Here is a 57,671-nt window from a genome sequence, read left to right on the forward strand (position 1 = left end):
GCTGGCCATCAGGCGATCATACCAGGGTCCATTTTATAACAAGATCTTCAATCAGTTTAATCAGACCACTACCTTCCAGGGTGGCGGCGGCGGCGGAGGTGGCCGGGGTTTTGGCGGTGGTTTTGCCAACCAGGTAACACCAAGCTCGTACTTTTACGATGCTAATGCAAAATACACGTATAATATCAACCCAAACAACAAAGTGTCAATAAGTTATTACTCGGGTACTGATAAAACGGATAACAGTCGTGATTTGGGATTGCCGCCGGGATTATCAGGTTCTGGCAGCGGCATTGGCATTACCGATTATACCAAATATGGTAACCTGGGCAGTAGTGTTAAATGGTTCAGGCAGTGGAGTAAAAAACTGTACTCTAATAACTATATAACCTATTCTTCTTATTTTAATGACCGTAACCGCGGCAGCTCAGGTGGTTCACTGTTAGATAGCAACGGTATCGCGCATACCTTTACCAACAACACCATCGAAACCAATAACCTAAAAGATGTAGGTTATAAATCGGAATGGGAATGGTCGGCAACGGATAAATACAAATTACTCTTTGGCGGCTTCGTAAACTATAAAAAGATAGATTACGAGTACACTCAAAACGATACCGGCAAACTAATCAACCAACACAATAACGCGACATTAGAAGGCGTTTATGCCGAGCTTTCTATCGATCCTAACAGTAATTTTCACATACAACCGGGTATACGGGCTACTTACTACGGTCCTACCGGGAAACCATATTTTGAACCAAGGCTTTCGGCCAGTTATAACATTACCGATAAATTGACGGTAAAGGGAGCAACCGGTCAGTTTTACCAGTTTGAAAACCAGGTGATCCGTGAAGATATATTGGCAGGCGACAGGAACTTTTGGGTACTATCTAACGGCTCAAACATCCCTGTTGGCCAGGCGAGGCATTATATTGGAGGTTTAAGCTACGAGAACGACGCGTTTTTGGTAAGCGTTGAAGGTTATTACAAAACACTGAGCGGCCTTACTCAATACACGGTAAGGCAAACACAAACCGGTGGTGGGGGTTTCAGGGCCGATCCCAACCAAACCCTTACCGTAACCGAAGATTTTTACGAAGGCACAGGCCGCGATGCAGGCGTTGAATTATTGGTTCAAAAGAAACTGGGTAATTATACCGGCTGGGTGAGCTATACATTTGCCAAAGCCCAAAACAAATTCAGCGTCTTTGGCGACAACTATTACGATGCTAACCAGGATGTAAGGCACGAATTTAAATCCATTAACATGTACCATTATAATCGTTGGAATTTTGCGGCTACATTCTTATTCAGCACAGGCAGGCCGTACACTGCTCCCTTATCAACCTATACCATTAAAACTGCCGATGGCAACAGTACAACTTACTTAAACATCAGCGATAAAAATGGTGAGCGCCTGCCAGCCTATCATCGCCTGGATATGTCGGTATCTTATGATCTGTTGAAGATAGATGGGCATAAAGTAGGCTCTATTGGTTTATCGTTCTTTAACGTTTACAACCATACCAATACCTGGTACCGCGAATACCAGATGCAAAATAACCAGGTGATAACCACCAATGTAAATTACCTGGGCTTCACCCCCAACCTAACTTTAAGTTTAAGATGGAAATAAAAACATACACCAATTATATATTACTGAGTTTAGTAGCCGTACTATTTGCGCTTACATCGTGCAAAAAGAGCTCATCAGATATCTTGCTGACCAATAAACCGGTTGTAGAGGCCTATCTTATCCCCGGTCAAAATTTATCTGTTAAGGTTTATCAGCAAAAAGCCCTTACCGACACGGCCACCTATGGCGCTGCCCTTACCGGTTTAAGCATTAGCGTAAGTGATGATAGTAAAACGGTGAAACTTACTGAGTCTGCAAGTGGTACCTATACCTATGCTGATGGTACCTTTATTACCAATGGCAAAACTTATACCATGCAGTTCACTTATGATGGTGTAATTGTGAGTGCCGCTACCATTATGCCGGGGAAACCGCAGAATTTTAAATTATCTGATAGTGTGTTTCATGTACCAAGCTCTATCAATCCGCTTTATGCCGATGTGGTAAGGGGAACCATCACCTGGGATAATCCCGATTCGCTTTACCACTTGTTGGTGTTTAAAAACCTGGATAACGACCCTTTTTATATTTCCTACATCCGCACCAATAACAAGCCAAGCTTCCAGATCAATACAGAACAAGCCGCTTATCACAACCTGGTACAATCGTCATTTAATTATTACGGGCATTACCAGGTGATATTGATGCGGGTGAATAAAGAGTATATCAATATCCTTACAACCAATATATCCCGCGATTCACAAGCACTGGTGAACGAGCCAACAAACGTTACCAACGGACTTGGAATCTTTACCGCCATGCAAACGGATACATTGACTTTGAGGGTGACTACGGAATAATTAGTCTACCTATTAAAAACTTAAAGGTCGCTTACGTTTTAAATCGTAGGTGGCCTTTTTTATTAACTGTATGCCCTCAATAAACAATCATTTAATATGGTATCTTTTGCCTGTCACACACCTCATGTGCATATAAACCACACCCCACACTCCTCTCCTGTTTCTAATTTTTCGTAAATTAGCATCTTATAAAACAGAAAGACTGATATGAGTATGGATGAATATGTATCGTTTGAGCAGATTCCTTTTGGTTCGGATGATTTTGCGAACAACCCAGAATCGAGGTGCCCTTGTTTGTTATTGCTGGATACTTCGGGCTCCATGGGTGGTATGCCTATCCAACAATTGAATGAGGGGGTACTTACCCTTAAAAGCGAACTGATCAACGATCCCCTGGCTTCAAAACGGGTGGAGGTAGCTATTGTTACTTTCGGTCCGGTGAGCTTAAAACAGGATTTTACTACAGTTGATAATTTTTTCCCACAGCCGTTAAATGCCGAGGGCGACACCCCGATAGGTGCTGCCATTGCTACCGGCATTGATATGATTGCCAAACGCAAGCAAGTGTATAAAGAAAACGGAGTTGGCTATTACAAGCCATGGATCATCCTGATCACAGATGGTGCGCCTACCGATAGCTGGCACCATGCTGCCGACCTGGTACGTGAGGGTGAAGAAAGAAACTCCTTCGCATTTTTTGCCATTGGTGTTGAGGGCGCAAGTATGGATACGCTGGCTAAACTATCGGTACGCAGTCCTATCAAATTAAAAGGCTTAATGTTCCGGGAGTTTTTCCTTTGGTTATCTTCATCAATGAAAATGGTATCGAGCAAAAATCCGGGTACTCCAACCCAATTACTGCCACCATCGGGCTGGGGAGAAGTATGATCTGGAAGGTTATTGCCCAAAGCGTTATTGGTTCATCACATGTAGCAGGCGGTAAAAGCTGCGAAGATGCTGTGCACTATTGCCAGATACTGTTACCAGATGGTGACGAAGCGCTGATAGGCTTTGTAAGTGATGGTGCAGGAAGTGCGATTTACGCGGCCGAGGCTTCGGCCACCGCTGTAAAACAAGGTGCTGAAATTTTGAGCGGTTGGATTGCCGCCGAAAAAGAAATTGATGATACCGCTTTAGTGGAACTGGCCGAACAGATCTATGATCAGCTAAACGGATTGGCCAAAGAAAAAGAGGTACCCCTGAATGAATTCTCATGCACCTTATTGGGTTTTGTATTGCTTCCTCAAAAAGCCTGCTTTATGCAAATTGGTGATGGTGCCATTGCCCGGAACGACGGCAACGGCTATTTTACCCATCTATGGTGGCCCCATAACGGCGAATACCAGAACACAACCACCTTCCTGATAGATGATCCAAACTTACGCAACCTTAATACCAAGTTAATACAGGAAAGCATTACCGAAGTTGCCCTGTTTACAGATGGCCTTCAAATGCTCGCTTTGAATAACGAGACAGAAACCGTTCACCAACCATTTTTGAATGATTTGTTTAAGGTGTTACGTATGACCGAAAGCAGAGAACATATTGACATATTAAACAACAGGTTAGCCGGCTACCTTGCCAGTGACACCATTAATAGCCGCACAGACGATGATAAAACGCTACTGCTGGCCACAAGGTTAACCCATGGCAAACAGGTGGTATAGCGGGTCAAAAGGCACAATGTACACCGTTGGTCGCCAGATTGGTGAAGGCGGCGAAGGCACTATTCACGAAGTGCAGGAGAACAACACGCTTGTACTTAAGGTATACAAGGAAGCCGTAGACCGGGATAAAGCCGATAAGTTGGTGTATATGGCATCGGTAACGGATCCTGAATTGGCAAAATTCGCGGCCTGGCCTATTGATGTACTTCGGGATAATGCAGGCCGGTTTGCAGGTTTTGTAATGCGCAAGCTTACCGGCTTTGTGCCTTTGCATATGCTATTTAGTCCCATGGATCGTAAAAGGCTATTCCCGGATAAAGGCTATAACTTTTTGATTCATGTGGCGCGAAACCTGGCGACTGCTTTTCACAAGATACACCAACTGGGCATTGTGGTAGGCGATATCAATGAAGCCAATATATTGGTGAACGGAACCGGGATGATCGCTTTGATAGATTGCGACTCTTTCCAGGTAAAAAATGGCAACCGATACTACTTTTGCGAAGTGGGCATCCCGCGCTATACCCCGCCCGAATTACTGCAAATGGGTTCGTTTGAAAAGGTAGTGCGGACGATTAATACGGATAGCTTTTCGCTGGCTACATTGATATTTCAGTTGCTTTTTATGGGGCGCGCACCTTTTACAGGCGTTAACCGCAGCAAAGGCGATTTTGAAGAAGACGCTGCTATCAAACAGCATGAGTTTGCTTACTCCTTACGCCGGGTAAATAAAAAACTTACCCCCGCTCCCAATAGTTTAAACCTTAAGGACTTTAGCCCGGGGCTTATCAACTCTTTTCATGCCGCGTTTGAGGTTAATGCTGCCCGGCCCGAACCCAAACAATGGGTTTTGGATCTGGATGAGTTTAATAAAGAGATTATCAGGTGTGGCAGGTCTGGCTTACATTTTTATCCCAAAACGTTACAGGACTGCCCCTGGTGCTCTTTTAGAGACCGGGCCGGGATAGTTTACTTTATGGAGGATGCTCATCTGAAAGGCATTCCCGAACTACAGGATATTGAGCAATTTGTAAATGGTTTTAAATTAGAGAACCTGGAGATTCGCAAGCTTGCCGACACCTTTACCCTGGGTACACTAAAAGCAGCACCGATAGATCCCGAGTATAAAAAGCTATTTTACAATAATAGGGCTACGCAAATCATCGCGATATTGCTTACCTTGATCATATGCTTTACGGTTAGCTGGTGGTTTATTTCATTGGGGCCTGTTTTTTTAATGATTCATAACTTTTTAGCGCCATCTTCAAAAAAATTGAAAGCTGAGCTTAATAATAAAAAAACAGAGTTTATAGGTTTACAAGATAAATTCCAGGCGCTGGTGAAAAAACACAACCAACCGCCCGAAATGAATAAGTATAATGCATCGGCAAAAAAAATGACGGATTTGATCACCACATTCCGATCATTACCAGTTGATTTTCAGAACAAGAAAAGAAGGATTGAGGAAAAACATTACAATATCAAATACCAGGTTCATTTACAGCAGTTTGATATTCGCAATTACCCTATCCCTACTTTCGGACCGGCAAAAAAAGAACTGATCTACAACAATGGCATCCGCAACGCTGCCGACCTTCATAAGCTTCAAACGCAAAAGATCACTGGCATCGGCCCCAAAAATATCCAGATACTTTATGATTGGCGAAGACAGATAGGTACGGGCTTTTCATATTTGCCAGACACAGTAGCCATTGACCGCGAAATTAGCTTCACAGCCAACGAGATCTACATTAAAAAGCGCAAACTCGAAAACGAAATTAAAGCTGAATATAAAAGCCTGAACACCCTTAGGGCCAGCATCATAAACACCACCGAACTTTTAGAGAAGCAATATGTAGCGTTGGGCTCTAAACTTTATCAAGCCCAGGTTGACCTGGAGGCTTTTGAAGGAATAGCAGGCAGTTGGTTTTAGTGCTAAGGATTAGATACTTCGAAACTTGATCCAAATCTGTATCTAAAGTCTAATAAACTCTCTAACTTAAAATATCTTGGAAACTCTTATGGATGAAGTTTTTTTGTCTTAACTCTTGATTCTACCCTCTTGACTCTGCTCTACTGGTATTGTATGTAGATCGGTGCGGGTTTTAAGGCCAATACTTCTTTAGGCGTTAACATGCGGTGAGGTACGTTTTTGATATCGTTTTTATAAAATAATTTGAACCCGGTGAATTGTACAGGCTCTTCGGATATGAAATATTTATAGGTTCCTTTTTTTAGATCGGGGCCGCCCCAGCCATCCATATCCATTACTACCTGCACCTCTTTACGAAGCTTAATATCTTTATAGTTGGTAACCATCCGTTTAGTAAAGCGATGAATCACAAAAATCTTAGGAGGCAAACCATTTTTCTTTACAATATCTTTCAGATAATCAGTTACATAATTAATATCGTCTGCATCAAACGTTCCGATACGTTTGCCAGGTACACTACCCTCTTTCATTGAAAACTCAGGGTCGATGCCTAAATGAACATTAGGCATTTTTAAATATTTTTCAAGCAAGGGTAACTCTTTTTGAACCGTGCTAAAGCCCACCTGGATGTCTAAAAACACCAATGCATTAATGCCTTTGGCCATGGTAATCACCTGGTCTATCTGGCTAAAAGGCATCCTTAAATTATGCAAACCATTACGACCGGCATCAGCCTGGGCGGTTACACAAATGTAATGCAGCGCTGGCACAACAGGCGTTAACGTATCAGCAGCAGCCCATACTTTAACCTCGCCTTTTAGTTTTTCTAACATTGCTTTAGGGGCGTACTGACCAAGTACCCCCATATTTTTGGAATACATATTTCCGTAAAAGGCAACGATACGGTTGAATGGTAAAATAGCCCCCGGTAATGGCAAAGGAGATTTCTTTACAGGCCACCTGCCGGTTTTATCACCATTAGCTAAACGCTTCATCAATGAATCATAGCGCATAGTATCAATAATAGCAACCTTTACAGTGGTATCTTTGATACTCTGAATTCCGATGCCGCCGGCGTAAACTTTATTAAATGAACCTGTTAAACAAACAGTCGCGACTGTTAAAAATGCAAATACCCCAGTAATTTTGTTCATGTACAAAGTTTAGTCCTCTATATTATTCAATGCTTTTGCCACGCATCGCCGTGCTAATTGCCTGATCCATCAAGCGCTCGGCAAAGGGGCGGGTAAATTCATTGATCTCATCAATATTTTTAAGGATAAGATCTTTGTCGTCCGTTTCAATGGCGGCTTTCAGGTTAACAAGATATTGGTTGGTTTGTTCTGTTTCTTCTGCAGTTACGTAATTACCGTTCTTTCGCAGGAAATTCTCGACAGTATAAATCATTTGTTGGCCCTCTGTACGCGCTTCTATCACCATACGCTGGCTCACATCATCTTTAGCATGCGTAATGCTATCCATCAGCATTTGTTCTACCTGCTCATCGGTAATGCCATAAGTAGGTTTAACTTCTACCTCCTGTTTAACGCCAGAGCGCAATTCTATTGCCTGTATAGTCAGGATGCCATCGGCATTCAATAAAAAGTTGATATCAACCTTGGGGAAACCGGCAGGCATACTTGGGATACCTTTCAGGTTAAATTCGGCCAGTTTACGGTTCTCTTTGATCAGGTCGCGCTCGCCCTGGTAAACCGCTATCTTCATATTTACCTGGCCATCAATTGAAGTGGTGTATTGCCTGCCCCCTTTGGTTGGCACTTTGCTGTTTCGTGGGATAATTACATCCATCAAACCGCCCATAGTTTCAATACCTAAGGATAAGGGCGTAACATCAAGCAATAAAATATCTTTACGGTTACCAGCCAATATATCGGCCTGGATGGCAGCGCCTAAAGCAACAACCTCATCGGGATTCAAATTATCGTGAACAGGGCGTTCAAAAAACTCCCCAACCATTTTCTTAACCAATGCTGTCCGGGTTGATCCGCCTACCATTACCACCTCGTCAATTTCTTTAATGGTTAGCTTGGCGTCTTTCAATGCATTTTGGCAACTGGTGATGGTTTGCTGTACTTTAGGCATGATTAGTTCTTCAAAAGTATTCCTGTCAAGCGTGCACCAGATCTCCCCTATCTTTTCATTGAACAAGCTTTGATAACTGAATGCTTTTTTTGCCTCTTCGGCCTTTAAGCGCAATTGCTGTGCTAACTCATTGTTTGCAATTACTTCGGCCTTGATAAGGTTGTTTTTTTCAATCCAGTAATCAACAATAATCCTGTCGAAATCATCGCCACCTAAAAAAGTATCGCCATTGGTTGATAGCACTTCAAAAATTCCGTTCTGGATCTGTAATATCGATACATCAAAAGTACCGCCACCCAAATCATAAACTGCTATAGTTTTTGTTTCTTCGGGATCGAGGCCAATACCGTAAGCCAAACTTGCAGCAGTAGGTTCATTAACAATGCGTAATACATCCAAACCTGCAAGTTTACCGGCATCGCGGGTAGCCTGGCGCTGTGAATCGTTAAAATAAGCAGGCACGGTGATCACAGCACGGTTTACCGGGGTTTTAAGGGCATGTTCGGCACGAGCCTTAAGCTCTTTTAATATCAGGGCCGATAGTTCAATGGGTGTATAAAACTTATCGCCAACTTTTATTTTCACCAGGCTTTCGCTATCGTCGTCAATAACTTTGTATGAAAAGAAATCTTTATAGTTTTCAATATCATGGTAACTGCGGCCAAGCAAACGTTTAACTGAAAACACAGTATTTTGCGGATCTGTAATTAGATATTCCTTAGCTTCATTGCCCACCAATACATCGCCGGTAAGGCCAAAATGTACTACCGAAGGCACCAAAACGCCTTTACCCGTATCATTTATTACATGTGGTTGTTTTTCGGGGTTAATAAATGCCACTAACGAGTTGGTGGTACCCAAATCAATACCCACTATGATGTCTTCCTTTTGCAGTGATCCTGTTGCCAGGTTTATAGAAACTTTAGCCATTACTTTTACTTAACAAACGGCAAATGTACTTAGTTTTGACCGATGCTGTGTCTTTTCAATCTCTAATTAATTATTGATTTAGTGTGTTATTGATTTAGTGGATGAAAAATAGTTATAGAAATCCTGATTCAGCTTACGCAACCGCCTCCTTGGCCGTTATTTTATTTTGAAATAGTAAAAGTGATATCAGCAATAAAAAGCCGATCACAAAGAACCCATCAAGTACCAATGCCGAATCACGCATTTCGCCGGTTGTGGCTTCTACAAACCCAAAGGTGAATAAGCCAACTACAATGGATAGCTTTTCGGTAACGTCATAAAAACTAAAGTACGATGCTGTATCGGGGATATTTTGAGGAATAAACTTGGAGAATGTTGAACGCGATAGCGATTGTACGCCCCCCATTACCAGGCCAACTACGGCAGCGGCAACATAAAACTGGTTGGCATTAGCTATAAAATATACCCCTGCGCAAATCAAACACCAAATGGCCACCACAACAGAAAGCGCTTGTACGTTACCAAATTTCTCTGAAGCTTTAGCGGTAATTGCGGCGCCAATGATGGCCACCACCTGGATGATCAAAATAATAGTGATCAAAGCATCGTCGGGCATTTTTAATTCTTTAGCGGCAAAGTTGGCAGCCACCAACATAATGGTTTGTACCCCTACCGAATAAAAGAAGAAAGCAGGTAAAAATCTTTTCAATAGAGGCAACTGTTTTACCTTTTTCCAAACTTTTGCCAGCTCTTTAAAACCACCGGTTAACACATTATATTCATGTGAACCTGCGTTTGGAACACCTTTTGGGAGCAAATAAAAAGGGATCAATGAAAAACCTATCCACCAGATAGCCACAATTAAAAATGACAGCTGTGCCGAAAAATCTTCTGTAATACCAAACCATTTGTGCCCTAATACAAACACAAAGCATAACAGTTGCACTACAATACTGCCGGCAAAACCGTAAATAAAGCCCTTGGCGCTCACGGCATCCTGCTGGTCAATAGTCGCGATCTGGGGTAAATAGGAGTTATAGAACACAAAGCCCCCACAATAGCCAACGGATGCCAGCCCGAAGCAGATCATCCCAAACTCAAATGTGGACATTTTGAAAAAGAACAAACCAAAACAAGCCAGGGCACCAAGCCATGTAAACATTTGCAGGTAAAGCTTCTTTTGCCCTTTATAGTCGGCTATAGAGGTAAGAATAGGCAGCAATATTACAATAAGCAGGTACGAAGCACCTAATACATAATTGGAAAGCACGGTATTTACATACTTATGCCCAAAAAAGGTGACCATGCCACCGGGGTTTTTATCCTGGGTGATGCCTACGTAATAAGCCGGAAATATAGTTGAAGTGATCACCATGTTATATGACTGGTTGGCCCAATCAAACATTGCCCATGCCCAGATGGTTTTCTTGTTGTTTTTTTCTTGCATTGAGTTTTTGAGTTGGATTAGGTTGGAGTGAGTTTATTGAGTTGGATTAAGTTAGAATTTGCTGGTCGAATTGTAACTGGTTAACGGAGTTAAATATGTTAACTAACCTGTTAACTTATTCAACCCAATAAACTCACTCCAACCCAATCCAACTTAATCAACCTAATCAACTACTTTATCCCGTAATGATCATTCATTAACTTAACGAATATTGGGCCGGGCAATATGGCCTTCAATGTAGGTACAATAGTTTGACCGATAGCGCCAACCAGGTAACTGTGCGCCGGTTTTGATTTGTTTACGATTTTAACAATCTGGGCAGCCAGTTTGGATGGCGCAGCACCAATGCTTTCGTCTTTTTCCATTGCGGCAACGGCAGCGTCAAATTCTTTTTTTAGCTGATCGTTTTTAATGGTGAAAGGTAGTTTTTCGCGGTTACCGGTAAAATCGGTCTTGAAATCGCCCGGGTTTACTACAGATACTTTAACACCGGTATTTTGCAATTCCATGCGCAGACTTTCAGAATAGCCTTCGATAGCGAATTTTGACGCGCTATATAGGCCTTGATAAGGCAAACCAAATAAACCTGCCAATGAACCTATGTTGATCACTAAACCGGTTTTCTTTTCTATCATTCCTGGTAAAACAGCGCTGCTTACACGCACCACGCCAAAAAAGTTAACCTCAAACTGTTTTTTCGCGGCATCAACAGGCATAGCGTATAGCGGACCGGTGATACCATTTCCTGCGTTGTTTACCAGTACATCTATTTTGCCTTCGGCTTTAATAATTGTCGCGATAGCCGCGTTAACAGATGCATCATCGGTAACATCCATTTGCAATGGTGTAAATAATACATCAGCAATACGTTTAATATCGCGTGTTGTACCATAAACGGTATGACCTTCAGCGGCTAATGCTGTTGCTGTAGCCAATCCCAAACCGGATGACGCCCCTGTTACAAGAATTACTTTTTTCATTTTTTATTTTAGTGATTGAATCTTAAGTTTTGAATTATTTATGCAGGGAAATAATTTTATAAAACTAAAAAAATTAAATCACTACCCATTAAGGGATGGTCAAAAAACTACAGAAAACTTATTAACCTACCGTATCGCTAAAACCTACCCTATTATTGATCAAAAAGTGCTTTAATTTTATAATTACTTGGTTATATTTGAACACATTGATAAAACGTTTTATCATATACATTTATATTTTATGAAAATTATTACGAGCGCCATTGCGGGTTTTGTTTTAGGCACCCTGTCGTTATCGTGCCTGGCAAAAGGACTATCGTTTCCCAACTCAAAAATTGAAACTGCGGCCGATACAGCCGGCATTCCACCCTATAAATGGAAAGAACACTGGTTTGAGCATAAGCAAGTATTAACCCGTGTATTTTATGATGATAATGTGGCCGTTTATTATGACGATGATGTAAACAGAAGTGTTACCTGGCCGTTTAAAGTAATGGCCGATGTATGGAAATATACCAAGGATACTTACGGCCAGTTTGGCAAAGACGGACGCTTATTTGTGATCTTACACTCTGGTAAATATGGCGGCGGCCATCCATCTACCTATTTTGATGGTAGTCACGATTTCCGTAACGTGATTGACGTTGGCCTGGGCAATGCTAATGCATGGATGGAACCAACCGGCGAAACCATCCGAATCCCGGTTCATGAGGTTGGTCATATTGTTGAAGGCGCATCAAAAGGCACCCATAATTCACCTTCATTCCCTATCTGGGGTGATAGCAAATGGATGGAGATTTATATTTACGATGTGTTGAAGGCCCTGGGCTATAATAAAGAGGCTGAAGATATTTATAGCCAGATGCAAACCCAAAAGGACAATTTTCCACGCCCCGGCACGCAATGGTTCAAAAACTGGTTCTATCCTATTTATAGCCAGTACGGTGGTAACAAAGTTTTAAACCGTTATTTTGAGTTATTGGCCGCCAACTTTACTAAAAAGGATAAGGCCTACAGCCGCGACTTAAACATGGGTGAGTTTATTCATTTTTGGAGTGGCGCAGCAGGTGTTAACTTAAAATCACAGGCTACGGTGGCTTTTGGCTGGACAGATGAGTGCGAACAGCAATTCAAACAAGCCCAAAAAGATTTTCCGAATGTGAAATATAAATAACAATTTAGGTAGCACGTATGAGCTACAGGTTATTCCATATCAGCGAGCAGCCGGGGATCAAGTTATTTGAACCCCGGCCTTCGCCTTCTGCATTTGAGCAAATAACGGGCGATGTTGTTTTTGCTATTACAGAACAATTACTGCACAATTATCTTTTACCAAGAGATTGCCCCAGGGTAACCTGCTATCTATCAGCCAAAACTAAACCTGAGGATAAGGCCCGCTTTTTTGAAAATACCGTAGCCGACTATATCATTGTGGTCGAAAGTAGATGGTATAAACAAATTGCCAATACAACACTTTATTGTTACGAGTTTGATCCGGCTAATTTTACATTACTCGATGAGTGTGCCGGTTACTATGTATCTTATAAACCGGTCGAGCCTATAAGCGAGACGACTATCACGGCTCTTATTCCCGAACTGCTAAAACGAAAGCTTGAACTAAGATTTATGCCCTCAATAATTGAATTTAGCAAAACAGTAAGTAAATCAACCTTGAATTTTTCTTTAATCAGAATGAGAAATGCCCAAACGTAAAAAGCATCTGCCGTCTGCCCGAGAGCTTTCTGCAAATGCTTTTTATCTTAATTCTTAATTCTAACCTCTTGACTCTTTTCTTACCTATTCCTCGGGTCTGTTTTTGATTTTAAAACATATTCATGCGGTGGCTCAACACCTAATAGGTTCTTCACAAAATAATCCCACCTGCGGCGCATCATGTATGGCGAGTAAGCACCATAACCATGCGGACTGTTAGGGAATACCACCAGGTCGTAATCTTTATTTGCTTTTTCTAAAGCTTCAACAACCAGCAGGGTATTGTAAGGCGGCACATTATTATCCATTAAACCATGGGCCAGCATCAATTTGCCTTTCAGGTTTTTAGCATAATTTTCGTTGGCATGTGCATCATAGTTTGAGTTGGCTATCAAACCATCATAGCGTTCGCCCCAATCATCCTCGTAGTTGCGGTTATCGTGATTGCCCGATTCTGAGATACCTACTTTAAAAAAGTCCGGGTACCTGAACATAGCAGCCGCTGTTGCAAAGCCGCCACCAGAGTGCCCCCAAATACCTACTTTAGTAGTATCCATAGGATATTTAGCCGATAACTGGCGGATGCTCACAATCTGATCTGGCAAAGTATTTTCAGACATGTTGCCATAGCTCATATCATGGAAACTTTTTGAACGTAAAGGATTACTTGTACCTTCTATCACCACCACAATAAAGCCCAATTCGGCCAATGATTGATTATCTCCTCTTGACGCCGCGAATGACCAGCTACCTACGCTCCCCCCCTGCGGACCAGGATAGATATAATCAATAACAGGGTATTTTTTACCGCCATCCATTTTTGTTGGTGTAAATACCAGGCCGTAAATATCAGTTTTACCGTCGTTAGCGATAAGCTTAACCGGCGTTGGCGCATGCCAGCCGGTAGCAACTAACCTTGATACATCACCCTTTTCTAAATCGGTAATTAATTTGCCGTTTAAATCACGTAATACAGTTACAGGTGCCACATCGGGTTTTGAATAGCTATCAACAAAATAACCACCACCTGGTGATAACGTAACATTATGATTTCCTTCCTCGGGGCTTAATACAGCAAAATGTTTACCATCAAACCCAACTTTGCAAAGCTGACTAAAATAAGGGTTTTCATTTTCAAGGCCATCTGCAATAAAGTAAACCACACGGTTCTTTTCATCAACCTTAAGCAATTTAGTTACCACAAAATCGCCTTTGGTTATCTGGTTTTTAACTTTGCCGGTAAGTGCATCGTACAGATACAAATGCCCCCAGTTATCCCTTTCAGAAAACCAGATAATCTCGTTGGTTTTAGCTAAATATTTCCAGTTTATAGCACCCCAGCCCGATTCATATTGCGTTTTAACGGTTTCTTCAAAAACTTCTTTAACTGCGCCTGTTGCTGCATCGGCAATGCGGAATTTCTCGTTTTTATGGTCGCGGGAAGTTGATACAAAAGCAAGTTTATTGCCATCAGCACTCCAATCTACATCATCAAAAGTGCCACTGCTGCTGATATCATCGCTCAGTGTAGCCCGGTGAGCATCGGGAGCTACTTGCAGTGCAATTACTTTAGGATTATCAACATCAATGATTACCCGGCTGATCATAGCAATTTCGTTACCTGGTAAGGCGTATTTCCACTCTTTTAAAGTAGGGCTGCCTACGTTGGTGGTTACCAGGTACATGCTGTTTACCTTACGCTGATCTTGTTTGAAAGTTGCTATCTTCTTTGAATCCGGCGACCAGCGCAATATTGCCGCATCTGACGATTGCCAGCCGGCGTTATCGGTAGCATAACCAAAATCTTTAATCCCATCGGTAGTCAGTTGGGTTTGTTTACCGGTTTTCACATCGCGTACCCAAAGATTATAGTCTTTAATAAATGCCGCACGATTTCCATCAGGTGATAAAACTTCTTCCATTTTACCACGCCTACCCGGGAAACCGCCTCGTTCTGGCTTGGCTTTGTCTGTGCCAGGGGTGATCATATCGGTGCCCAGATCATATTGCCAGTGTTTGCCATCAGCAAAAAAAGAAACTGTTTTGCCATCTGCCGAAAAGGTGATGGTTTGAAAAGGCAGCATATAGGGTTCGTACTTATTGCCCGACGCGGCAGATAATACCTGCGCGAGTTTTTCGTGATCAAAAGCGGCTTCGCGTGTTTTTTTTACGGGATCAACTAAAACAAATTCGCTGCCCCGGGCTGTTAAAACCCGGTACCAGAATTTATCGCCGGGTAGCCAGTTTGGCCGTATATCTGCCCTATCAACAAATGGGGCAGTGTTATAGCTCATAAAGCTTTCGGCGTGTTCATAATCCTTATTGGTGAGCGGGCTACCCTGTTGGGCCTGCACGGCCAAAGCGATAGCCATCGCCGGAATGGTGAGTAAATATTTATTCATGAGTGTCAACTTATGTTTAACGCGCAAATTAATGCTTTTTTGCGATTTGCAAATGTTTAAAGGTTGTTACATCAGGGAGATCGATTTTAAACATGTCAAGTAAAGGTGAATTAAAAGAACAATTCATTTCGCGCAAAGACGCTAAGACGCAATGCAATTCGCTTATTTTTCTTTGCTTCTTAGCGCCTTTGCGAGAGAAAACAAAAACATGACATCGTTTAATGCAATTATTCAATATAAACCAATAACAAAATTTCAAACGCGATTTCCCTGGCTGTTACATATCGTCAACATTTTGTGACGGCCATGACCTGCATATGCTTTTTGCCTCCCTTAAACACTTACGTCCTAGTTATAAATTGACTACTCGTCGATAACTATTTTTTTACCAGGTAAGTCAACTGTCCCATGTGATAAGCCTGGTGATTGGTACGGTTTAATAAGATATTAAGTTTATTACGATGTGGCTCTTTTGCAAAATCTTCTGCAGATACGGCGCTGTGTTTGGTAAGCCAATCGGCCGGCTGTATCGTATCGAATTTTTGCTTAAGCGTTGTATTTACCCGGTGCCAGTATTCTTTAAGCTGGGCTATTGACGGTTTTGGCAGACCTGAGGTATCAGCATTTTTCAAAAACACTTCATCCAATTGAGGGTACAACCTGTCGCCTAATTCCAGGTAGGTAAATAAGCCGTCGCTTACCGCTGCAAGATGGCCAAGCAAATAAACACCGCTGTTACGACCTGGTGCTGTTTGGGCTGCTAATTGCTCGTCTGTAAGTTTATTTAATAAGCTGTTAAGGCGGGTATTCTGTAATTCCCAGTTGCTTATTGCCATTATTATAAATAATTCTGCCGATGCTATCGGTTGTGGTTGAGTTTCCATTTGATGTAAAATCTGTTGGCTATTATTATATAATTAAGAAAGTTATACCGACCTCGTTTTGTCCATCAAAAAGAGGTCTGATATCATTACTTTTAAAATCTGTCCGAAGGTAAATCTTATATGCTGAACCCGTAACTCTTCGCCCACTTATCTTTGATCCCGGCACGTGATTTTACAAACTCATGATCTGTCCCCTGAGCAATAGCATCCAGTGGGTAAAGGTGCGATAGTCCCCAAAAATGGCAAATGACATTTATCAGAAAAGAGGCTTGACATTTGTCAAGAGTCACGTGCAAACACAAACCGCGGCTATGTGTTACTATAAAAATTATAAATTATGGAACAGCAAATTGAGGCTACCTTAACCGGTACCGATAATACGATTGAAGGCACGCTACAGCCAATTTTAAACAGCAAGTATAGCAGCACTTATGAATTTATGTCGATTGATGAAACACTGCACCTGGTGATTGCCAAAGATGCAGATGGCGATTGGATCAGGATTGCAGGTACAGAGCCCTACCTGTCGAGCTGGGTAGATGAACTCGCAGAACAGATCATTTAATTAACTTGAATTTACACAATAAAAAAACGCAGCATGCTGGTTTCGGCCTGCATCTGCGTTTTTGGTATGGTATAAACCATCGCTTGATGAAACCTATAAATTAACCGGTTTCATTTTGGGCGATAATAGGTGCATAATAAACCAGGCCAGTAAATAAGCGCAGCCACATATCAGAAAAATGATATTATAACCAATAAGCAAATGCCCTCCTTTTTTGTAATAATCGAGGATGTGCCCTACAAGGAATGGGAACAAAATCCCCCCTACCGAACCTGCCATTCCGCCAATACCCACTACAGAACTCAACGCCCGTTTTGGGAACATGTCTGACGCGGTAGTAAAGATATTAGCGCTCCAGGCCTGGTGCGCGGCCGCCGCCAGGCTAATTAAAGCAACAGCCTGCCATACATTAGTAGCATACTTGGCAGATATAATGGGCACCACACATAAAGCAAATATCAGCATGGCTGTTTTACGTGCTTTAAATACCGGCCATCCCTTTTTTATAAAATAAGATGATAAATACCCGCCACCGATGCTACCTATAGATGTAGCTGTATAAACCAAGATTAGCGGCAGACTTGGCTTTTTAAGATCGAGGTTAAAAGTGCTTGAGAAATAAGAGGGTAGCCAAAACAGAAAAAACCACCATATTGGATCTGTTAAAAATTTACCTATTACAAATGTCCAGGTCTGCCTGATCCCAAAAAGCTCAATCCATTTTATTTTACTTTCACTTTCTGCAGCAAGCGCGGAATCGCTGTTTATATAAGCTATTTCTTCCTGGCTAACTTTTTTATGTTTTGAAGGGATCTCATAAAATATCCACCAAAAGATTAGCCAGATAAAGCCGATTGCCCCGGTAATTAAAAATGCCATCTGCCAGCCGTAAATACCCAATATCCATGGTACCATAACAGGTGCTACAACCGCACCGATATTGGCACCCGAATTAAAGATCCCCGTAGCAAAAGCACGCTCTTTTTTAGGGAACCACTCTGCAACAACCTTAATTGCCGCTGGGAAATTACCCGATTCGCCTACCCCTAAAGCGGCCCTTACCACACCAAAACCAAAAGTGCTTTTTACTATGGCATGCAGCATAGCTGCCAGGCTCCATACAATCAACGAAATGGTATAACCCAACTTGGTACCTATTTTGTCAATAACACCGCCAAAAACCAAAAGTCCGGCGGCATAGGCGGTGGCAAAAGCCATTACAATGTAGCTGTAATCCGATTCCGTCCATTTAAACTCAACCTCCAATACAGGTTTAAGCAAGCCTATAACCTGCCTATCCAGGTAATTTATAGTCGTGGCAAAAAATAAAAGCGAAACTATTACCCATCTATAGTTTCTTGCTTTGGTTTCTCTCATTTATAATTGGTTTAATTTGTTATCTACATGCTTGTATTATCTCCAGCAGTTTTACTGTATCACTATATAATTGATCATACAGTTGCTTCTCTAATACATTTTTGCTAATAAGTTTACTCCCCATCCCCACTGCGCATACACCGGCTTTAAACCAGGTGCTGATGTTATCTATACTTAAATCTACCCCACCTGTTGGTATAAAAAGCTGCCCCAAAAACAAATCTCGGATAGAGGACACAAACTCTGCCCCTAAAATATTGGCCGGGAAGATTTTTATTAACGCAGCCTCATGCTGTTGCGCCAGGTAGATCTCCGTAGGTGTCATACAACCGGGAATCCATAATAAATTATGTTGTGCGGCTATCTTGCCTACCTCGGGGTTTACAATTGGCGATACGATGAAGTCGGCACCTGCACTTATAAAAGCCTCCGCTTCGGCAGCACTTTTTATGGTACCTATCCCCAATTGCAAATCGGGCATTTCTTCTTGCTGGGCCTTCTTTAGAATTTTAAAATTGGACAGTGCGGCGGCGCCACGGTTGGTATATTCAAATACCCGGATCCCCGCTTTGTATAATGTACGCGTAATTTCGAGGCTTACCGTAGCATCTTCATAAAAAAACAGCGGTAAAGTGCCCTGGCCTATTATATCGTTTAATACAGTCTCTTTCTTGCTCATTATTTAATAGCATTATAAATTTCTTCAACTGTTTTATTGGTAGCATCGCCCTCAATAAATAATTTGGTATAAGCCGCGGCTGTTGCAAATTCCAATGTTTGTTGCGGGTCAAGGTTGGTATAAAACCCGTAGATCAGCCCGGCCATAAAGCAATCACCACTGCCTACTTTATCTATCACTTTATCTGTATCATACTGGGTTGAGTTATGCAGCTTACCATCAGCGTATAAAGCTGTATAATAGTTTATACCTTCTCCCGCGTCAAAACGGAAGGTATTAGCTACGGCTTTACACTTTGGATATTGTTTCATGATTGCCTCTGACGTTTGCAGGCCTTCTTTCAGATAAATGCTTTTTTGTCCGGATTCATGAATATCCGGCGCAACCGGGATATCAAGCATCAGTTCGGCGGCCCATATGTTTCCCATTACCAAATCGGCATACTTTACCAGGGCAGGCAGAATGTCTATAGGTTGTTTGCCGTACTTCCACAACCTCGATCTATAATTCAGGTCGATAGAAATGGTTATATTTTTTGCAGATGCAGCTTCCAATATTTCCAGACAAACGTCTGCCACACTTTGGCTGATAGCCGGGCAAATAGCGCTGAAATGAAACCAGCTAACCCCATCTAATACCTTATCCCAATCAACCTGCCCTGGTTTTAATGTGGCGAAAGCTGATCCTGCCCTGTCATAGATCAAAGCATTGTTTTTGATATCCTTGCCGCGGGTTAAATAATACAGGCCTATCCTATCGCCTCCATTAAATACAGGCGAGGTGTCAACATTTTTTGCCTGCAAATAGTTCGTGATCTGTGCGGATAGTTCATTATCAGGCAAAACGGTAAAATACGACGATGGCGCCCCCCAAACTGATAAAGCAGTGGCTACATTAAGCTCGGCCCCACCTACAAAAAAGGGTAGCTGGTTATCCTTAAGCCATTCTCCACCTGCATCCGGACAAATCCGGAGCAGTAATTCGCCAAAGGAAAGAATCTTCCCTTTGGCAGATGATATATTAAGCGGATTGCTCATAATACCTCGTCGAAATTAAAATAGTTTTTGGCGTTGTAATAGCAAATATCCTGGATGATCTTACCCGTCCATTCGATGTCATTAGGCAATTCGCCATTTTCAATATCATCCCCAAACAGGTTACAAACCAATCTTCTGAAATATTCATGCCTTGGAAACGATAAAAAGCTCCGTGAATCGGTAAGCATGCCCACCATCCTGCTCAATAAACCGATATTGGATAATGCGTTAAGCTGCCTGGTCATCCCATCTTTTTGATCCAAAAACCACCAGGCCGAACCAAACTGAACTTTACCTGCAACCGAGCCATCGTTAAAGTTACCGGTCATGGCGGCAAAAAGCTCGTTATCGGCCGGATTTAGGTTATATAGGATGGTTTTTGGTAGCTGGTTAGTAGTATCCAATTTATTTAAAAATTTGGAGAGTGCCTGTCCCTGCGAAAAATCGCCGATAGAATCCCAACCGGTATCGGGACCAAGCTCACTTAAACCGCGGGTGTTGTTATTGCGTAAAGCACCTAAATGCAGTTGCATAACCCAGCCTTTTTCATGGTGCCATAAAGCAAAGCGGTACAACATGGCCGATTTAAACTTTAATATTTCATCGGCCAATAAAGTTTGCTTGGCCCTGATCTTTAAAAAGATCCCGGCAACTTCTGAATCAGTGTAATCAACGGCATAAACCTGCTCCAAACCATGATCGGATAGCTTGCAACCGTTTGTGGCAAAATAATCATGACGGGCTTTTAATGCCGTCAAATAAGCGTCGAGTGTTTCTATTGAGGAATTTGTAATGACCTGCAACTTATCGATATATAAATTCAGGTTTAACAAGTCATCGGCATTCATGGCCTTATCCGGCCTGAAGGTTGGCAGTACCTTTACTTCAAAGTTATCAGCCTTGATCTTTTGATGATACGCCAGATTATCCAATGGATCATCTGTTGTGCAAATAACCTCTACATTTTTATTTTTGATGATTTTACGAACGCTGTAATCCGGCGATTGCAATTTTTGAGCACAATCGGCATAGATTTTTTTCGCGGTTGCCGGCGATAACAGGTCTGTTATATTAAAATAACGCTGAAGTTCCAGATGCGTCCAATGGTAAAGCGGGTTACGCAGTGTGTATGGAACAGTCGCTGCCCATTGTTCAAACTTTTCTTCGTCGGTTTTGCCTCCTGTAATATAATCTTCGCTAACACCATTTGCGCGCATAGCCCTCCATTTATAATGGTCGCCATTGAGCCAAACCTGGGTGATATTTTCAAAATTAATATCGTCGGCAATCTGGTCGGGAGGTAAATGGCTATGGTAATCTATAATAGGCAAGCCTGCTGCATATTGGTGATATAGAAGCTTTGCGGTATCGGTATTCAGTAAAAAATCTTTATCCAAAAAATTCTTCATCAGTTCAAATTACTCCTTATCTGCTAATGACCGTTTAATACCCATTTCCAATCCCCTTAGCTCGGCAAGTCCTTTCAAGCGGCCAATGGCCGAATAGCCATGATACGTTTTATGGTTAAAATCGTCCAATAGCTTATGTCCATGGTCCGGGCGCATAGGAATAGCAATATCCTCGCGACCGTCTGCCAAACGTTTTTGCTGCTCCAAAACAATATTTTTCATTACAGCATACATATCCGTACTGCCACCAAGATGCTCCGCTTCATAAAAACTACCATCAGCCTCTCGTTGTACATTTCTCAAATGCAGAAAATGAATATGTTCGCCTAATCTTTCTACAATGCCCGGCAAATCGTTATCACTCCTGGCACCTAAAGAGCCCGTACAAAAAGTAATGCCGTTACTGGCCGATGGGTAAAAGTTGACCAGATCGGCCAGATCTTTTTCTGTAGATACCACCCTTGGTAAGCCCAGGATTGGAAAAGGCGGATCATCCGGATGGATACACATTTTAACACCGGCCTTTTCTGCAGATGGGATAATGCCCTGCAAAAAGTAAGCGAGGTTGTTTTTCAAAACCGTTGCATCAATATCAGCATATCGCTTTAAATGTTCTTTAAACTCGGCTATTGTAAATGTATCGTCGGTACCTGGTAAGCCCGCCATCAGGTTATTGATGAGTTGGGTTCGCTCATCAGCAGTAATATTATCTAAATAAGCTTTGGCTACTTTTTGCTGATCATAATTATAATCCTCGAACGCCCCGCTGCGTTCCAGTATATACAGATCAAACGCGGCAAGGGCTTTTGCATCGTATCTTAAAGCAGTGCCTTTGTTGGGCAAAACATAATTAAGATCGGTACGGGTCCAATCCAACACGGGCATAAAATTATAGCAAACAATGCTGATGCCTGCTTTGGCCAGGTTGTTAAGCGTTGCAATATAGTTTTCTATATAAAGGTCTCTATCCGCCGATGCTGTTCTGATGCTTTCGTGAATGTTAACACTTTCTACAACCGACCACCTAAGCCCAGCTGCTTCAATTATGCTTTTGCATTCAAGAATTTCGTCCATAGGCCAAACCTGGCCAACCGGAATGTGATAAAGAGCAGTAACTATACCTGTAGCACCCGACTGAGAAATTGCAGTAAGTGTAACGGGGTCGGCAGGGCCAAACCACCTGAATGTTTGTTCTAAATTATTGACCATAGGTTTAATGGCTGTGTTTTTTGTAAGGGGCAAATTACACATCATTATTTTAGGATGAAAACCTTATTTAAAACAATCAACTCCAACGTTGTCGTAAAAGCCTCACCCTGCCCTCTTCAAATGGAAGAGCCTCACCTAAATCCTCTCCAAAGGAGAGGACTTTAAAAGAATAGTTCAACATATGGATTTCAAAACCCTGCAAATCAAAAGTCCTCTCCTTTGGAGAGGATTTAGGTGAGGCTGAAGCTATATTACGCAAAAGAGCGGCAGGTAAACCCGCCGCTCTTTAAATATCTAAGCAAAATTACCTACTACCAGAAGATAGAGTAAAGTGCTACAACAATACCGGTAATGATAAGTGAACCCGCCAAAAATCCTTTAGAGGTTTTAAACATCGACGCTTCAATTTCCAATCCGTTGGTTTTGATACCCCTTGCCCCGTCAATTTTTGATATGATGTACATACCAACAACACAAATAACGAATACAAAGCCCATACGGTCAAGAAATGGTATTTCGTATAGTTTGGTCACTTTATCATCTTGTAACGCCAGTTTGGAGAAACCGTAAGGTGACAGGAAACTCAAATCGGCAAAACGTGGCAATACTTTAAAGAAACACGACAATATGAAGCCGCCAATGGTAGCAAACATAGCCGCATTTGAAGTCGCTTTTTTCCAAAAGAAACCAAGGATAAACATGGCAAAAATACCTGGCGATACAAAGCCAGTATACTCCTGGATGTATTGGAAACCTTGTTTACCTTCGCCCATTAGCGCATTGCCAATGAAGAATGACAAGATAACGCCCAGCGCCAAAGCAACTAATACAGATATTTTACCAAGGTTAACCAGTTTTTTATCGGTTGCTTCAGGGTCAATAGCTTTTTTGTAGATATCTAAAGTAAATATAGTAGCTATACTATTGGCTTTACCCGCTAAAGATGCCACAATAGCCGCTGTTAACGCCGCGAAAGACAGACCTTTTAATCCTGTAGGCAACAGGTTTAATAACGATGGATAAGCTTTATTAGGATCGGTAATACCTGATGCGCTCATCATTTCCTGGTGGAACATACCTTTTTGATATAACAGGTAAGCGGCTATACCTGGCAATACCACAATAACCGGCATTAACAATTTAAGGAAAGCCGCAAAAAGGATACCGCCACGGGCAGTTTTAAGATTTGCTCCTAAAGCTCTTTGGGTAATATACTGGTTACAGCCCCAATAGTTAAGGTTGGTGATCCACATACCGCCTATTAAAACTGATAAGCCCGGCAAGTCCATATAGTTAGGGTTATCCTTTTTGAATATCATATGGAAATGATCCGAGGCTTCGGAATGTAATATCTTAAAGCCATTTAATAAACCTGTAGTGCCCTCCTTTTCACTTAATAATGTTAAGGCCAGGTAAGATGCCATTAACCCGCCTAAAATAAGCACGGCAACCTGTATAACATCGGTATAACCAATTACCTTCATACCGCCCAAGGTGATCACGGCTGAGAAAACAGCCAGTAATATAACGCAGAGCCAGATATTTAAGCCGGATATACCACTGATTGCCAAAGCTCCCAGGTATAATATCGACATTAAATTAACCACGATGTACAACAACAGCCAAAAGATAGCCATGATCATAGCTACAGTACCGTTATACCGTTGATGCAGGAACTGCGGCATGGTGAAGATCTTATTTTTAAGATACACCGGGATAAAAAACGCGGCTACTATGATCAACGTTATGGCGGCCATCCACTCATAAGTTGATATGGCCAATCCCATTTTAAAAGCAGAACCACTTGTACCAATAAACTGCTCGGCAGAAATATTTGATGCAATTAATGATGCCCCGATTGCCCACCAGGTAAGCGACCCTTCGGCCAAAAAATAGTCTTTTGAGGTCGCGTCGGCGTTATGCTTACGCTTGTATACCCAGTATCCATAGCTGGATACTATCACAAAGTAAATAAAAAACACGACATAATCGCCGGTCGAGAGGGTTTTCAGGTTCATTGTTTGGTTAAGTTGGTTTTAATATGTTAGATTGACAATTATAAACTATATATAGCGATTTATCAAATTTTCTAAATATTCTTGTTTGCCGCTTATTGATTTTGGCTCACCATTGGCTATTGCATAGTTACGCAAATCTTCTAATGAAAGCTTACCTGCCTCAAAATCTTTACCTGCGCCGGCGTCAAATGAAGCGTAACGCTCTTTACGGATCTGTTTATATTCTGATTTTTGCAGGATGTTATCGGCTATAACCAAAGCGCGCGCAAAAATATCCATACCACCAATATGCGCGTAGAAAAGATCAGCAGGATCTGTTGAGTTACGACGGATCTTAGCATCAAAGTTAATACCACCACCCTGTAAGCCACCAGCTTCTAAAATGATCATCATTGATTCGGTAATCTCGTTGATATCATTAGGGAACTGATCTGTATCCCAACCGTTTTGGGTATCGCCACGGTTAGCATCTATTGAACCTAATAAACCCGAATCGGCAGCTACCTGTAATTCGTGCTGGAAAGTATGGCCGGCTAAGGTAGCGTGGTTAACTTCCAGGTTTAGTTTAAAATCATCCATCAAATCGTAACGCTGCAAAAAGCCTAAACAGGTTGCTGCATCATAATCATACTGGTGTTTGGTAGGCTCGCAAGGTTTTGGCTCAATGAAGAAATTACCTTTAAAGCCTTGTGAGCGCGCGTAATCTTTCGCAGTATGTAAAAATTGTGCAAAATGTTCCTGCTCGCGTTTCATATCAGTATTAAGCAGGCTCATGTAACCTTCGCGACCACCCCAGAAAACATAATTTTCGCCGCCCAAAGCAATAGTGGCATCCATTGCTGTTTTAACCTGGGCACCTGCATGGGCCAGCACATGAAAATCCGGATTGGTTGACGCACCGTTCATATACCTGCGGTGGCTAAACAGGTTTGAAGTACCCCAAAGTAATTTTACGCCACTTGCGGCTTGTTTTAGTTTGGCGTATTCAACCAAAGCCTGTAAACGGCGCTCGTTTTCGACAACGTCATTACCATAATCAACCACATCCACATCGTGGAAACAGTAATATGGCAAATTCATTTTGGTAATGAATTCAAATGCCGCATCCATTTTATCTTTGGCGCGCTCTACAGCATCAGTTTTCTCGTCCCAGGCAAAAATGTGCGTTGGGCCACCAAAAGGGTCGGCACCATTACCGCAGAAAGAGTGCCAGTAAGCACAGGCAAAACGTAAATGCTCCTGCATGGTTTTACCGGCCACTACCCTATCGGCATTGTACCAGCGAAACGCCAGTGGGTTATCTGATTGAGGCCCTTCATAACTGATCTGACCTATTTCTTTAAAAAATTCTTTTTCTCCGGTGGTGATTTTCATATTTTAATTATTGAATTACTGAGTTATTGAATTATTGATTTTGTTCGTTTTATGATTTTTGACTTTTTAATTTTGGCTTAACTCAACTGCCTGTTAAGTAACGTATACCATTCCTGGTAAACAGGTTCAAAATCAACAGAAGGATTCGGCTCTATCAGCTGGATGGCTTTGGCATTGCTAAATGCTTCGGAAGGTGATTTAAATATACCTGCACCTATTCCGGCACCTAAAGCCGCCCCAACGCTTCCATCATTGTTATAGAGTTCAACAGGTACGCCTGTGGCATTTACAAAGGTTTCAGCAAATAACGGACTTAAAAACAGGTTGCTTTTTCCTGCACGGATCACTGTTGGGTTCATACCGTTGCCGCGCATAATATCAAAACCATAGCGGAATGAGCAGGCTATACCTTCTTGTACCGCCCTGAAAATATGGGCCTGGGTGTGTAAGTTTAAATCGATATTTTGGAAATGGGCACCAATTTGTTTATTGTTAAGCATCCGTTCGGCACCGTTGCCAAAGGGTAAAACACGCAAACCATCGCTGCCTAAAGGAGCTTTCTTAGCCTCTTCGTTAAGTTGAGTATAGCTTAATCCGGCACCAAAATTATATTTGGCCCAGCGGTACATACTACCTGTGCCGTTTATACATAGCAAAACACCAAGGCGTTTTTGCTCTTCAGCATAATTCACGTGCGCAAATGTGTTAATGCGCGATTGTGGATCATAAGCCAGTTGGTCGCTTACGCCATATATAACGCCCGAAGTACCAGCCGTAGCGGCTACCTCACCAGGGTTCAATACATTTAGCGATAAGGCATTATTAGGCTGATCGCCTGCTTTATAGGCTACCGGAATACCTGCTTTTAACCCGAGTATTTGGGCGACGGATGCAAGCAGGTGGCCATGAGCCGAAAATACCGGATTGATCACCGGGAACAGGCTTTCATCAAAACCGAAGTAATTAATAATCTCTTTTGAAATGCTATTGGTTTTAAAATCAAAAAACACCCCTTCTGATAATGCCGACACCGATGTGGTAATATCGCCGGTGAGCTTCATGGCTATATAATCGCCGGGCAGCATGATCTTATCTATTTTGGCGTATACTTCGGGTTCGTTTTCCTTAACCCAAGCCAGTTTTGAAGCGGTGAAGTTACCGGGGGAGTTTAACAAATGAGATAAACATTTCTCTTCGCCTATGGTTGCAAAAGCCTTTTCACCAATTTCAACAGCGCGGCTATCGCACCAGATAATGCTATCGCGCAATACATTTTGATCTTTATCAACCAAAACCAAACCATGCATCTGGTAGGCAATACCTATGGCGGCAACATCTTGTGAATCAAAGCTTTTTTGGGCATTACACCTTTCTAAGGCCTTTAGTGTTTGCTCCCACCACATCAACGGCGATTGCTCGGCCCAGCCAGGGTGCACTGCTTTTATAGGAGATTCCTCATCGGGATATTGAGCCGATATTACAATTTGTTGCGTAGCTGCATCCACAACGCTAACTTTAACTGATGATGTGCCTATATCTATACCTAATAACAGCATGAAGTTATGGGGGTTAGTAACATAAATAATTAAAACAGGTTTACTTTTGGTAAATAACTGCACGAAATTAAAGAAATATTTGAAATTGCAATCGATTGCGTAATTTTTTTTTTCCAACTTGCACTTTATAATGAAAAAGGGAAAACGTACTACTATTTATGACATTGCCGCCAAGCTTGGCATAACCGCTTCTTCGGTATCAAGGGCGCTGAACAACAGCAACCAGGTGAACGAAAAAACCAAAGAGCTGATCATGAAAACCGCAGATGAGCTTAACTATAAGCGAAACATCCTGGCCTCAAACCTGCGCAAAGGCCACTCCAAAACCATTGGCGTTGTTGTACCACGCATTAACCAGAATTTTTTTGCCAACGTTATAGCTGGTATCGAGGAAGCAACTTACCAAAAGGGCTATAACCTTATTATCTGCCAATCGGGTGAGTCACATGATAAAGAGATCCAATGCGTAAATACCTTAATAAACCAGGATGTTGACTGCATTGTAATATCAGTATCTGCCGATGGTAGTGATTACCAACATTTGCAAAATGTAATAGATCATGGTATTCAACTCATCCAGTTTGACCGTGTGGCCGAAGAGCTGGAAACCCTTAAGGTGATCAATGATAACGAGCAGGCCTCATACGAGGCTGTATCACACCTGATAGAAAGCGGTTACAAGCGCATAGCCTTACTGGAAGGCCCGCAAAACCTAAGCATTTTTAAACAGCGTAAGGTTGGCTACTTAAGGGCCTTAAAAGCTTATAATATTGGCGTTATTGACGAGTTGATTGTTGAAAATGCCTGGACAAAAGAGTTAGGCGCCGAGGGTACCCGTAAGCTGCTCAGTCTTCCCCAACCTCCTGATGCCATATTTGCCTCCACATCTGATTTTTCGGCACTTGGTGTATTGGAGGTTGCTAACGCGATGAGAATTAAGGTTCCGGCCGAATTAGGTGTTTGCGGATATGCAAATGAAAGCTTTTCGGAGATTACAAGTCCGTCAATTACCACTATTGATCAATTTAGTATATATATGGGACAAACAGTGGCCAATTTGTATTTCCAGGAAAAAGGCAATACTGATACCGCAACAAAACCGAAGATCATCAGCATAAAACCAGAGTTGATTATCAGAGCATCGACGGCTAAGAACGGAAAATCGTAAAAGCTGTTTAAATTTCGGTCGAAAAATATTCAATGGTATTTCATAAAGCACATATTTCAACCATTATTGAGTATATCTCTGATAATGAGACACATTAAGGAATTCGCGGTATTCCAATCGTAGAACAGCACTGGAGTGAAGATCTATTTCTATTTTTTTAATAGTTATTAAATAATATTTTAAATTTGATATGGAATAAACCTTGAAGCCGCATCATTGTCATAAACCTTAAATTATTTAGTTATGAAATCATTAAAGATATTTTCACTGGCGATGATGATCGCCTTTACCTCCATTATAAATGCCAATGCGCAAAGTAAAAGTAAAGACAGAAAGGCTGCACGTATTGCCGAAATAAAAAAACTGGTTGAAGATCAAAATTTTGTATTTGATGCCAATTATGTAAACCCGACAAGAGGCGTTGGCCGGGCTTTAACATCCGGTTACGATTTAACTATTACTAAAGATACCATAATCTCGTATCTGCCCTATTTCGGCCGTGCTTACGTAGCACCTCCATACGGTTCAACTGAAGGTGGCATAAAATTTACCAATACCAATTTTTCATATACCTTAAAACCAGGTAAAAAAGATGGCTGGTCTGCAACTATCAAACCAAAAGACAAAAACATTGGCAAATGGAATGATGTACAGTCCATGTATCTTACAATAAGCTCTGAAGGTTATGCTTCGTTACAGGTGATCAGCACCAATCGCGATGCAATTTCCTTTAACGGTACTATTGAGAAAAGACCGGCGAAAAAGTAAGTTAATGGTAAGATGAACCTAATGAGCATCTAATAACCCGTCGTTGTCCTTTAACTCTACCCCGGATAGTTTACGGATAAAAGCCTCATTGATAAGATAAAATATCTTTTTAGCCGCTTTTTTATAAGTTAAGCCCTTAGGGCGGATGTTAGATACACAATTACGCATTTCATCCGTAAGGCCGGGTTTGGGCTTATAGGTAAGGTAAACGCCCAAACTATCTGCCGAACTCAAACCCGGTCTTTCACCGATCAGTACCAGGCTTAATTTTGCTTTTAAACCATATCCTATGTCATCTCCAATGGCAACTCTCCCCTGTTCCACTAAGGTTATAGGAGCCAGTTTATAATTTGAGGTGGTTAATAGTGGAATTAGTTCTTTAAGTAACCCTAAGGTATTTTCGGTTATAGCCGTTGCAGATAATCCGTCGGCAACAATGATGGCAATATCACTGCTAACTGTAGTTAAATCCCTTAACTGATCTAAAGAATCCTGATTGAGTCTTCTGCCAAGGTCTGGGCGTTGCAGGTATTGCCGCCTATCAGCAACCTGGCTATGCAGGTGTAAAACGGGTAATTCAAAACGCGTTAGCGATTCCCTCAAATGATCAATATTTAATACAGAATACACAGCATCCCGGGCATGGGCATGGGCCAGCTTAAAATCAAGGGATTGTTTTAGCGGAATACTTGTACCCACCCGGCCAATGGCTATTCTGGCCGAAGTAAATTCCTGCAAAGCTTTTAGCGGCTCTATTTCCTGCGGGATATTTCTTTTCATAGCTAAATTACGGTGCCAAGTAAGCCATGAGTCGGGCTTATTGATAACATGTTTCCCCTGTCGTCGGTTATCCCCTGCTTTATCAGCCATTGCTCAAATTCCGGTGCCGGTTTTAGCCCTAACACCTTACGCAGATACAAAGCATCATGAAATGAAGTTGACTGGTAATTGAGCATAATATCATCGGCACCAGGGATTCCCATTACAAAATTGCAGCCCGCTACTCCCAATAAGGTAAGCAGGTTATCCATATCATCCTGGTCGGCCTCGGCGTGGTTGGTGTAACAAACATCACAGCCCATAGGTAGCCCCAGGAGTTTTCCGCAAAAATGATCTTCCAAAGCGGCGCGGATGATCTGTTTGCCATCATATAAATATTCGGGGCCTATAAAACCTACTACGGTATTCACCAGCAGAGGTTTAAACTTACGTGCAACGGCATAGGCCCTAACCTCGCAGGTTTGCTGATCAACGCCAAAATTGGCATTGGCCGATAACGCGCTCCCCTGCCCGGTTTCAAAATACATTACGTTATTGCCTACCGTGCCCCGGTTTAAAGATAAAGTGGCCTGGTAAGCCTCTTCAATCAAATTCAAATTGATACCGAAGCTTGTATTGGCCTTCTCGGTACCGGCAATAGATTGAAAACACAGATCAACAGGTGCGCCTTCATTTATAAGTTGCAGCGTTGTGGTAATATGGCTTAACACACAAGTCTGGGTCGGTATCTCAAACTGATACCTGATGTTATCCATTAAGGTAAGCAACTTACTCACAGCGGCTGGGCTATCGGTAGCCGGGTTAATCCCAATTGTTGCATCACCGCTGCCAAACAACAAACCATCAATAATACTTGCGGCAACACCCCTGGGATCATCTGTTGGATGATTTGGCTGCAACCGGGTACTGAAATGCCCTTTTAAACCAATAGTATTACGAAACCTGGTTACCACCTCGCACTTTTTTGCTATCGCGATCAAATCCTGGTTACGCATCAGCTTTGATACCGCGGCTACCATTTCGGGAGTAAGCCCGGATGCCAGATTTGTTAAAGTTTGAGTATCGGTATCGTCACTTAACAGCCAGTCACGCAGTTCGCCAACAGTTAAATGGCTTATCAGACTAAAGGCATTAATATCATGACTATTAACAATTAAACGGGTAACCTCATCATCTTCATAGGGGATTATCGCTTCATTTAAAAAAGTCTTTAAAGGAACATCAGCCAGGGTGATCTGAGCCGCCACCCGCTCCTCGTAACTATGCGCGCAAACACCTGCCAGCTCATCGCCAGAACGGTACGGCGATGCTTTGCCCAACAAAGTTTTCAGGTCTTGAAACTTGTAAACCTTATGTCGTATGGTAGTTTTGAAAGCGCTCATTGTTTGATTGATTTACCGCAGGCCATTTATTCTGGCGTCGCCATCATTTCGTCTGTTAAAGCTTCTTTGTGTTTCCCCATCAACACAAATATCAAAACAATTATAACCAGCCCCCCAAAAAACATCGCAGTTACCTGTGCATTAAAATAGATGATAGCAAACAGACAAACAACGGATATCACCAGAGCTATTGCGGGAAATACCGGGTAAAAAGGTGCCATAAACGGACGCTCTAATTTCGGTTCTCTTTTACGAAGGATAAACAAACTGATCATGCACATCATATACATCACCACGGCACCTAATACAGATAATACAATAATTTGCCCGGTACCGTCCTTAGTAGATGTGCCAATGTAAATTGCCAAAAAACTCACCAAACCCGCAGCAATAAGCGACCAGTGTGGCGTTTTAAAGCGATGGTTTAAGTTGGCTAATCCAGTTGGCAAATATCCGCTGCGGGCCATTGCAAATACCTGTCTGGATGAAGCCAAAATAGTTCCATGCAAAGAAGCGATAAGCCCAAATAAGCCTATGCTGGCAAATATTTTGGTTAAGCCACTTGCTTTGCCCAACACAATACCAACGGCTTCGGGTAACGGATAGTCAAGCTTGCTTAGTTTGTGCCAGTCGGTTATGCCGCCTGTTAGCACCATTACACCTAAGGCCAGGGCAACTAAAGTTGCAAGAGCGGATATATAACCTTTCGGGATATCTTTTTTGGGGTCTTTTACTTCCTCGGCCACCATGGCTACCCCTTCTATTGCCAGGTAAAACCATACCGCGAATGGCAGGGCTGCGAACACACCGCTCCAGCCAAAAGGCATTGGATTGCTCAGGTAATTATCCATCTTAAAATGCGGACTAACCACACCCATATATAACAGCAATTCTGCCACAGCCAAAATGGTAATAAAAACAGAAAATGTAGCAGATTCTTTAACTCCCGAAATGTTAAGCACCACAAATGCCGCGTTAAACAGCATTGCCGATTGCATAATTGGTATAGCGGGATATAAAAAGTGAAGGTAACTACCCAGGGAGATAGCGATAGCCGGCGATGCCAGCAGAAAATCTATCAGGGTAGCGTAGCCGGCAATCAGGCCGCCGAAAGGCCCCATTGCCCTATAGGCATAAGCGAATGCGCCACCGGCGTGAGGTATTGCAGCTGTAAGTTCTGTATAGCTAAAAATGAAGGTAATATACATTACCGTGATTACCAAAGTGGCAATCAGCATGCCTATTGTACCGGCAACATCCCAACCTAAATTCCAACCAAAGTATTCGCCCGATATGACCAGGCCCACTGCTATGGCCCAAAGGTGTATAGGTTTTAAAACTTTTTTTAGATGTTCTGCCGGGGGTGCTTCCATATGTTTTGATTTGCCGCCTTAAGATACTCAAAGCGCAGCTTAAATCAAAACGGGCGTATGTTATGGAATTGTTAAGGAGCCCCCTCTAAATCTCCCCCTGAAAGGGGAGACTTTTGATTTGCATATTTTAAAAGTCCTCCCTTTTAGGGCTATCGTGTGTACACATCTTTTTTATTAAAAAAATGTCATTTCGAACGAGCAAGCGCAGGGGAAAGCGAGGGTGCGAGGAGAAATCTTATACGCTTTGCACAGTCGAATGTACGCTTTTATAAGATTTCTCCTCACCTCCGGTGCGCAATACCCCCGCCGGTTCGTTCGAAATGAAAACGTTTTTGTTTAGTGATGCGATTCCAAAGATGTGTACACACAGTAGCCTTTTAGAGGAGGATTTAGGTATGGCTTAAACTTTTAACGTCCCCTTCAAATATTTGATACTGCTGGTAATGCTTGCCAGTGGATCTTTAGGGCCATCGTGCTCAACGAAGAAATGTTGCATGCCTGCAGATTTTGCCGCTGCAAAAATGGGTTTAAAATCAATGATGCCACTACCTACGGGTAATATAGTTTTGCGGGCAGCGTCCAAATCCTTTACGTGCCAAAGCGGGAAACGACCGGGGTGTTGCTTAAACATCTCTACCGGATTTTTGCCGCCTTTAACAGCCCAGGCAAGGTCAAGCTCCATTTTTACGTTGTGAGGATCGGTTTCGCTTAGTAGCAAATCATAGGGTACTTTGCCATCAACCGCGTGAAATTCCATATCGTGGTTATGATAAGCAAACTGGATACCTACTTTTTTTGCGGCTTCTCCTGTTTTGTTGAGGACTTCTATAGTAGATTTTATTTCTTCGGTAGTGGCGGTTGGCGAATTAGCGCAAACGAGATATTTAATACCTCCGGCCGCAGCGTCATCCACCAGTTCCTGCATATTATCGCGCAGGTTTTTCATTGGCGGAATCACCATCGGTTTGCCATCGGCCCCATTTGGTAGTTTTGTTCCGGGAGGAAGTTTAAACGGCGCGCCCAGTACGTGGTGCGATGTCCAGTTCATACCTAAACTATTAACTAATGCTTTAAATTCATGAGGTTTCATGCCATAGTATCCACCTTTTTTGCTAAAGGCCGATTCCATGTCTTTGTAGCCCAAAGCGGCAATTTTGGTAAGCGTGCCTTTTACATCTTCGTCAATGACACCAAAAAAGGTAAATAATTGTAAACCTATCGTATGTCGCGGGGCCGTATTGCTTAATAAACTTGCCGCCTTGCCAGATAAAGCCATGCTGCCAAGCGCCAACGCGCCTGCACCCTGGATAAATTTTCTCCTGTTGTAATTCATGCTGATAATTTTAGTTTTAATGTGGTACAGTAAATCTAAAAATTAATTTTCAGCATTTTATATCTTATTGTGTCTTTTTTACACAATTATAAGTCCCCTCTAAATCTCCCCCGGTTAGCTACTGTGTTCACACATCTTTTAATCCTGTTCATATAATAAAAAAACGTTGTCATTTCGAACGAACCTGTAGGGGATTGCGCGCCGGAGGTGAGGAGAAATCTTGTAAATGCAGACATTCGGCCATGCAAGGCGTACAAGATTTCTCTTTCGCACCTCGCTCAATCCCCTCCTTCGCTCTATCGAAATGACATTTTCCTTAACAAAAAAGATGTGGGTACTCGGTAGCCGGTTGGGGAGACTTTAATTTTTCCTTAAGTCCTCCCTTCCGGGGAGGATTTAGGAGGGGCTGCTATTTATGCAAACAGTTAGCTATTAACCCGGTCCACCCGGTTTGGTGCGATGCTCCTGCACCCCTACCAGTATCGCCATCAAAATACTCGTAAAAAAGGATATAATCTTTAAAATGAGGGTCGGTTTGCATCTTTTGATTGTTGCCAAAAATTGCCCGGTTACCTTTTTCATCCCGCAAAAAAAGTCGTGATACTCTATTATAAAGCTCCCCGGCAACCTCTCCCAAGTTCATAAAAATACCAGATCCGGTTGGGCATTCTACCTTAAAGTCATCACCATAATAGCGATGAAAACGGTGCAAACTATCAATGATCAGATAATTAATGGGCATCCAGATAGGTCCACGCCAATTACTGTTGCCGCCAAACAAGCCACTGTCACTTTCGCCAGGGACGTACCCAATGCCAAATTCTATCCCGTTAACTGCAATTTTGTAGGGGTGTTCCTGGTGATATTTTGATAATGAACGGATGCCATAATCGCTTAAAAACTCTTTCTCATCCAGCATGTATTTCAGGATCGACTTCATGCGGTAGCCGCGCAGCAGGCTGATCAGGTGTCGGCCCGTACTGCTCCTTTCATTCCAGCGCGATACCAGTGATGCAAGGTCTGGTCGTTTTTCGGCAAACCATTTCATGCGTTCTGTAAAGATAGGGCTATCGGCTATATCGCTTTCATCTAATACCTCGGTAGCAAACAAGGGAATTAGCCCCACAATACTGCGTACTTTCATTTTTACAGAGCCATCGTCAGGGAAGCGGAGCTGATCATAAAAGAAACCATCCTCTTCGTCCCATAAACCCTGGTTGTTTTCACCCAGGTTTGACATCGCTCCAACTATATAAATAAAGTGTTCAAAAAATTTAGAGGCAATATCCTCATAAGCCTTATCAGTTTCGGCCAGCTCCGTTGCAATTCGCAGCAGGTTTAGCGAATACATGGCCATCCAACTGGTACCATCGGCCTGTTCCAGATGCTGCCCGGATGGCAATTGCGTATTCCTGTCAAACACACCAATGTTATCCATCCCCAAAAAACCACCTTCAAAAATATTGTTGCCCGTTGCATCCTTGCGGTTTACCCACCAGGTAAAATTGAGCATCAACTTGTGAAAAACCCTTTCCAGGAAATAAGTATCCCCTTTACCCCCATTGGCTATTTTATCGGTTTTGTAAATATTCCAAACAGCCATAGCATGTACAGGAGGGTTTACATCACCAAAATCCCACTCATAAGCCGGCAATTGCCCATTAGGATGCATATACCAATCGCGGGTAAGTAAAATGAGTTGATTTTTGGCAAAGGCCATATCAACTGTTGCCAGTGGCAAGCAGTGAAAAGCAAGATCCCAGGCGGCAAACCATGGATATTCCCATTTATCGGGCATGGAAATAATATCCTTGGTATTCAGGTGCTTCCATTTACTGTTGCGTGCTGTTTTCCTCTGGGCGGGCGGCTTAGGCTGCGAAGGGTCGCCATGCCGCCATTGGCGGATATCTGAATAATAGAACTGTTTGTTCCACAACATACCTGCAAACGCCTGGCGCTGAATCATGCATCGGTCTGCTTCATCTTTATTGCTATAAATGTCGTTATAAAACTGGTTGGCCTCGGTTAACCGGATATCAAATATGTGATCAAAATCCTCGAAACCATAATTGGCATCGGGTGATAACCTTAGCCGAAGTGTTATACTTTGCTTAGCACCTACGCTTATATCATAATTCACCGCAGCTTTGGTACCGGTATTTTTAGGATTTATGGTATCGGCGCTATGAACTATATGGTCGTTAATGCCGTCTTTATGATATTTAAGCCCGCTATCATAATTGTATAACCTGGTCATATTGGTTTCGTTATCGCAAAACAAAACCTGCGGATTTCCCTCGGCGTGCAGCCAAAGCTGACCAAGATCTTTATGAAATATACCCGTTACGCCGTTACCATTAGCGGTGATACTGGGTTTATAGGAATCATATCCCCAGCTCCAGGTGTTGCGAAACCATAGTGTAGGCATTACATTTAAAGCCGCATCCTGATCGCCACGGTTGTGTATGGTTATCCTGATCAGGATATCATCCTGGGCGTTTTTGGCGTATTCGGTAAATACGTCAAAGTATTCATCCTTATCAAATATGCCGGTATCCATCAACTCAAATTCGGGATCGTTGCGGGTACGGCGTTTATTTTCAGCTACAAGTGAGGCATATGGAAACTCATTTTGAGGATACTTGTACAGCGTTTTCATGTACGAATGCGTGGGCGTACTATCAAGGTAGTAGTACAATTCCTTCACATCCTCGCCGTGGTTACCTTCGGGGTTGTTGAGGCCGAAGTAACGCTCTTTAATAATAGGATCTTTCTTATTCCATAAGGCGAGTGCAAAACAAAGGATCTGCTGGCGATCGCAAATGCCGGCTATACCTTCTTCGCCCCAGCGATAGGCTTTGCTGCGCGCCATATCATGAGTGATATAATTCCAGGCATCGCCATTGGCACTGTAATCCTCACGCACGGTTCCCCATTGGCGGTCGGTGACGTATGGGCCCCATTTTTTCCAGCTTGTATCCTTTAACCTTGATTGTTCTGCATTCATCAATGCAAAGTAGGTTTAATTAAAGAAATTATGAGAATTGTGAGATACGTTTTACATCAAGGTGAAGAAAAATCAAGATTAAAGCGAGAAGAATGAAGAATATTGATCATTCATCCAAATTTACGCGCGGCCACACCAAGGCAAACGCATCTAAGGTTAAGGGCGATAGATTGGTTTTTAATATTAGCTAAGGGAATAAGCTTATACCGCCGGAATATATAAACATCAAATAATACCTTGTTTTCACTGCCCGATCCTGGTTAAAAGCCCAGGTCTATTCGGTTGTGCGATACGTCAGTTTAGTGTTAACCATGTCAAAACACAACAAATTGATTAACAGATAATTAAATGGTAAAATATCTAAAAAGTGTTAAGTTATGTTAACCCAATTAGATGCATTTATCCGGGGGGCGACACCCAAATAATCCTGCCCATAACGCTCAAATATCAAATTTATGCCCAGGCATTTCTCAAAAAACGGAGCCAGTTGCCATGCATCATGTTATTGATATCATCATCGGTATAGCCGCGCTTTTTTAACAGCGTTGGCACCTTTTGCATGTCAGCAATAGTCTCCAAATCGTAAGGGCATTGCTCCCGGCCGAAAGCGCCATCCAGGTCGGTACCCATGCCTACGTGCAACGCGTTACCCGCTACCTGGCAAATATGATCGATATGATCAACCATTACTTCCATATTACAGTTCATACCTTTTGGGGTTGATACGCCCCTCACCCATCCGGGTACCATCATCCAGGCATCTAATGCCGCGCCAATCACCGCGCCACGTTCTATCAGGGCTTTGATCATTTCATCGCTGTATTGGCGGTTATGGTTCACCAACGCGCGACAATTGTTGTGGCTTGCCCACACGTGACCGTTAAAATGATCCAGCGCCTCCCAAAAACTATCATCGCATAAATGGGTGGCATCCAGGATAATGTTTAACCGTTCCATTTCCTTAAGCAATTCGTGACCTTTCGGCCCCATATAACCAGTGGCATCTGTACCCTGTGCATATCTTCCAGGGCCATAGTGTGCAGGCCCTACTGCCCGCAAGCCATAAATATAAGCCCTTTCCAGGTGTTGTACCGTCACTATAGAATCTGCCCCTTCCAAACTCAGGATATACCCGATGGCTTTACCTTCTGTAGGTTCACCATCGTTCCAAAAAGCAAGCTGCTTTTCGAGCGATGCAAGGTCATTTACCTGCACCATTTCGCCGGCATCTTCCATGGCCTTGTACCAGGCTACCTGCCCCTGGGTTTGCGCCCAGGCCTGCTCTGGTGAATGCCAGCCCGGCAGCGGGTTACCAGGTGCAACGTAACGGCCTATCTGCGTAGCCACAACCAAACCTATGTTTCCTTTACGCAACTCCGGCAGCGTTATCACCGCTTTGGCACGATCAGGTTTATCGGTAAGGCCTTCTTCGCGTTGGTTAATTTCGGCAAGCGGACGGGTAAGGTCGCGGTTCCATTCCAGCGCGTTCATGCTCAGGTCTAAATGGGCGTCTACTATAAACATGTTTTTTGATATCAGATGGTGATCTTACGGTCGCGCGCGCTGTTGAGCCACTCGCCTGTAAGTGTATTATTTTCAATAGTATAAATACGCTCATATAAAGCTACCGTGGGGCATACATGATGCGGGATGCCATAAAGCACATCTCCTATCTGGTATTTGTGACCTTTACCGGCTTCAACTACCAGGTGCTCCTCGCTTTGGCCGCTTGGCACCAGCTCCGGAGCATTTAAAAAGTAAATGCGTTTACCCAGCTCATTTTCGGCCGATACCGATTTGTGCCCAACATCAAGGCATAGCTTGGTAGCATCGGGCAACGAAACCACCCTTGTAACCACTAATACCGCCGGTAAAAATGCCTGCTCGGGAATCCCCATTTCATACCCCCTATCCCAGTAAACAAAAGTGCCGGGGCTGCACTCTACAAACTTTCTTTGGGCATGAACGATAAATGTAGGCGATCCGCCTGCAATAATGATGGGTTCGGGATAACCTTTACCAAATAAATCCTGCTGTAATTTTAAAACACCTTTAAAGCCCGCGTTGCAACGTTCCGTTCTTTTATCCAGATCGATATCATGGATATGGCCATCGTAGGCATGCAGCCCTACCGGATTTACCCCCGGTAATACAGCGCAGTCCATATACAATTGCAGGGCCTCAAAACCAGGCGCTATACCCGTACGGTTCATGCCTACATTCAAATCCAGATACACATCAATCACCAAACAATGTCCTTTTGCCGCGTCAGAGATCTCTTTAGCAGCAACATCGTTATCAACCAGGCAGGAGAATTTAGTATGAGGATAAGCATGGATCAATTTAATAAACCTATACAGCTTTGGCCCCAAAGGCTGGTAAGCTAACAGTACATCCGGCGCTTTGCAAATGCCCAATAGTTCGGCCTCGGCAATGGTAGCGCATTTGAATTTTTTAATACCTGCATCAAGCAGCAGTTGTGTTACTTCCCGGTTTTTATAGGTTTTTACATGCGGCCGTAAACGTGCAATATCATCAATCATGGTTTTAAGCAGATTGATATTGGCCTGCACCCTATCCGGATAAACCACCAAAGCGGGGCTATCAAGCTTGTCTATATTATCAATGGTGAACCAGTTTGGTGTCATATTTTGTCTGAACCGGGATTTATCGGATTAAACGATTCTCAGGATTTTTCTCTGTCTTGACTCTTGACTCTTAATTCTTGATTCTTCCCTCAAACCAATTCAAACAAAGCCTCAATCTCCACAGGAATATTATCGGGCAGCGATCCCATACCAACAGCGCTGCGTACGCCTATCCCGTTTTCTTCGCCCCAAACTTTTGCAAATAGCTCGCTGGCGCCATTTATGATAAACGGATGTCTTTCAAAATCCGGGGTGCAGTTAACCATGCCCAATACTTTAATAACGCGTTTAACTTTATCAAGGCTGCCAATATTGGCTTTAATAGTAGCCAGCATAGCCAAACCTACCTGGCGGGCAGCAAGCTTACCATCTTCCATATTAATATCGGCACCAATACGACCGATGATCAGCGTACCATCATCCTGCACCGTTCCGTGGCCCGATAAATAAAGGTATTTACCATCAACTAAACAGGGTTTATAAACGCCAAGCGGCTTTGGTGCAGGCGGCAGGTTTAAACCTAAGGCCGCAAAGTTTTCTTCGGGAGTGTTCATAGCGTAAAACTATCTTTTTTTAATAAAATAGTATCATAAAAAACAAAAAAGCCGGGGGTCTCAAGCCCGGCTTCTCCTTAAACATTAACCAACTTTCTATTTAAATCTGTACGTAATTCCGATGTTGATGGCGTAATCAGCAAAAGCAGCGTCGCCCTGGGTATAAGTTCCGGTTTGCTGTGTCGTAAGTTTATCAGGAACGCTTTGTGTACGGTCGCGTTTTAAGGCAACAGGCACAAAGGCATAAACAGATAACGATTTTAAACGGTAAGTAACACCCGGCTCGGCCGAGATGATGTAGCCCGGCCTCCTGAAACCGTTGCTGCCCCCCACCAGGTCATGAACCGGTAAACACTCATAACGTACGCCTGCCGAAAAATCAAATTTGCTGATCCCATAGCTTGCACCTCCCCTGATCATTACCTGGTCTGGTACGCTCATGATATCGCTTCCATTAGCCACTGCTTTGGTGCTTGGCACCCCCCCGCGGGCTGTAGATACACCGTTTTGCTCCCTTGGGCTAATGAGGTAGTAAAAGCTGCCGTAAAGGCCAAATTTATGGGTGAAATTGTAATAGGTATTCAATTCGGTAGTGATGCCAGTACCGCCATCGCCCAACTGAATTGACTGATCAACCGGACCAAGTGTACGGGCATCGTTGGCAGCGGTATGATAAAAATAATCCTGGTAATTGTAGTTACCGGTTGCAAGTTTTAAACCTAAGCCAACCTGGATGTTTCCTTTGCGTGCTTTGGCCGGATTTAGCAACCATGCATAAGCAGTTAACCTGATATCGCCTAAACCAAAGGAATGCGTGCTCAGGCGTTCTTTGTTGCCATGCTCATATAACGATGAACGGCTGTTATCAATAACCGGTACATTAACCGCAAACGACCAACGATTATTAAAAATGCGGGTAAGGGTTAAATCCTGGGTATAAGAATGATTAATTACGTTGGTACCTAAGGCAATACGTTGTTTTTGCTCCTGTGTACCTACAAAGTGTTTGTATGAACGAAAGTAGCGATTGTTGCTATTAAATAGCCAGCTGCCTGCATCGGCATTGGCACTATCAGGATGCTCATCCATAGTGCATAAACCACCTGTGCTCCTGATGGCTACGCAGCCCTGGGCGTTTGCTTTGGTGTATAAAAATACAATAGCGATTGTGATACCGGTAATGAGTTTTAAGATTGATTTCATATTAGATTTTTAAGTATTTATAAATGGTTTGCTAAAAGCATAGCTAAGCCGGGCATAAAATCCCGACTTAGACCCTTTTTACAGGGGTTTTATGTACATGATTAAACTTTGATAGGAACCTGTTTTTTAAAGGTTAATGATAAGAAACCTGAAGGCACTTTTTTAACCGCGAACCATAAAGACAGCAGTACGCCATAACTGCCACCGCGTTCTACCCATTCAAAAATTTCATATTTGGGATAAAACAGTTCACTGGTTATTTTCCAGGCGATAAATAACAGCAATATATTTGCAAAGGGACGGATGAGTACAGAAAAAGCAGCCAGGATTTCGAGTATACCAACAATGTGCGCCGTTTTAGCCGGGTCATTAAAACCTAAAGAATGATACTGGCCTATGAGGCCTTTCTTTTCAAGAAGATTTAACCACCCATGGCCAACTAACAGCAAGAACGCGAATACCCTTAAAAAACTAATTACTGTTTTTAAAGTCTCGGCATCTAAACTTACGTTATCATCCATACGGTTAAACCATTGCTTAAAGGGTATTTTAAAACCGCCCTGCAATAATAAAAGCACAAACGGTGCCCCAAAATTACCGGCCCGCTCAATAAGCTCGGCAAATGGCTCGCCTGATAATGGCCGCATAGTAGCGGTAGCTATTCCCCATATTACCAGCCAACCTGCTACAACCCTTGTTGGATAAACCAATAATGATAAGCCAAACAGGATATCAATGGTACCAACATAAGGCATCAAGGTATAAGCCGTATCATGCCCGATACCAAAAACCGCGAAGTAATTGCACCAGATCTGTTTAGTGATGATGCCAAAAGCACCATGACCAATAAAGCACATTGCTGCTGCAAAGCGAAGTGTGAAATAAATCTTTTGATCGATAGTTAAGCGCGACATTTTTGTAACTCTTTTTCTGTTGTAATTAATTCCCCGCTCCGTCTGCCTTGCCCCTGTTAACAGCGTATTGACCAACTTTTGCACCGGTTACCAAACCAACTTCACAATCACTGCGGAAGTGAATAGCGCCGTATAACCTCGACATTGCAGCTGCTTGTGCCAAATCGGTAAACTTAGTTCCTCTATCGGGCAACAAATAGGTTAACACGGTTGCAGCGGCAGCGCTGAAGTTAGAGTGTCCTGATGTATAGGCCGGAAAGTTCGGCACGCCTGTTAAAGTTTTGATAATCGGGTCTGCTTGAGACGGGCGTTGGTTAAAGTAAAAATATTTGGTATCCCAGCAAACAATAGCGGCGTCCATTTCGGCCATGTTCAATAACGCAAAATTACGTGCCCAGCGCACTTCGCTATAGTTTTGTTTTACAAATTCATCTGCAGCAATAGCATTCCAATGACCTGTTGGCGTATAAGTACCAATACCATCAGCCCAAAAAGCAACCTGTTCTTCATGATCACGACTGTGATTTTTGCTCATCGCGGTAACTTCCTGTGCTTCCCTGATAAAATCTGCTGAGTTGTAGGCATATGGAGGCGCCGGGCGCAACGCAACAACAGTTAATGTATCAAACAAAAACGGTAATACTTTAGAAAATAACGGCAACATTGGCGGCCTTTTTGGAGTTTCAAGACTTTGCCAGTAGTTATTTTTGTCGTAAGCTGTGGTTTGTAATTTAGCCCAAACTGTTGGGTCGCCAATAGCTTTACCGGCACGATCTGCACGGGCACGGGCTGCAAATACGGTAGCAACCTGCTTGCCCAATGATTCGCCCGCGGTAACCTCACCACGGGTATTGGCACCGGCCATAATACGGTATAGTTTTTCTTCCTGTGCTTTTTCGTTGATATAAGCAATCTCGGTAGGGAACAATAATTTCATAATCTCGGCGGTAGCACCTGCAACAACCGCATCTTCGCTGGGGTATGACGGTAAAGCAGAAACCGGGATCAAAGCCTGTACTGTAGGATCATTTTTATAAGGTGCTGTACGATTGTACGTGTTTTTAAAATGCCAGGCCGCTATTAAAGCATCGTACTGCATCGCGCTTACATAAGCATAAGCCCTTGCAGCGTAAGGCGGGTTTGAAAACGGAAACTCGGGATAGTTGAACGGATTAGCCGAGTTTGGCGCAGGGTAAGTACCATCGGGGTTTTGGTAGGGTGCCACGTTATGTTTTGCAACCAGTTCCCTCAGAATCTCGTTCCAGCGTAAAACAGCGCCCGCGCTCCAATATTTGATACTGGCTTTCTGATCGGCAGTTAAACTACGCTGCATCGCTTTTATCTCGTTGATATCGGCCAGGTATGCTGGCGATGTAACCGCGTCAGGTGCAGAAACAGTAAGTGTGCTGAAATCTTTTACCAACACAGGTTTCCAGGTATCAGCAGTTAAATCGAGATTGGTTGGCGCTAAAGCGGGGTATAAACTGGTGCGGTCTGTTATCTCCTTTTTACAGGATGAGCTTAAAACAGCTACTCCTAAAAACAAAGATGGAATTATATAAAGTAATGGTCTTTTCATCAGATTCTTATTAACGTTGTTTACAATTATTTTTCTTTCCGGGTGTTAAAAATGTAGTAAATGCCACCATACATGGTGCGGGCCTGACCTACGTTCCTGCCTTTTAACACATAATTACCACCGGCGGTAAGCTCTAAACCCGCGATTTTTTGAAAGCTGTATTTAAAAATAACACCTGCCAGGGTTGAGTTCATTTTATTACTCGGAAATGGGTTATCATTTTTACGGATATCAAAACCGCCCAGCGTGGTAACCTTAGTTAAGGTAGCCTCGGCGTTAAATGCCAGACTCCTGAAACCGGCGCTTACCAAAAAGTTGGATACATTTGGCATTTCAACCTGGTTGGTGTAATGCATTTCGGTAGTGTAATAGGAATTTCTGTCGATAGTGATATTACTCCTGCGTACATATTGATAGGCACCGGCAACAAAAAGCTGACTAACCTGGTAATTCACCAAACCACGTAAAGCAACATTTTTGCTGTGTAAACCTATTGATAAAGGTAAAAAGTCGGCTTCGTAATTACTGGCAGGTATCGATCCTGATAAAATAGCGTGAAAAGTTAATAGCCCCTTACCTACCTCCCCCTTAACGGCAAGCCATTTTGCATACGCGCTTATATCCTGTATATTATGTTCGCCTCTTAAAGTTCCGGCGCTGGCGTTGGTGGTTACGTAAGGTAACGATACAGATAAGTTAATCCGGTTTGACAAGCCATATACAAAACCAAGCATGTACGAGTTTGAACTTACGGTACCCAGGTTTGGCGCGTCGCGTTTAAAGGTGCCTTCCCAGTAATGATCCCATTGGCTGTGTGTATAAACACCGGCAGCGCAGACGTAGTTTTTGGGGATCATCAAAGCGTCTGCCTCGGTTTGGGCCTGCGCTAAATTTGATAAAATAAGGCAGCAAGCCATCACGATACAGCATCTGTAAAAATAGAGTAAAGAATGTTTCATTCGATCTAAGTAAGAAAAATCAACAATAAAAATTAATAATAAACAGGTTGATAAAGCATCATTTACGGCTATAAAGCCATAATACAAAGCTTGTTTTTAAAGGGAGTAGCATGAAATTACGTAATTGTTAACGGCAACTTCAACGCCGGGTTAAAGGCGTGGTAAGCTGCTTTGGCAATAATTAAATCAAACTGCACTTTTATTAATAAAGAACAATTCAACATCATAATTTGGTTGCTATAATTAGCAGGTAAAATTTGGCGGTTTGCCGGGTGATTCAACGTAGGGATTGTGGAGATGGTAGATTATAGGGCTTGTTTCAGCTTTTAATAACGTTGAAAACGGCGTAAACTGGTAATTAAGCACAGTAAAGTTATAGTCGTTACCTATGTTTACTTTTTTAAGCGAAGAATCGTGCCCTTTTTTACTCAAAGGCACGTCATTTAGTTCCTTGGCTATGACCAGGCCAGCGGTAACCAGCCGGGTTTTAACGCTATTGGCAATACAAATGAACGACATGGTATCGGGCGTCATTTTGTAACGCAGGTAATTGTAATAAACGCCTTTTAGTTGCAACTGCCCGTTAAGCCTTACATAGTTTTTCCAGGGATGGATACCGGGCATGTGAACAGGCACCTTGATTTCAACAAGCTTGGTAGCGTCGATCTTGTTTTCATAGATCTGCTTCACAATTTGCACATCCGATTGGTTGATCAGATACTGAAATACAAATTGGTATCCGCCCAAATTGAACAGATGCACATTTAATAACAGCATGGCGATAAACCTTTTCACTTAATTGGATATGTATTAGGACATATAATTACTGGTAAATATATTGTTACAATAACACTTAAACAAATAAAAATTAAAATTGTATGGCACAAGTACACCATGTCATTGCGAAGAACGAAATCCGCGGACTGTGAAGGGGGAAATGACAAAGCGACGCTAAAGCTAATGTCATGGGTAACTTGTTTCAGCACCCCACTCGCTAAGTATACATCATGCGGGTTACCTGTCCTGTGGGGTCCCGAAATAAGTTCGGGATGACTTCCGTTTTACAACTTGTCATGGGTAGCCTGTCGAAGGCCTCTGCACGCGCCCTTCGACAGGCTCTGGGTGACAAGCCTTACGAATCCAACACGTCAGGGGCAGGTACGAAGCAATCGCCCGCTAAACAGGGTGGATCTGCATAGTTCGCGATTGCTTCGTACCTCGCAATGCCGTAGCTTTATATTGTTACTCCATATTGTTACTCCGTCCTCACAATCCACTATTTATAAACTCAGCAATGCCGGTTCTTCTTTATACTATAATATTTCCGCGAAACCGTTTTTAAACAACTTCTAAGTATATTCGTTGTATCAAAAATCTTAATATGGAGTTTTTAAAACAACCCTGGCCATGGTACGTCGCGGGGCCTTTGATTGGTCTTGTGGTGCCTGCCCTGCTGTTACTTGGCAATAAAACCTTTGGTATCTCATCGTCTTTGAGGCATATCTGCGCGGCTTGTTTGCCTGCCAATATTGCCTTTTTTAAATACGACTGGAAAAAAGAAAGCTGGAACCTGTTTTTTGCTGCCGGCATTATTATAGGCGGATTTATCGCCACACAACTTTTATCGGGCAACCAAACAGTAAATATCAACCCGCAAACAACCGCTTTACTTAAACAGGAAGGCATAAAGCGTTTTGACGGCTTGTTACCCCAGGATATTTTCAGCTTTGATCAGCTGCTAACCTTACGCGGTTTTATATTTATAGTTGTGGGTGGTTTTATGGTTGGTTTTGGCATCAGGTACGCGGGTGGCTGCACGTCTGGCCATGCCATTATGGGCATCTCCAGCCTGCAATGGCCATCGTTAGTAGCTACCTGCTGCTTTATGATAGGCGGCTTTGCAATGACCTGGTTTATTTTACCTTACCTCATCAGTTTATAGCATGAAAAACATCAAATACCTTTTTATAGGGCTGCTGTTCGGCTTAGTGTTAGTGAAATCGCAGGTAGTTTCGTGGTTCAGGATCCAGGAGATGTTCAGGCTGCAGGCTTTTCATATGTATGGCATTATCGGCAGTGCCATTGTTGTAGGCATGATCTCTATTTTGATCATCAAAAAATTCAATATCAAAACCATTCATGGCGAGACAGTCATCATCCCAACAAAAAAATTCAACTGGGGCAATGTTTACGGTGGCCTGATATTTGGCTTGGGCTGGGCAATTACCGGTGCCTGCCCCGGACCGCTATTTGCACAAATAGGCAGCGGCTTTTTAGTAATATCGGTTACTTTGCTAAGCGCTATTGCGGGCACCTGGGTTTATGGTTTATTGCGTGATAAACTGCCATACTAACCGGTCAATTACATTATATTAGTGATATGATACAACGGAAGCATTTTAGTTTTTCAAATATAGGCCTGGCCATCATAGTAGCTTTAACCATACTAACCATGGCAAGCCCCGTTGCCAAAGGTTACCTCATACGCGGTTTAATGGCTATAGGTTCATACAAGCCCGATGTTACAGGCTATGCCAATCATCATAAAACATATACCAACCTGCCCAACTATAGCTACAGGGATACCAGCGGTAATACCGTTTCCTTATCAGACTTAAAAAACAAAGTGGTGTTTGTGAATTACTGGGCAACCTGGTGCCCGCCCTGTCTGGCCGAAATGCCATCAATCAATAAACTCCGGCAAAAATTCAGGAATAACCCGCAAGTTGTTTTTGTAATGGTTGACGTAGACGACGATTTTGCCAAATCAAAGGCCTTTCTCAAAAAGAATGATTATGATTTACCCTTATATAACTCAGTGAGCACATTCCCGGATGCGTTGTTGGATGGTAGTATTCCTACCACGCTGGTATTTGGTAAAGATGGCAGCCTAAAATACAAACATACCGGCCCTACCAATTATAATGACGAATCATTTGAGGAATATTTGAAAGGCCAGGCGAAATAATTAAAGCTTTTAGAATAGTAAATAATCGTTTCAGGATGAAACTTACGAAACAACAGAATTAACTAAAAATTAAGCCGCGTGCTTTAGGTGATGGGCCACTACACGTATTAATTCGGTTAATTCAAACGGTTTGCTTAACCATGCATCTGCACCGCAGGCTTTTGCAATATCTGCGATATCGGCATAGCCCGATATCATAATAACCGGGATATGGCTGGTAAGCGGATGCTTTTTTATAGTGGCACAAAGTTCGCTGCCAAATCCATCTTTAAGCTTATTATCAACCAATACCATATCGGGCATATGCAAAATAACCCCTTTAATTGAGTTTTTATCAAAAGAAGCTACGGCAGTGTAACCCTCGCCCTGTAAGATCATCTGTATAGCTTCAGACAGATCTACATCGTCTTCAACAACAAATATTTTTTTGCTCATTATTAGGTAGTATTATTAATACAAAGCTACATAGATATTCATAACAATCAATTATAAATTAAGCTATTTAAAGATAAAGTAACCTGTATGGCGTTTGTCTTTTACGTTCAGGATAGTCAACAATGTTTAAAACAAAAAGTTGGGGGCGCTCAAACAAAATTCATACGATTTTCATTAAAAAGGGGACAAAACAATGTTTGACCATTACTGATCATTATGAAAATAACAACATACCCCGGCAAATCATTCCCGCTTGGCGCAACGTGGGATGGCAAGGGCGTTAATTTTACATTATATTCCGAGAACGCTACCGGCGTTGAGCTTTGCCTTTTTAATAACCACGAAGATGAAATTGAATCGCAAAGAATAAACATCACCGAATACTCCGAACTGATCTGGCATATTTACATTCCCGGTTTAAAACCAGGTCAGCTATACGGCTACCGTGTAAGCGGCCCCTATGAGCCCGAGAACGGGCATCGTTTTAATCCCAATAAATTATTGTTAGATCCTTATGCCAAGGCTATATCGGGCGTTATTAACTGGGACGACTCCTTATTTGGCTATGAAATTGGTAACCAGGATAATGACCTCAGCTTTAGCGAAAGTGATAATGCGGCCTTTGTACCCAAATCGGTAGTAGTTGACCATAACTTTGATTGGGAAGGTGATACAGCCCCATGTATCGAATACTACAACTCAGTAATTTACGAAGCCCACGTTAAAGGTTTTACTAAGATGCATCCCGAGATCCCCGAAGAGATCAGGGGTACCTACGCGGCCATTGGTCACCCGGTTACTATTAAGTATTTAAAAGAACTTGGCATAACCGCCATTGAGTTAATGCCGATACACCATTTTTTGAACGACCGGCATTTGATAGATAAAGGTTTAACCAATTACTGGGGTTATAACACCATTGGCTTTTTTGCGCCGGATGCCCGGTATTCATCGAGCGGAGCGCTTGGCGGCCAGGTAACCGAGTTTAAAACCATGGTTAAAGAGCTGCATAAAGCCGGTATTGAGGTGATATTGGATGTGGTTTATAATCATACCGGCGAAGGCAGCGAGATGGGGCCTACCCTATCCTTCCGCGGTATTGATAATTGCTGCTACTATCGGCTAACGGAAGATAACCGCTATTATATGGATTATACAGGCACGGGTAACACACTTAATGCCAACCTGCCCAACGTATTACGCCTGATGATGGATAGTCTGCGCTACTGGATACTGGATATGCATGTTGATGGCTTCCGGTTTGATTTGGCGGCCACCCTTGCCCGCGAATTGCATGAGGTAAACCGCCTGAGCGCATTTTTCGATATCATTCACCAGGATCCCTGCATTTCGCAGGTTAAGCTGATTGCCGAACCATGGGATATTGGCGAAGGTGGCTACCAGGTTGGCAAATTCCCCGCGGGATGGGCCGAATGGAATGGTAAATACCGCGATAGTATCCGCGACTTTTGGAGCGGCACCGAAAGCTCATTGGCCGAGTTTGGCGACAGGATTACGGGAAGTTCTGATCTTTACAAATCATACCGCCGGCCAACCGCCAGCATAAATTTTGTAACCGCCCATGATGGCTTTACGCTTAACGACCTGGTAAGTTATAACGAAAAGCACAACGACGCCAACGGCGAGGATAATAACGATGGTGAAAGCCATAACCGTTCCTGGAACTGCGGCGTTGAAGGCCCCACCAATGACCCGGCCATTAATGAGCTGCGCGAAAAACAAAAAAAGAATTTTTTAACCACGCTGTTCCTTTCGCAAGGTGTACCCATGCTGGTAGCCGGCGATGAAATGAGCCGCACCCAAAAAGGCAACAACAACTCTTATTGCCAGGATAACGAGATCTCCTGGGTCAACTGGAAGACGATGGATAAGGAACTAACGGACTTTACCGGTAAACTCATCAAGCTAAGAAAAGAACATGCCGCGTTTTCACGCAAAAGCTGGTTTAAGGGCGAAGCCGATAAAAAGAGCGGCGTTGCAGATATTGCCTGGTTTTTGCCCGATGGATCTGAAATGAGCGAGGACAACTGGAACCACGATTTTGCCAAGTCGGTAGCGGTGTTTTTGAACGGATTAGGCCTGCACAGTGTGAACGCGGAAGGTGAAAAAGTTGTGGACGATAATTTCTATGTGATTTTCAACGCGCATAGCGAAGCCTTAAGCTATAAACTACCCGCCACCGAATATTCGGAAGATTGGGAACTGATCATCGACACCAATAAGAAGCAATTTGACGACGTACAAGGAACCTTCAAGGCAGAGGAAACCATACAGGTAGAGGCAAGATCGGTTATATTACTAAAACACGAGTTGATCCATAATGGCGAAACAAAACATCATTAACAGAACTATAGGTGTAAATTTTAATAATCTGGGCCTGGCAGATGTATTGGTTTGGGCACCATTTACTGATAAAGTTTTGCTGAAGCTTGCGGATGAAGAGTTAGCCATAATCAAACAAGAACATGGTTACTTTTCGCTTACAACTAACAAGCTTAAACCCGGCGATCAATATCAGTTTGTAGTGAATGGCAAATCATTACCAGATCCGGCTTCACTGTTGCAACCCGGGGGAGTTCATGGCCCGTCAGCTGCGTTTGATCTGAAAGCTTTTGCCTGGACGGATGCCGACTGGCAAAACATTCCCCTATCCAACTACATCTTTTACGAGTTGCATAGCGGCACATTCTCTGCCGATGGTACATTCAAGGGTATCGAGGATAAACTGGACTACCTGGTTGATTTGGGGATAACCGCTATCGAGATCATGCCGGTTTCGCAGTTTCCTGGCAGCCGCAACTGGGGATACGATGGTGTTTTTCCTTTCGCGGTGCAAAATAGCTACGGCGGCCCTGCAGCATTGCAACATTTGGTTAATGCATGTCACCAAAGGGGTTTGGCGGTAGTGTTGGATGTGGTTTACAATCACCTTGGCCCCGAGGGCAATTACTTTGGGCAGTACGGTCATTATTTTACCGACAAATATCATACGCCCTGGGGCAGCGCTATTAATTTTGATGACGCAGGTTGCGACGAGGTTAGGCGATATTTTATTGAGAATGTGTTGATGTGGTTCCGCGATTTTCATGTGGATGCATTACGGATGGACGCGGTACACGCCATCAGGGATTTTAGTCCGAACCATATTTTAAGGGAGATTAACCAGCACGTGGCCAAACTGACTCAGGAAACCGGCAGAACCCATTATGTAATTGCCGAATGCGACCTGAATGATACCCGCTACATTAATCCATTACAAAAAGATGGCTACGGTTTTGACGGCCAGTGGATTGATGAATTTCATCATGCCCTGCGAGTTACTGCAGGCGGCGAACGCAACGGTTATTACAGCGACTTTAATGGCATTGCCGACTTGGCCGAAGCCTACCAAAATGGATATGTTTATCACGGGCAATACTCCAATCAAAGGCAAAAAACGTTTGGCACCACAACCGAAGGGATCAATGGACGGCAATTTGTAGTGTTCTCGCAAAACCACGACCAGGTGGGCAACCGCATGTTGGGCGAGCGCTCAAGCCGGCTTTTTAGCTTTGAAATGCAGAAACTGATGACCGGCGCGGTAATGATCAGTCCCTTTTTACCCATGTTATTTATGGGTGAGGAATGGAGTGAACCCAATCCTTTCCAGTTTTTTGTAAGCCATAGTCAGGAGGAACTGATTGAAGCCGTAAGAAAAGGCCGCAAAGCCGAATTTGCCGATTTTCATGCAGAGGGTAAAGCACCAGATCCACAAGATCAATCAACCTTTGAAAACTCCAAAATAAGTTGGGGTTTATTGGATAAAGGACAACACAAAGTGATGCGTGAGTATTACAAAAACCTCATCAGGCTCAGAAAAAGCCAACCGGCATTCAAAAATACAAATCGCGAAAATATGAGCGTGTTGGTCAATGAAGCAAGTAATACCCTCACCATTCAACGTTGGACAGATGATCAGCAAGTGATTTGCCTGTTAAATTTCTCTAACCATGAACAACAGGTAAATATCCCCGCAGGGATAAACCAATGGCAAAAACTACTGGATAGCGCCGACCCAAAATGGAACGGGCCGGCAGTAGCTGCAGAATTTATAAGTTCAGGCATTGCCGCCGTATCGCCCCAAGCCATCCTCATCTACACCCAACACCATGCATAACCCCATTACCACCTACAGGATCCAGTTTAATAAAGATTTTACCTTTAAGCATTTAAAGGCCATCATCCCCTATTTAACACGGTTGGGCATCGGTACACTTTATGCCTCCCCTATTTTTGAAGCGGTACCCGGCAGTACCCATGGATACGATGTGGTTAACCCGCTGCGAATTAACCCGGAGATTGGTACGATGGCCGAGTTAGAAAGCATCAGCAAATTGCTAAAAAAAAACAACATCGGCTGGTTACAGGATATTGTGCCCAACCACATGGCTTACCATCAAAATAATGCCTGGTTAATGGATGTGCTTGAAAAAGGCAAACGATCTGCCTATGTTGATTTTTTTGACATCAGCTGGTCGGCACCAATTTATAATAACCGTTTAATGGTGCCGTTTTTGGGCGTACCTTTTGAGGAAGCATTAAGCGAACGACAAATTCAAATCGACCTGAAAGATCCGGGCTTTGTTTTTACCTATGGCGAACAATTTTACCCCATCAACCTTCACGGGTATGTCACCATTTTACAGACATCATATGAGCCCAACGACGCGATAAGCGAAATAATAGTTCAAATTAAAGAACTGCAGCAAACTGATGATGATATTGCTTACGCGCTTGGTTTTACCGAATTAAAGGAGCAGTTGACCTCCCTGAATAAATCGGCATCAGTAAAAAAAATACTAAGGCAATGTATTGAAAAGATAAATGCAGATACAGGTATAATAAAACGCATCTCTGATGAACAATACTACCAGCTTTGTTTTTGGCAGGAAACAGAAAAACAAATCAATTTCCGCAGGTTTTTTACGGTAAACGGTTTGATCTGCCTTAATATGCAGCTGCCAACGGTATTTGACACCTGCCATGAACTGATTAAAGAACTTTTGGACAAGGATATCATCCGGGGGCTTCGGCTCGATCATATCGATGGATTGTATGATCCTAAAGGCTATCTTGAACGGCTTCGGGCGTTAACAGGTCCAGAAACCTATATTGTAGTTGAAAAGATCCTGGAAGATGGCGAGAAGTTCCCCGGCGATTGGCCTGTACAAGGCAGTACCGGTTACGATTTCCTGGCTACGGTAAATAACCTTTTTACCCAGGCAGAAAGTAAACATGCTTTTGCCGGTTTCTATCGCGAGCTTACAAAAGACAAGCTGCCGATAACCAGAGCCATCTTAAAAAAGAAATCACTCATTTTATATGAGCATATGTATGGAGAACTGGAAAACCTATACAGGCTTTTCTGCGATCTTGAACTGATCAACGCGGAACTATTTAAACATCACAGTTTTAAGCAGCTGATAGCCGAATTCCTGATCCGTTGCCCGGTTTACCGGTACTATGGCAACGGTTTTCCCTTGCCCGCGGCTGAGCAAAAGGCCATCAAGTGGATTTTTAAAAGCATACGCGAAGCAAAACCTGATTTAGAAAAAAGCGCTGATTTATTAGAGGATATTTTGCTGAAGCAGTATACACCTGCAAGGAGCAAGCGTATACTGCAATTTTACCAGCGCTGTATGCAGTTTACAGGCCCGCTGATGGCAAAAGGCGTTGAAGATACCCTGATGTATACTTATGATCGTTTTATTGGTCATAACGAAGTTGGGGATACGCCAGAGACATTCGGCCTGCCTGTTGATAATTTCCATTCCATTATGGTTAAGCGGCAGCAGCAATGGCCGCTGGCTTTAAACGCCACAGCTACACATGATACCAAACGGGGCGAAGGTGCAAGGGCAAGGTTAAATGTACTGACAGATATTGCCGATGAATGGCTAAAAATGGTTACACATTGGCAACAGATTAACGCCCCACATAAAACCGATGGCTCACCGGATGCTAACGACGAATACCTGCTATACCAAAGCATCATTGGTAGTTTCCCGATGCCGGGCGAAGATGACGACGATTTTTTAAACCGGGTTAAGGAGTACGCAGTAAAAGGCCTGCGCGAAGCCAAACTCCATACCCAATGGGCCGAGCCAAACGAAGTTTATGAGGAAAGTACCCAAAAATTCGTAAGTGCCATTCTGAAACCCGGTAGCGGGTTTATGAAAAGCTTTTTGCCTTTTTTTAAAAAAGTGGCCGATTATGGCATTATCAACTCGCTTTCGCAAATGATTTTAAAGTTTACCAGCCCGGGTGTGGCCGACGTTTACCAGGGCTGCGAATTTTGGGACCTGAGTATGGTTGACCCTGACAACCGCCGGCCGGTTGATTATGATTTAAGAGAGAAGGCCCTGGATGCCATTGTTAACGATAAAATCACCATTGATACCCTTTGGAAAAACAGGTACGATGCTCAAATAAAGCTTTGGCTTAGCCACCTGCTATTTAGCGAACGAAGGGCCAATCCTGGCTTATTTGAAAATAGCCTGTATGTTCCATTAACAGTAAAAGGTAAATACAAGAATAATGTTTTGGCCTTTGCCCGCAGTGATAAAAACCGATGGTATATTGTAGCCATCCCTTTACATCTTGCGCAAATTAATCCCGAGAGTTCAAAACCTTATGAATTGGACTGGCAAAACACCCGATTAATATTACCCGCCGACGCACCTGCTCAATGGCAAAATATTGTTAGTGGTAAACCACACGCCGTTACAGATGAAATTAAAATACGTGAAATATTTAAACAATTGCCTCTTGCTATACTTAAATTGGCTTAGGTTGATCATAAATGTGGGTGCAAGCATTCAAAAGAAAAGCCGGGTAAAGATCAGATCTCTACCCGGCTAAATCACTCTAAAACAATCACCTCTTATTGAAAACAGGATATGTATAACAATAATTGAAAAGGACCTTAAAAAAAAGGCCTTTATTAAATGTTCAAACAAAGATATCTATAAAACCCTGCCATTGCAGCTCCTGCAGTCCATTTTTACGGGGTGTTGACATACCCCGATTCGATATTAATCGATTGCACCAACTAATACATCAAGCCCTTGATAAAGATATCTATCAGGATGAGTTTTTTGGTGCGGATCTCCTCCAGGTGTTCTTTACGCGGAAAACTTACCTTCTTCTGCGCAACCGATGAACCTACCCTGATACCATGCATGGCATCAAGCAACAATTCAACAATTTCTTCGGGATTATCAACCGGTTTAATAATGCCTTTTTCCACTTCGGTTTTAATGGAATTACCCAATAAGCCAAGTTGTGCCTGGTGCACCTGGTCAACAATTTCCCAAATGGTATCTGGCAGGTTTTGTTCATTCAGCCTGAAAAAATCAAAAAAGTTATAATTATTAACTATAAAATCGTGATTGGTATTGATCTGGAAAACAAAAGCGTCTTTTAAATTACCGAAATTGTTGATGTTATCTTCTAACAATTTAATATAATCATTAGCCAGTTTGCGCATTACGGCAATATATAACTGGCTTTTATCCGGAAAGTAATAATACAGCAAAGCCTTTGACATAGATAGATCACCGGCAATTTCATTCATCGTGGTTTTTGAATAACCATAATGTAAAAACCGCTGGTACGATGCCTCTAAAATCTTTTCCCTTTTGATATCCTGGTGATCATTAACTGCAGCCATTTGCTGATTATATTATGTAATTCGCGTATGCGAAATTAAATTCCTGACTTTTTAAACAAATCTATCAATTATTCTACACTTACGTGTATCAACGTCTATTTCGTTACACCTTACTAAAACAATTTTACATTCGTAGTATTTATCATATTGATTAACTACTGTTTTAAGCTATGGATATTGTGAACAAACTCCCTCCCGATTTGCTTGAATTTTCTAAACAACTGCCATCGTTTGTATGGAACCTCATCATTGCAGTAACCGCCATATTTATTGGGCTATTAATCAAAGTTGTAGTAACCCGTCTATTTAAAATTTATGCAGAAAAGAAGGAAACGGATTATTCGCTATTCAGATCGGTTATCGTAAACTTAGGTAAAGCCATTACTTATTTCATACCGCTGTTCCTGCTCAATCTTTTTATCCCGTTAATGCGGATGCCAAAAGAATATCTTACGCCGCTTGATAAGACCATCGAAATTTTACTGACTATTTCTTTTGCAGGCATCCTGGTACGCTGCATCAGGATATTGGAAGATTATATTTATCATTCGTACGACCTTAATAAAGCCGATAACCTTGTTGAACGTAAGGTGCGTACCCAAATTCAGTTTATCCGCAAGTTTTTGGTAGTTGTAATCATTTTTGTAACCATTGCAATCATCCTGCTTAGTTTTGATAGCATGCGTAAAATTGGCACAGGGCTATTAACAGGTGTGGGTATTGGTGGTATCATCATAGGTTTTGCAGCCCAAAGTTCACTGGGCAACCTACTCGCTGGTTTTCAGATCGCTTTTACGCAGCCTATCCGGATTGATGATGTATTGGTAGTTGAAGGCGAATGGGGCCGTGTGGAAGAAATCACCCTAACTTATGTAGTACTCAATATATGGGACAAACGAAGGCTTATTTTACCCATTAACTACTTTATCACCAAGCCATTCCAAAACTGGACGAGAACATCATCCGAGATCCTGGGTACAGTGTTTTTATACGTAGATTATTCGATTCCTTTAGATGTTATCCGTACGGAGTTTGAAAGGCTGATTAACTTAAGTCCGCTTTGGGATAAAAAGGTACAGGTTGTACAGGTAACCGATACCAAGGAGAACAATATAGAAGTGCGTGTATTGATGAGTGCCCGCAACT

46 protein-coding genes (2 of these 46 running past the window's edge) are annotated in these 57,671 nt (G+C 42.7%); 17 read left to right on the forward strand and 29 right to left on the reverse strand.

Annotated features, from left to right (window positions below):
• The 5 genes from FHS10_RS08455 to FHS10_RS08475 all read left to right on the forward strand — a co-directional run.
• Positions 1-1,639, forward strand: the 3' portion of a protein-coding gene (locus tag FHS10_RS08455) for a TonB-dependent receptor (RefSeq protein WP_259089272.1). It extends 1,166 nt beyond the left edge of the window; 1,639 of the gene's 2,805 nt are visible here — the last part of the coding sequence; its start codon lies beyond the left edge, outside the window; the stop codon is at positions 1,637-1,639.
• Positions 1,630-2,439, forward strand: coding sequence for a DUF4249 domain-containing protein (locus FHS10_RS08460; RefSeq protein ID WP_259089273.1), 810 nt, complete (start codon positions 1,630-1,632; stop codon positions 2,437-2,439). The genes FHS10_RS08455 and FHS10_RS08460 overlap by 10 nt, the downstream gene beginning before the upstream one ends.
• Before the next feature lie 207 nt (positions 2,440-2,646).
• Positions 2,647-3,327 carry a vWA domain-containing protein gene (locus tag FHS10_RS08465; RefSeq protein WP_259089274.1) on the forward strand — a complete coding sequence of 227 codons (681 nt, stop codon included), beginning with the start codon at positions 2,647-2,649 and terminating at the stop codon, positions 3,325-3,327.
• The gene (locus FHS10_RS08470; RefSeq protein WP_259089275.1) at positions 3,324-4,106 is read left to right on the forward strand and encodes a PP2C family serine/threonine-protein phosphatase; all 783 of its coding nucleotides are present in this window, start codon (positions 3,324-3,326) and stop codon (positions 4,104-4,106) included. Before FHS10_RS08465 ends, FHS10_RS08470 begins: the two co-directional genes overlap by 4 nt.
• On the forward strand, positions 4,087-6,039 hold the full coding sequence (locus FHS10_RS08475) for a helix-hairpin-helix domain-containing protein (protein ID WP_259089276.1): 1,953 nt from the start codon (positions 4,087-4,089) through the stop codon (positions 6,037-6,039). Before FHS10_RS08470 ends, FHS10_RS08475 begins: the two co-directional genes overlap by 20 nt.
• 140 nt (positions 6,040-6,179) lie before the next feature.
• Here the strand turns inward: FHS10_RS08475 and FHS10_RS08480 are convergent, their stop codons facing one another.
• The 4 genes from FHS10_RS08480 to FHS10_RS08495 all read right to left on the reverse strand — a co-directional run bounded on the left by FHS10_RS08480 (position 6,180) and on the right by FHS10_RS08495 (position 11,499).
• Positions 6,180-7,193, reverse strand: coding sequence for a hypothetical protein (locus FHS10_RS08480; RefSeq protein ID WP_259089277.1), 1,014 nt, complete (start codon positions 7,191-7,193; stop codon positions 6,180-6,182).
• Between the two features lie 22 nt (positions 7,194-7,215).
• Positions 7,216-9,072: a Fe-S protein assembly chaperone HscA gene (gene hscA / locus FHS10_RS08485; RefSeq protein WP_259089278.1), complete on the reverse strand. Its 1,857-nt coding sequence runs from the start codon at positions 9,070-9,072 to the stop codon at positions 7,216-7,218.
• 133 nt (positions 9,073-9,205) lie between these two features.
• Complete coding sequence (locus tag FHS10_RS08490; protein WP_259089279.1) at positions 9,206-10,519, reverse strand: MFS transporter; 1,314 nt, start codon at positions 10,517-10,519, stop codon at positions 9,206-9,208.
• Between the two features lie 170 nt (positions 10,520-10,689).
• Positions 10,690-11,499, reverse strand: a complete 810-nt coding sequence (locus FHS10_RS08495) for an SDR family oxidoreductase (protein WP_259089280.1) — start codon at positions 11,497-11,499, stop codon at positions 10,690-10,692.
• 241 nt (positions 11,500-11,740) lie between these two features.
• Between FHS10_RS08495 and FHS10_RS08500 the strand changes: the two genes are divergently transcribed.
• Together FHS10_RS08500 and FHS10_RS08505 are read left to right on the forward strand one after the other, a co-directional pair.
• Complete coding sequence (locus FHS10_RS08500) at positions 11,741-12,673, forward strand: hypothetical protein (protein ID WP_259089281.1); 933 nt, start codon at positions 11,741-11,743, stop codon at positions 12,671-12,673.
• A gap of 17 nt (positions 12,674-12,690) precedes the next feature.
• Positions 12,691-13,212: a DUF6886 family protein gene (locus tag FHS10_RS08505; RefSeq protein ID WP_259089282.1), complete on the forward strand. Its 522-nt coding sequence runs from the start codon at positions 12,691-12,693 to the stop codon at positions 13,210-13,212.
• An 80-nt stretch (positions 13,213-13,292) separates the two neighbouring features.
• Here FHS10_RS08505 and FHS10_RS08510 read toward each other — a convergent pair whose 3' ends face one another.
• Both FHS10_RS08510 and FHS10_RS08515 read right to left on the reverse strand, forming a co-directional pair.
• The gene (locus FHS10_RS08510) at positions 13,293-15,614 is read right to left on the reverse strand and encodes a S9 family peptidase (protein ID WP_259089283.1); all 2,322 of its coding nucleotides are present in this window, start codon (positions 15,612-15,614) and stop codon (positions 13,293-13,295) included.
• A 377-nt stretch (positions 15,615-15,991) separates the two neighbouring features.
• The gene (locus tag FHS10_RS08515; RefSeq protein WP_259089284.1) at positions 15,992-16,498 is read right to left on the reverse strand and encodes a DinB family protein; all 507 of its coding nucleotides are present in this window, start codon (positions 16,496-16,498) and stop codon (positions 15,992-15,994) included.
• A 337-nt stretch (positions 16,499-16,835) separates the two neighbouring features.
• Here FHS10_RS08515 and FHS10_RS08520 point away from each other — a divergent pair, with 337 nt between their 5' ends.
• Positions 16,836-17,063, forward strand: coding sequence for a hypothetical protein (locus FHS10_RS08520; RefSeq protein WP_259089285.1), 228 nt, complete (start codon positions 16,836-16,838; stop codon positions 17,061-17,063).
• 93 nt (positions 17,064-17,156) lie between these two features.
• Here FHS10_RS08520 and FHS10_RS08525 read toward each other — a convergent pair whose 3' ends face one another.
• The 8 genes from FHS10_RS08525 to FHS10_RS08560 form a co-directional block, all read right to left on the reverse strand.
• Positions 17,157-18,440 carry an MFS transporter gene (locus tag FHS10_RS08525; protein WP_259089286.1) on the reverse strand — a complete coding sequence of 428 codons (1,284 nt, stop codon included), beginning with the start codon at positions 18,438-18,440 and terminating at the stop codon, positions 17,157-17,159.
• A 19-nt stretch (positions 18,441-18,459) separates the two neighbouring features.
• On the reverse strand, positions 18,460-19,119 hold the full coding sequence (locus tag FHS10_RS08530) for a beta/alpha barrel domain-containing protein (RefSeq protein ID WP_259089287.1): 660 nt from the start codon (positions 19,117-19,119) through the stop codon (positions 18,460-18,462).
• Positions 19,119-20,156: a sugar kinase gene (locus tag FHS10_RS08535; RefSeq protein ID WP_259089288.1), complete on the reverse strand. Its 1,038-nt coding sequence runs from the start codon at positions 20,154-20,156 to the stop codon at positions 19,119-19,121. Before FHS10_RS08535 ends, FHS10_RS08530 begins: the two co-directional genes overlap by 1 nt.
• Positions 20,153-21,565: a glucuronate isomerase gene (gene uxaC / locus FHS10_RS08540; protein ID WP_259089289.1), complete on the reverse strand. Its 1,413-nt coding sequence runs from the start codon at positions 21,563-21,565 to the stop codon at positions 20,153-20,155. Before uxaC ends, FHS10_RS08535 begins: the two co-directional genes overlap by 4 nt.
• Before the next feature lie 9 nt (positions 21,566-21,574).
• Positions 21,575-22,774 (reverse strand): mannonate dehydratase, encoded by a 1,200-nt coding sequence (uxuA, locus tag FHS10_RS08545; protein ID WP_259089290.1) that lies wholly within the window; start codon positions 22,772-22,774, stop codon positions 21,575-21,577.
• 311 nt (positions 22,775-23,085) lie between these two features.
• Positions 23,086-24,786, reverse strand: coding sequence for a sodium/sugar symporter (locus FHS10_RS08550; protein WP_259089808.1), 1,701 nt, complete (start codon positions 24,784-24,786; stop codon positions 23,086-23,088).
• Positions 24,787-24,837: 51 nt separating this feature from the next.
• Entirely contained in the window at positions 24,838-26,166 is a 1,329-nt protein-coding gene (gene xylA, locus FHS10_RS08555) for a xylose isomerase (RefSeq protein ID WP_259089291.1), read from the reverse strand.
• A 77-nt stretch (positions 26,167-26,243) separates the two neighbouring features.
• Positions 26,244-27,722: a xylulokinase gene (locus FHS10_RS08560; protein WP_259089292.1), complete on the reverse strand. Its 1,479-nt coding sequence runs from the start codon at positions 27,720-27,722 to the stop codon at positions 26,244-26,246.
• 130 nt (positions 27,723-27,852) lie between these two features.
• Between FHS10_RS08560 and FHS10_RS08565 the strand changes: the two genes are divergently transcribed.
• A complete protein-coding gene (locus FHS10_RS08565; protein ID WP_259089293.1) occupies positions 27,853-28,890 on the forward strand; it encodes a LacI family DNA-binding transcriptional regulator in 1,038 nt (345 codons plus the stop codon).
• Positions 28,891-29,133: 243 nt separating this feature from the next.
• On the forward strand, positions 29,134-29,658 hold the full coding sequence (locus FHS10_RS08570; protein ID WP_259089294.1) for a DUF4251 domain-containing protein: 525 nt from the start codon (positions 29,134-29,136) through the stop codon (positions 29,656-29,658).
• Between the two features lie 18 nt (positions 29,659-29,676).
• Here the strand turns inward: FHS10_RS08570 and eutC are convergent, their stop codons facing one another.
• The 13 genes from eutC to FHS10_RS08635 form a co-directional block, all read right to left on the reverse strand.
• Positions 29,677-30,438 (reverse strand): ethanolamine ammonia-lyase subunit EutC, encoded by a 762-nt coding sequence (eutC, locus tag FHS10_RS08575; RefSeq protein WP_259089295.1) that lies wholly within the window; start codon positions 30,436-30,438, stop codon positions 29,677-29,679.
• Between the two features lie 2 nt (positions 30,439-30,440).
• Positions 30,441-31,820 (reverse strand): ethanolamine ammonia-lyase subunit EutB, encoded by a 1,380-nt coding sequence (locus FHS10_RS08580; protein WP_259089296.1) that lies wholly within the window; start codon positions 31,818-31,820, stop codon positions 30,441-30,443.
• A gap of 26 nt (positions 31,821-31,846) precedes the next feature.
• Positions 31,847-33,193 (reverse strand): ethanolamine permease, encoded by a 1,347-nt coding sequence (gene eat / locus FHS10_RS08585; protein WP_259089297.1) that lies wholly within the window; start codon positions 33,191-33,193, stop codon positions 31,847-31,849.
• Between the two features lie 400 nt (positions 33,194-33,593).
• Complete coding sequence (locus tag FHS10_RS08590; protein WP_259089298.1) at positions 33,594-34,526, reverse strand: sugar phosphate isomerase/epimerase family protein; 933 nt, start codon at positions 34,524-34,526, stop codon at positions 33,594-33,596.
• 409 nt (positions 34,527-34,935) lie between these two features.
• Positions 34,936-37,533, reverse strand: a complete 2,598-nt coding sequence (locus FHS10_RS08595; protein ID WP_259089299.1) for an MGH1-like glycoside hydrolase domain-containing protein — start codon at positions 37,531-37,533, stop codon at positions 34,936-34,938.
• A gap of 453 nt (positions 37,534-37,986) precedes the next feature.
• A complete protein-coding gene (locus FHS10_RS08600) occupies positions 37,987-39,057 on the reverse strand; it encodes a dipeptidase (RefSeq protein ID WP_259089300.1) in 1,071 nt (356 codons plus the stop codon).
• 11 nt (positions 39,058-39,068) lie between these two features.
• Complete coding sequence (locus FHS10_RS08605) at positions 39,069-40,181, reverse strand: D-TA family PLP-dependent enzyme (RefSeq protein WP_259089301.1); 1,113 nt, start codon at positions 40,179-40,181, stop codon at positions 39,069-39,071.
• An 89-nt stretch (positions 40,182-40,270) separates the two neighbouring features.
• Complete coding sequence (locus FHS10_RS08610; protein WP_259089302.1) at positions 40,271-40,735, reverse strand: RidA family protein; 465 nt, start codon at positions 40,733-40,735, stop codon at positions 40,271-40,273.
• A 96-nt stretch (positions 40,736-40,831) separates the two neighbouring features.
• Positions 40,832-41,938: a hypothetical protein gene (locus FHS10_RS08615; RefSeq protein ID WP_259089303.1), complete on the reverse strand. Its 1,107-nt coding sequence runs from the start codon at positions 41,936-41,938 to the stop codon at positions 40,832-40,834.
• Positions 41,939-42,039: 101 nt separating this feature from the next.
• Positions 42,040-42,852 carry a hypothetical protein gene (locus FHS10_RS08620; protein ID WP_259089304.1) on the reverse strand — a complete coding sequence of 271 codons (813 nt, stop codon included), beginning with the start codon at positions 42,850-42,852 and terminating at the stop codon, positions 42,040-42,042.
• A 25-nt stretch (positions 42,853-42,877) separates the two neighbouring features.
• Positions 42,878-44,431 (reverse strand): vanadium-dependent haloperoxidase, encoded by a 1,554-nt coding sequence (locus tag FHS10_RS08625; RefSeq protein WP_259089306.1) that lies wholly within the window; start codon positions 44,429-44,431, stop codon positions 42,878-42,880.
• 26 nt (positions 44,432-44,457) lie between these two features.
• Positions 44,458-45,390: a hypothetical protein gene (locus FHS10_RS08630; RefSeq protein ID WP_259089308.1), complete on the reverse strand. Its 933-nt coding sequence runs from the start codon at positions 45,388-45,390 to the stop codon at positions 44,458-44,460.
• 243 nt (positions 45,391-45,633) lie between these two features.
• Positions 45,634-46,185, reverse strand: a complete 552-nt coding sequence (locus FHS10_RS08635; RefSeq protein WP_259089310.1) for a hypothetical protein — start codon at positions 46,183-46,185, stop codon at positions 45,634-45,636.
• A 586-nt stretch (positions 46,186-46,771) separates the two neighbouring features.
• Here FHS10_RS08635 and FHS10_RS08640 point away from each other — a divergent pair.
• The 3 genes from FHS10_RS08640 to FHS10_RS08650 are packed head-to-tail and all read left to right on the forward strand — an operon-like array spanning position 46,772 to position 48,358.
• On the forward strand, positions 46,772-47,332 hold the full coding sequence (locus tag FHS10_RS08640) for a YeeE/YedE family protein (protein WP_259089311.1): 561 nt from the start codon (positions 46,772-46,774) through the stop codon (positions 47,330-47,332).
• A gap of 1 nt (position 47,333) precedes the next feature.
• Complete coding sequence (locus tag FHS10_RS08645) at positions 47,334-47,744, forward strand: DUF6691 family protein (protein WP_259089312.1); 411 nt, start codon at positions 47,334-47,336, stop codon at positions 47,742-47,744.
• Between the two features lie 26 nt (positions 47,745-47,770).
• Positions 47,771-48,358, forward strand: coding sequence for a TlpA family protein disulfide reductase (locus FHS10_RS08650; protein WP_259089314.1), 588 nt, complete (start codon positions 47,771-47,773; stop codon positions 48,356-48,358).
• Positions 48,359-48,427: 69 nt separating this feature from the next.
• On the opposite strand, the gene FHS10_RS08655 is transcribed toward FHS10_RS08650, so the two are convergent.
• Positions 48,428-48,793 (reverse strand): response regulator transcription factor, encoded by a 366-nt coding sequence (locus FHS10_RS08655; protein ID WP_259089316.1) that lies wholly within the window; start codon positions 48,791-48,793, stop codon positions 48,428-48,430.
• 216 nt (positions 48,794-49,009) lie between these two features.
• Between FHS10_RS08655 and glgX the strand changes: the two genes are divergently transcribed.
• From glgX to treY, 3 genes are read left to right on the forward strand one after another with little or no spacing between them, the layout of a single operon-like run.
• Positions 49,010-51,157: a glycogen debranching protein GlgX gene (gene glgX / locus FHS10_RS08660; RefSeq protein WP_259089324.1), complete on the forward strand. Its 2,148-nt coding sequence runs from the start codon at positions 49,010-49,012 to the stop codon at positions 51,155-51,157.
• Positions 51,135-52,970, forward strand: a complete 1,836-nt coding sequence (gene treZ, locus FHS10_RS08665) for a malto-oligosyltrehalose trehalohydrolase (protein WP_259089330.1) — start codon at positions 51,135-51,137, stop codon at positions 52,968-52,970. The genes glgX and treZ overlap by 23 nt, the downstream gene beginning before the upstream one ends.
• Entirely contained in the window at positions 52,963-55,644 is a 2,682-nt protein-coding gene (gene treY / locus FHS10_RS08670; protein ID WP_259089332.1) for a malto-oligosyltrehalose synthase, read from the forward strand. Before treZ ends, treY begins: the two co-directional genes overlap by 8 nt.
• 260 nt (positions 55,645-55,904) lie before the next feature.
• Here treY and FHS10_RS08675 read toward each other — a convergent pair whose 3' ends face one another.
• Entirely contained in the window at positions 55,905-56,525 is a 621-nt protein-coding gene (locus FHS10_RS08675; protein ID WP_259089334.1) for a TetR/AcrR family transcriptional regulator, read from the reverse strand.
• A gap of 170 nt (positions 56,526-56,695) precedes the next feature.
• Between FHS10_RS08675 and FHS10_RS08680 the strand changes: the two genes are divergently transcribed.
• On the forward strand, positions 56,696-57,671 hold the 5' portion of the coding sequence (locus tag FHS10_RS08680; RefSeq protein WP_259089335.1) for a mechanosensitive ion channel family protein. It continues 143 nt past the right edge of the window; the window shows 976 of its 1,119 coding nt (coding positions 1-976); it begins with the start codon at positions 56,696-56,698; its stop codon lies beyond the right edge, outside the window.

Source organism: Mucilaginibacter dorajii, from assembly GCF_024808255.1.
Taxonomy (GTDB): Bacteria; Bacteroidota; Bacteroidia; order Sphingobacteriales; family Sphingobacteriaceae; genus Mucilaginibacter; species Mucilaginibacter dorajii.

What these genes read in the sequence shown, in the direction of transcription:
- FHS10_RS08640 (WP_259089311.1), top strand. Translation starts at nt 46,772, where the DNA reads ATGGAGTTTTTAAAACAACCCTGGCCATGGTACGTCGCGGGGCCTTTG.
- treY (WP_259089332.1), top strand. Translation starts at nt 52,963, where the DNA reads ATGCATAACCCCATTACCACCTACAGGATCCAGTTTAATAAAGATTTT.
- FHS10_RS08465 (WP_259089274.1), top strand. Translation starts at nt 2,647, where the DNA reads ATGAGTATGGATGAATATGTATCGTTTGAGCAGATTCCTTTTGGTTCG.
- FHS10_RS08565 (WP_259089293.1), top strand. Translation starts at nt 27,853, where the DNA reads ATGAAAAAGGGAAAACGTACTACTATTTATGACATTGCCGCCAAGCTT.
- FHS10_RS08630 (WP_259089308.1), bottom strand. Translation starts at nt 45,390, where the DNA reads ATGAAACATTCTTTACTCTATTTTTACAGATGCTGTATCGTGATGGCT.
- FHS10_RS08645 (WP_259089312.1), top strand. Translation starts at nt 47,334, where the DNA reads ATGAAAAACATCAAATACCTTTTTATAGGGCTGCTGTTCGGCTTAGTG.
- FHS10_RS08510 (WP_259089283.1), bottom strand. Translation starts at nt 15,614, where the DNA reads ATGAATAAATATTTACTCACCATTCCGGCGATGGCTATCGCTTTGGCC.
- FHS10_RS08470 (WP_259089275.1), top strand. Translation starts at nt 3,324, where the DNA reads ATGATCTGGAAGGTTATTGCCCAAAGCGTTATTGGTTCATCACATGTA.
- FHS10_RS08505 (WP_259089282.1), top strand. Translation starts at nt 12,691, where the DNA reads ATGAGCTACAGGTTATTCCATATCAGCGAGCAGCCGGGGATCAAGTTA.
- FHS10_RS08580 (WP_259089296.1), bottom strand. Translation starts at nt 31,820, where the DNA reads ATGAGCGCTTTCAAAACTACCATACGACATAAGGTTTACAAGTTTCAA.
- FHS10_RS08655 (WP_259089316.1), bottom strand. Translation starts at nt 48,793, where the DNA reads ATGAGCAAAAAAATATTTGTTGTTGAAGACGATGTAGATCTGTCTGAA.
- uxaC (WP_259089289.1), bottom strand. Translation starts at nt 21,565, where the DNA reads ATGAAGAATTTTTTGGATAAAGATTTTTTACTGAATACCGATACCGCA.
- hscA (WP_259089278.1), bottom strand. Translation starts at nt 9,072, where the DNA reads ATGGCTAAAGTTTCTATAAACCTGGCAACAGGATCACTGCAAAAGGAA.
- FHS10_RS08620 (WP_259089304.1), bottom strand. Translation starts at nt 42,852, where the DNA reads ATGTCGCGCTTAACTATCGATCAAAAGATTTATTTCACACTTCGCTTT.
- FHS10_RS08600 (WP_259089300.1), bottom strand. Translation starts at nt 39,057, where the DNA reads ATGTTTATAGTAGACGCCCATTTAGACCTGAGCATGAACGCGCTGGAA.
- FHS10_RS08615 (WP_259089303.1), bottom strand. Translation starts at nt 41,938, where the DNA reads ATGAAATCAATCTTAAAACTCATTACCGGTATCACAATCGCTATTGTA.
- FHS10_RS08595 (WP_259089299.1), bottom strand. Translation starts at nt 37,533, where the DNA reads ATGAATGCAGAACAATCAAGGTTAAAGGATACAAGCTGGAAAAAATGG.
- FHS10_RS08520 (WP_259089285.1), top strand. Translation starts at nt 16,836, where the DNA reads ATGGAACAGCAAATTGAGGCTACCTTAACCGGTACCGATAATACGATT.
- uxuA (WP_259089290.1), bottom strand. Translation starts at nt 22,774, where the DNA reads ATGGTCAATAATTTAGAACAAACATTCAGGTGGTTTGGCCCTGCCGAC.
- FHS10_RS08570 (WP_259089294.1), top strand. Translation starts at nt 29,134, where the DNA reads ATGAAATCATTAAAGATATTTTCACTGGCGATGATGATCGCCTTTACC.
- eat (WP_259089297.1), bottom strand. Translation starts at nt 33,193, where the DNA reads ATGGAAGCACCCCCGGCAGAACATCTAAAAAAAGTTTTAAAACCTATA.
- glgX (WP_259089324.1), top strand. Translation starts at nt 49,010, where the DNA reads ATGAAAATAACAACATACCCCGGCAAATCATTCCCGCTTGGCGCAACG.
- FHS10_RS08480 (WP_259089277.1), bottom strand. Translation starts at nt 7,193, where the DNA reads ATGAACAAAATTACTGGGGTATTTGCATTTTTAACAGTCGCGACTGTT.
- eutC (WP_259089295.1), bottom strand. Translation starts at nt 30,438, where the DNA reads ATGAAAAGAAATATCCCGCAGGAAATAGAGCCGCTAAAAGCTTTGCAG.
- FHS10_RS08525 (WP_259089286.1), bottom strand. Translation starts at nt 18,440, where the DNA reads ATGAGAGAAACCAAAGCAAGAAACTATAGATGGGTAATAGTTTCGCTT.
- FHS10_RS08475 (WP_259089276.1), top strand. Translation starts at nt 4,087, where the DNA reads ATGGCAAACAGGTGGTATAGCGGGTCAAAAGGCACAATGTACACCGTT.
- FHS10_RS08500 (WP_259089281.1), top strand. Translation starts at nt 11,741, where the DNA reads ATGAAAATTATTACGAGCGCCATTGCGGGTTTTGTTTTAGGCACCCTG.
- FHS10_RS08490 (WP_259089279.1), bottom strand. Translation starts at nt 10,519, where the DNA reads ATGCAAGAAAAAAACAACAAGAAAACCATCTGGGCATGGGCAATGTTT.
- FHS10_RS08590 (WP_259089298.1), bottom strand. Translation starts at nt 34,526, where the DNA reads ATGAATTACAACAGGAGAAAATTTATCCAGGGTGCAGGCGCGTTGGCG.
- FHS10_RS08460 (WP_259089273.1), top strand. Translation starts at nt 1,630, where the DNA reads ATGGAAATAAAAACATACACCAATTATATATTACTGAGTTTAGTAGCC.
- FHS10_RS08610 (WP_259089302.1), bottom strand. Translation starts at nt 40,735, where the DNA reads ATGAACACTCCCGAAGAAAACTTTGCGGCCTTAGGTTTAAACCTGCCG.
- FHS10_RS08675 (WP_259089334.1), bottom strand. Translation starts at nt 56,525, where the DNA reads ATGGCTGCAGTTAATGATCACCAGGATATCAAAAGGGAAAAGATTTTA.
- FHS10_RS08495 (WP_259089280.1), bottom strand. Translation starts at nt 11,499, where the DNA reads ATGAAAAAAGTAATTCTTGTAACAGGGGCGTCATCCGGTTTGGGATTG.
- FHS10_RS08605 (WP_259089301.1), bottom strand. Translation starts at nt 40,181, where the DNA reads ATGACACCAAACTGGTTCACCATTGATAATATAGACAAGCTTGATAGC.
- FHS10_RS08560 (WP_259089292.1), bottom strand. Translation starts at nt 27,722, where the DNA reads ATGCTGTTATTAGGTATAGATATAGGCACATCATCAGTTAAAGTTAGC.
- FHS10_RS08535 (WP_259089288.1), bottom strand. Translation starts at nt 20,156, where the DNA reads ATGAGCAATCCGCTTAATATATCATCTGCCAAAGGGAAGATTCTTTCC.
- FHS10_RS08625 (WP_259089306.1), bottom strand. Translation starts at nt 44,431, where the DNA reads ATGAAAAGACCATTACTTTATATAATTCCATCTTTGTTTTTAGGAGTA.
- FHS10_RS08515 (WP_259089284.1), bottom strand. Translation starts at nt 16,498, where the DNA reads ATGGAAACTCAACCACAACCGATAGCATCGGCAGAATTATTTATAATA.
- FHS10_RS08650 (WP_259089314.1), top strand. Translation starts at nt 47,771, where the DNA reads ATGATACAACGGAAGCATTTTAGTTTTTCAAATATAGGCCTGGCCATC.
- xylA (WP_259089291.1), bottom strand. Translation starts at nt 26,166, where the DNA reads ATGAAAATCACCACCGGAGAAAAAGAATTTTTTAAAGAAATAGGTCAG.
- treZ (WP_259089330.1), top strand. Translation starts at nt 51,135, where the DNA reads ATGGCGAAACAAAACATCATTAACAGAACTATAGGTGTAAATTTTAAT.
- FHS10_RS08530 (WP_259089287.1), bottom strand. Translation starts at nt 19,119, where the DNA reads ATGAGCAAGAAAGAGACTGTATTAAACGATATAATAGGCCAGGGCACT.